The sequence below is a fragment of the Burkholderia sp. ABCPW 111 genome (assembly GCF_000773065.1).
Lineage (GTDB): Bacteria > Pseudomonadota > Gammaproteobacteria > Burkholderiales > Burkholderiaceae > Burkholderia > Burkholderia savannae.
The window spans coordinates 1-49,779 of record NZ_JPWT01000083.1 but is presented as its reverse complement, the minus strand read 5'-3'; the positions used below and the strand labels follow the sequence as shown (position 1 = coordinate 49,779).

Annotated in this window: 36 protein-coding genes; 17 read left to right on the top strand and 19 right to left on the bottom strand. The window is 70.1% G+C overall.

Annotation, left to right across the window (positions count from 1 at the left end; translation table 11 throughout):
• Positions 1-195: 195 nt before the first annotated feature.
• Together X946_RS19435 and X946_RS36720 are read right to left on the bottom strand one after the other, a co-directional pair.
• Entirely contained in the window at positions 196-2,370 is a 2,175-nt protein-coding gene (locus tag X946_RS19435; protein WP_038750932.1) for a malate synthase G, read from the bottom strand.
• Between the two features lie 952 nt (positions 2,371-3,322).
• Positions 3,323-3,415, bottom strand: a complete 93-nt coding sequence (locus tag X946_RS36720) for a malate synthase (protein ID WP_317135477.1) — start codon at positions 3,413-3,415, stop codon at positions 3,323-3,325.
• Here X946_RS36720 and X946_RS19430 point away from each other — a divergent pair.
• A complete protein-coding gene (locus X946_RS19430; protein WP_317135476.1) occupies positions 3,414-3,620 on the top strand; it encodes a hypothetical protein in 207 nt (68 codons plus the stop codon). The two genes, X946_RS36720 and X946_RS19430, sit on opposite strands and share 2 nt — an antisense overlap.
• 189 nt (positions 3,621-3,809) lie before the next feature.
• On the opposite strand, the gene X946_RS35190 is transcribed toward X946_RS19430, so the two are convergent.
• The 6 genes from X946_RS35190 to X946_RS19400 form a co-directional block, all read right to left on the bottom strand.
• Complete coding sequence (locus tag X946_RS35190) at positions 3,810-4,070, bottom strand: hypothetical protein (RefSeq protein ID WP_161788677.1); 261 nt, start codon at positions 4,068-4,070, stop codon at positions 3,810-3,812.
• Positions 4,071-4,195: 125 nt separating this feature from the next.
• Positions 4,196-5,071 carry an AraC family transcriptional regulator gene (locus X946_RS19420; protein ID WP_038750930.1) on the bottom strand — a complete coding sequence of 292 codons (876 nt, stop codon included), beginning with the start codon at positions 5,069-5,071 and terminating at the stop codon, positions 4,196-4,198.
• Positions 5,072-5,106: 35 nt separating this feature from the next.
• The gene (locus tag X946_RS19415; protein WP_038750929.1) at positions 5,107-6,408 is read right to left on the bottom strand and encodes an NAD(P)/FAD-dependent oxidoreductase; all 1,302 of its coding nucleotides are present in this window, start codon (positions 6,406-6,408) and stop codon (positions 5,107-5,109) included.
• Complete coding sequence (locus tag X946_RS19410; protein ID WP_038750928.1) at positions 6,405-6,638, bottom strand: (2Fe-2S)-binding protein; 234 nt, start codon at positions 6,636-6,638, stop codon at positions 6,405-6,407. The genes X946_RS19415 and X946_RS19410 overlap by 4 nt, the downstream gene beginning before the upstream one ends.
• Positions 6,635-7,768: an NAD(P)/FAD-dependent oxidoreductase gene (locus tag X946_RS19405; RefSeq protein WP_038750927.1), complete on the bottom strand. Its 1,134-nt coding sequence runs from the start codon at positions 7,766-7,768 to the stop codon at positions 6,635-6,637. The genes X946_RS19410 and X946_RS19405 overlap by 4 nt, the downstream gene beginning before the upstream one ends.
• On the bottom strand, positions 7,765-8,697 hold the full coding sequence (locus X946_RS19400; RefSeq protein WP_038750926.1) for a 4-hydroxyproline epimerase: 933 nt from the start codon (positions 8,695-8,697) through the stop codon (positions 7,765-7,767). The genes X946_RS19405 and X946_RS19400 overlap by 4 nt, the downstream gene beginning before the upstream one ends.
• A 249-nt stretch (positions 8,698-8,946) precedes the next feature.
• Here X946_RS19400 and X946_RS19395 point away from each other — a divergent pair, with 249 nt between their 5' ends.
• The 10 genes from X946_RS19395 to X946_RS34150 all read left to right on the top strand — a co-directional run bounded on the left by X946_RS19395 (position 8,947) and on the right by X946_RS34150 (position 22,937).
• Positions 8,947-9,867, top strand: a complete 921-nt coding sequence (locus tag X946_RS19395) for a dihydrodipicolinate synthase family protein (protein ID WP_038750925.1) — start codon at positions 8,947-8,949, stop codon at positions 9,865-9,867.
• 493 nt (positions 9,868-10,360) lie between these two features.
• Complete coding sequence (locus X946_RS19390) at positions 10,361-11,986, top strand: APC family permease (protein ID WP_038750924.1); 1,626 nt, start codon at positions 10,361-10,363, stop codon at positions 11,984-11,986.
• A 76-nt stretch (positions 11,987-12,062) separates the two neighbouring features.
• Positions 12,063-13,655: an aldehyde dehydrogenase (NADP(+)) gene (locus X946_RS19385; RefSeq protein WP_038750923.1), complete on the top strand. Its 1,593-nt coding sequence runs from the start codon at positions 12,063-12,065 to the stop codon at positions 13,653-13,655.
• Entirely contained in the window at positions 13,648-14,679 is a 1,032-nt protein-coding gene (locus tag X946_RS19380; protein ID WP_038750922.1) for an Ldh family oxidoreductase, read from the top strand. Before X946_RS19385 ends, X946_RS19380 begins: the two co-directional genes overlap by 8 nt.
• 314 nt (positions 14,680-14,993) lie before the next feature.
• Positions 14,994-16,286, top strand: coding sequence for an MFS transporter (locus X946_RS19375; protein WP_038750921.1), 1,293 nt, complete (start codon positions 14,994-14,996; stop codon positions 16,284-16,286).
• Positions 16,287-16,667: 381 nt separating this feature from the next.
• The gene (locus X946_RS19370; protein WP_038750920.1) at positions 16,668-18,185 is read left to right on the top strand and encodes an MFS transporter; all 1,518 of its coding nucleotides are present in this window, start codon (positions 16,668-16,670) and stop codon (positions 18,183-18,185) included.
• A gap of 571 nt (positions 18,186-18,756) precedes the next feature.
• Positions 18,757-20,220, top strand: coding sequence for a carbohydrate porin (locus tag X946_RS19365; protein ID WP_038750919.1), 1,464 nt, complete (start codon positions 18,757-18,759; stop codon positions 20,218-20,220).
• A gap of 76 nt (positions 20,221-20,296) precedes the next feature.
• On the top strand, positions 20,297-21,442 hold the full coding sequence (locus X946_RS19360) for a hypothetical protein (protein ID WP_038750918.1): 1,146 nt from the start codon (positions 20,297-20,299) through the stop codon (positions 21,440-21,442).
• Positions 21,443-21,453: 11 nt separating this feature from the next.
• On the top strand, positions 21,454-22,746 hold the full coding sequence (gene efeB / locus X946_RS19355) for an iron uptake transporter deferrochelatase/peroxidase subunit (protein WP_038750935.1): 1,293 nt from the start codon (positions 21,454-21,456) through the stop codon (positions 22,744-22,746).
• Positions 22,747-22,784: 38 nt separating this feature from the next.
• Positions 22,785-22,937, top strand: coding sequence for a hypothetical protein (locus X946_RS34150; protein ID WP_226377247.1), 153 nt, complete (start codon positions 22,785-22,787; stop codon positions 22,935-22,937).
• 146 nt (positions 22,938-23,083) lie between these two features.
• Here the strand turns inward: X946_RS34150 and X946_RS19350 are convergent, their stop codons facing one another.
• From X946_RS19350 to X946_RS19330, 5 genes are all read right to left on the bottom strand, one after another.
• Entirely contained in the window at positions 23,084-23,521 is a 438-nt protein-coding gene (locus tag X946_RS19350) for a DoxX family protein (RefSeq protein WP_038750916.1), read from the bottom strand.
• Positions 23,522-23,785: 264 nt separating this feature from the next.
• Positions 23,786-25,504 (bottom strand): lactate permease LctP family transporter, encoded by a 1,719-nt coding sequence (locus tag X946_RS19345; protein ID WP_038750915.1) that lies wholly within the window; start codon positions 25,502-25,504, stop codon positions 23,786-23,788.
• Positions 25,505-26,010: 506 nt separating this feature from the next.
• Positions 26,011-26,748 carry a LutC/YkgG family protein gene (locus tag X946_RS19340; protein WP_038750913.1) on the bottom strand — a complete coding sequence of 246 codons (738 nt, stop codon included), beginning with the start codon at positions 26,746-26,748 and terminating at the stop codon, positions 26,011-26,013.
• Positions 26,745-28,193: a LutB/LldF family L-lactate oxidation iron-sulfur protein gene (locus X946_RS19335; protein ID WP_038750911.1), complete on the bottom strand. Its 1,449-nt coding sequence runs from the start codon at positions 28,191-28,193 to the stop codon at positions 26,745-26,747. The genes X946_RS19340 and X946_RS19335 overlap by 4 nt, the downstream gene beginning before the upstream one ends.
• Positions 28,190-28,996, bottom strand: coding sequence for a (Fe-S)-binding protein (locus tag X946_RS19330; protein ID WP_038750909.1), 807 nt, complete (start codon positions 28,994-28,996; stop codon positions 28,190-28,192). The genes X946_RS19335 and X946_RS19330 overlap by 4 nt, the downstream gene beginning before the upstream one ends.
• A 367-nt stretch (positions 28,997-29,363) precedes the next feature.
• Here X946_RS19330 and X946_RS19325 point away from each other — a divergent pair, with 367 nt between their 5' ends.
• The 3 genes from X946_RS19325 to X946_RS19315 all read left to right on the top strand — a co-directional run bounded on the left by X946_RS19325 (position 29,364) and on the right by X946_RS19315 (position 31,766).
• Positions 29,364-30,083 (top strand): FadR/GntR family transcriptional regulator, encoded by a 720-nt coding sequence (locus X946_RS19325; RefSeq protein ID WP_038750906.1) that lies wholly within the window; start codon positions 29,364-29,366, stop codon positions 30,081-30,083.
• Between the two features lie 73 nt (positions 30,084-30,156).
• Positions 30,157-30,726, top strand: coding sequence for a hypothetical protein (locus tag X946_RS19320; protein ID WP_038750905.1), 570 nt, complete (start codon positions 30,157-30,159; stop codon positions 30,724-30,726).
• 296 nt (positions 30,727-31,022) lie between these two features.
• Entirely contained in the window at positions 31,023-31,766 is a 744-nt protein-coding gene (locus X946_RS19315) for a hypothetical protein (RefSeq protein ID WP_038750934.1), read from the top strand.
• A 52-nt stretch (positions 31,767-31,818) separates the two neighbouring features.
• Here the strand turns inward: X946_RS19315 and X946_RS19310 are convergent, their stop codons facing one another.
• A complete protein-coding gene (locus tag X946_RS19310; RefSeq protein ID WP_052145122.1) occupies positions 31,819-33,021 on the bottom strand; it encodes an acyl-CoA dehydrogenase family protein in 1,203 nt (400 codons plus the stop codon).
• A gap of 185 nt (positions 33,022-33,206) precedes the next feature.
• On the opposite strand from X946_RS19310, the gene X946_RS34140 reads away from it, so the two are divergent.
• The gene (locus X946_RS34140; RefSeq protein WP_152611749.1) at positions 33,207-33,719 is read left to right on the top strand and encodes a hypothetical protein; all 513 of its coding nucleotides are present in this window, start codon (positions 33,207-33,209) and stop codon (positions 33,717-33,719) included.
• 134 nt (positions 33,720-33,853) lie between these two features.
• On the opposite strand, the gene X946_RS19305 is transcribed toward X946_RS34140, so the two are convergent.
• The 5 genes from X946_RS19305 to X946_RS19280 form a co-directional block, all read right to left on the bottom strand.
• Entirely contained in the window at positions 33,854-34,510 is a 657-nt protein-coding gene (locus X946_RS19305) for a methionine ABC transporter permease (protein WP_038750903.1), read from the bottom strand.
• Entirely contained in the window at positions 34,503-35,720 is a 1,218-nt protein-coding gene (locus X946_RS19300; protein ID WP_038750901.1) for a methionine ABC transporter ATP-binding protein, read from the bottom strand. The genes X946_RS19305 and X946_RS19300 overlap by 8 nt, the downstream gene beginning before the upstream one ends.
• Positions 35,717-37,111 carry an LLM class flavin-dependent oxidoreductase gene (locus X946_RS19295; protein WP_038750899.1) on the bottom strand — a complete coding sequence of 465 codons (1,395 nt, stop codon included), beginning with the start codon at positions 37,109-37,111 and terminating at the stop codon, positions 35,717-35,719. Before X946_RS19295 ends, X946_RS19300 begins: the two co-directional genes overlap by 4 nt.
• A 16-nt stretch (positions 37,112-37,127) precedes the next feature.
• A complete protein-coding gene (locus X946_RS19290) occupies positions 37,128-37,958 on the bottom strand; it encodes a MetQ/NlpA family ABC transporter substrate-binding protein (protein ID WP_038750897.1) in 831 nt (276 codons plus the stop codon).
• A gap of 363 nt (positions 37,959-38,321) precedes the next feature.
• Entirely contained in the window at positions 38,322-39,026 is a 705-nt protein-coding gene (locus X946_RS19280; RefSeq protein ID WP_197419400.1) for a LuxR family transcriptional regulator, read from the bottom strand.
• A gap of 1,224 nt (positions 39,027-40,250) precedes the next feature.
• On the opposite strand from X946_RS19280, the gene X946_RS19275 reads away from it, so the two are divergent.
• Both X946_RS19275 and X946_RS19270 read left to right on the top strand, forming a co-directional pair.
• Complete coding sequence (locus X946_RS19275) at positions 40,251-48,812, top strand: type I polyketide synthase (protein ID WP_038750891.1); 8,562 nt, start codon at positions 40,251-40,253, stop codon at positions 48,810-48,812.
• Positions 48,813-48,911: 99 nt separating this feature from the next.
• Entirely contained in the window at positions 48,912-49,430 is a 519-nt protein-coding gene (locus X946_RS19270; RefSeq protein ID WP_038750889.1) for an SET domain-containing protein-lysine N-methyltransferase, read from the top strand.
• Positions 49,431-49,779 lie beyond the last annotated feature (349 nt).

Below are 49,779 nucleotides of genomic sequence, written 5' to 3'. Positions count from 1 at the left end.
TTGTCGTCGGCCTTGTCGTCGGCCTTGTCGTCGGCCTTGTCGTCGGCCTTGTCGTCGGCCTTGTCGTCGGCCTTGTCGTCGGCCTTGTCGTCGGCGGCGCTTCGCGCGCCGCCCGCGTGCGCTCGCATCCTTGCACGCGCGTCTTCGCCGGACGCGCGGCGATGGCGGCGGGCGGCGGAGCGCCCCGCCGCCGCGTCAGCCCGCCTGCAGGTGCCGCTTGAACGCGAGCCGGTAACGGTGCAGCAGCGGCTCGGTATAGCCGCTCGGCTGGTCGCGCCCCTCCAGCACGAGCGCGCGTGCGGCGCGCAACGCGTACGAATTCGCGCCGTCGGGCGCCATCGGGCGATAGTGCGCGTCGCCCGCGTTTTGCGCATCGACGACGCGCGCCATCCGCTCGAACACCGCATCGACGAACGCGCGCGTCACGACGCCGTGATGCAGCCAATTCGCGATGTGCTGGCTCGAGATGCGCAGCGTCGCGCGGTCTTCCATCAGGCCGACGTCGTGGATGTCGGGCACCTTCGAGCAGCCGACGCCCTGCTCGACCCAGCGCACGACGTAGCCGAGAATCCCCTGCGCGTTGTTCTCGACTTCGGCGCGGATCTCGTCCTCGCTCCACGCGGCGCGCTCGACGACGGGAATCGTCAACAGGCCGTCGAGCAGCGCGTCGCGCTCGCGCGCGTAGTCGATCGTTTCGAGTTCCTGCTGGACCGCCTGCACGTCGACCTCGTGATAATGCAGCGCGTGCAGCGTCGCCGCGGTCGGCGAGGGCACCCACGCGGTGTTCGCGCCCGCGCGCGGATGCGCGATCTTCTGCTCGAGCATCGCGCGCATCAGGTCCGGCATCGCCCACATGCCCTTGCCGATCTGCGCGCGGCCGCGCAGCCCGGCCGCGAGCCCGGCGAGCACGTTGTTGCGCTCGTACGCGGCGATCCACGCGGACGACTTCATGTCGCCCTTGCGGCACATCGGCCCGGCTTCCATCGCGCTGTGCATCTCGTCGCCCGTGCGGTCGAGAAAGCCCGTGTTGATGAACGCGACGCGCGCCGGCGCCGCCGCGATGCACGCGGACAGGTTCACGCTCGTGCGGCGCTCCTCGTCCATGATCCCCATCTTGATCGTGTCGCGCGGCAAGCCGAGCAGATCCTCGACGCGCGCGAACAGCGCGTCCGCGAACGCGACTTCCGCCGGCCCGTGCATCTTCGGCTTCACGATGTAGATCGAGCCCGTGCGCGAGTTGCGCTTCGACTGCAGATCGTGCATCGCGCAAAGCGTCGTCACGACGCCGTCGAGGACACCTTCCGGAATCTCGTTGCCGTCGCGCCCGAGCACCGCGTTCGTCGTCATCAGATGGCCGACGTTACGCACGAAGAGGAGCGAGCGGCCGTGCAGCGTCAGCGTCGAGCCGTCGGGCGCGCGGTACTCGCGGTCCGCGTTCAGGCGGCGCGTGACCGTGCGCCCGCCCTTGTCGACCGCCTCGGTCAGCGTGCCCTGAATCAGCCCGAGCCAGTTGCGGTAGAGCTGGACTTTGTCGTCTGCGTCGACGGCCGCGACCGAATCCTCGCAATCGATGATCGTGCTCACCGCCGCCTCGAGCACCACGTCGTTCACGTGCGCCGGATCGTTCCGGCCGATCGGCGCCGACGCGTCGATCCGGATCTCGATGTGCAGCCCGTGGTGCGTGAGCAGCACGACGCCCGGCGCGTCGGCCTCGCCCTGGTGGCCGGCGAACTGCCCGGGGCGCGCGAGCGTTTTCGTGCCGTCGCGGGTGTCGACGGCGAGCCTGCCGCCCTCGACGCGATAGCGGAGCGCGTCGCGATGCGAGCCGTGCAGGAGCGGCGCCGCGCGATCGAGGAAATCGCGCGCGTAGTCGATCACGCGCTGGCCGCGCACCGGGTTGTAGGGGCCCGCGCGCGTCGCGCCGCCGTCCTCGGGCAGCGCATCGGTGCCGTACAGCGCGTCGTATAGGCTGCCCCAGCGCGCGTTCGCCGCGTTCAGCGCGTAGCGCGCGTTCGACAGCGGCACGACGAGCTGCGGCCCCGCCTGCGACGCGATTTCGGCGTCGACGTTCGCCGTCGTCACCGCGACACGCTCGGGCGGCGGCACCAGATAGCCGATCCGCTCGAGGAACGCGCGGTAGGCGCGCGGATCGCGCACCGGTCCGGGGTGCGCGCGGTGCCAGCCGTCGAGCTCGCGCTGCAGCCGGTCGCGCTCGGCGAGCAGCGCGCGGTTGCGCGGCGCGAGGTCGTGCACGAGCGCGGCGAAGCCCCGCCAGAACGCGCTCGCGTCAACGCCCGTGCCGGGCAGCGCCTCCTGCTCGATGAACCGGGCAAGACCTTCGTCGACCTGGAGTCCGCGTAGCTCGATCATGCTGCTTTCTCCGTCGGTTACGTCGCTCGCCGCCGTGCTCGTGCGGCGATACTGCTTGCGTTTGCGCTCGCGCCTGCGTTCGCGATCCGCACGTTTCGATCGGGCCTTACGCCCGATACAGAGGCGAGCGCGGCCACGACTTGCCCGCGGCCTGCCCGTGGCCTGCCCGTGGCCTGCCCGCCAACGATCGCCGGCGCACCGCCTTCGGGCGTCGCCGCGAGCGGCGCGGCCGGGAACGCGGCGCGTCCGGCGGCGGGCGCTGGCCGCGCGGCTGGAATCGCCGCGCGGCAGGCTGCGCCGAAGATGTGCGCAATCGCTGCACGCAGCGGGAGCAGCGCGGGCGGCGTGAGCGGAACCGGTAGCGGCCGGCGTCGATCACGCCTGCATAGAGCTTAGTCCCCCGGTGGCCATACGGAAGTCAGGGCTTCTTCGAGTACGACGGATGCCGAGTGCGACGGATGCGCCGCCCGCGACGCGGCGTCGACACGCGCGAGCCCGGGCACACGGCCGCCGTCGCCTGCGACCGCAATCGTCGCGGGCCGGGCGCTGCGTTTCGCTTCGGCCCGTGTCACATCGCCGCGGGCCGCTTCGGCACGAGCGGCTTCGAGGCTTCGACATGAGGGCCAATGCCGGCGATGCCGAGTCCGGATTGGGGCGGTACGTCGGGCATGCGTCGGGCATGCTTTTGATCGGAGGCAAGCACGAAATCGACTTGCGCGGCCTTGTCGCGTACGCGCACGGCCAATGCGCCGGAACGCGTGCGCTACGCGACTTCCGGGCAACCCGAAGGTGCGGCGACGCAACATCGCAAAAACGCCCGCGCGCGTTGCATTCAGGCTGGTCCGACCACACTGCCGCCCTTGTCCAGCAAGGCTGTTACATGCGGTAAATCTTCCGTTCGGCCGAACGCGGCCGCTTTAAGAATCGTTTAAGACTCGGCCGGCACCATCCGTCACCAGTATCGTTTCAGGAGGTTCCCGATGAGCGCCGTCGACACGTCCGCCGCGGTTCGCCCGGCCGCCCCCTCGGCCAAACCGAAAACCATGCTGCGCCGCCTGCTCAGCCATCACGAGATCGCGACGCTGCTGATCCTGCTGCACGCGCCGATCGGCGCGAACGCGAAGCCGGAACTGCCAGCATTGCAGGAAGCCGGCCTCGTCGAAATGGTCCGCACCGACATGGATGCGGCGCCGTCCTTTCGTCTGACGGAAAACGGCAGCGCCGTGCTGAAGGGCCTCGGCTACCGATAATCGTCCGATCGATTCGGCGACGGCCGGCCGATGCCGGTCGCGCCCGCCGACGCTTCGCCATGGCCGGCCCGATGGGCCGGTTCGTTTTTTTGGCGAACGCAATTGAGGCGTGCGGTTGGGCTGTGGAGTCTTTTGTCCGACTTTTGGCTTCTTCGCTTCTTCGCTTCTTCGCTTCTTCGCTTCTTCGCTTCAAGCCTTCAAGCCTTCGAGGCTTTCCACTTCGGCTCCGGCTCCGGCTCCGGCGTTGGCGTTGGCGTTGGCGTTGGCGTTGGCGTTGGCGTTGGCGTTGGCGTTGGCGTCGGCTTCGGCTTCGGCTTCGGCTTCGGCTTCGGCTTCGGCTTCGGCTTCGGCTTCCAGGATTATCGGTTTCGCGAGGCTTCGAACGCTCGGCATCCGGGCCGGCTTGCCGTCGATCTCGCGATACGCCCGGCCGACCGGCGCTTCGATCAAGCCGCGCGCGTTCTCCGAACCCCGCCGCCCGCTCGCCCGCCCAGCCGCGACGCGCGATCGCCCGCGCGCCGCCGCCCGAGCAAGTCCCGAGCAAGTCCCGAGCGAACCCCGAGCAAGCCCCGATCTCAGCCCCCCCGCCCCTCCTGCAACATCAGCCGATATTCGGTCGGCGTCACGCCGACCGTCGCCTTGAACTGCCGCGTGAATGCGCTGTGATCGGTATAGCCGCACAGCGCGGCGACGTCCGTCACCTTGTCGTGCGTGACGAGGAGCGCGGTCGCCGCGTCGAGCCGCGCCTTCAGCAGCATCTGCCGCGGCGTCAGATGAAACACCTTGTGGAAATAGCGCTCGAGCTGCGCGACCGACATCCCCGCCATCCCGGCGAGATGCTTCAGGTTCAGCGGCTGCACATAGTGCGCGTGGATGTAGCGGACGACGTCCGCGATGCGGCTGTACGCCGGGTGCGAGCTCTCGTGCGCGCGCAGGTCGCGCGACAGCCCCGCGATCCCGACGATCCTCCCCTGCGCGTTGCGCAGCGGCTCCTTGCACGTCAGGCACCAGCCGGGCTGGCGGCCCGAGTACAGATGCAGCTCGAGCTGATCGGTCAGTTGCCGGCCGCCCGCGATGATCGCCAGATCCTGCTCGACATAGCTGCGGCCGAAGCGGCGCGGAAAGACTTCGTCCGCGGCCTTGCCGTACAGGCCGCGCTTGTCCTTGTAGCCGCAGCGCTGCGCGAGCGTGCGGTTCACGAGCGCGTAGCGCGCATGCACGTCCTTCACGAAGAACGCGACGTCGGGCAGCGCGTCGAACACCGGCTCCAGCTGCGCGAAATGCGCGAGCATCGCGGCGAAGCCGTCGTCGTCCGGGGGGGCGGGCTGAGCGGAGGAAGCGGAAGCGGCCGACATCGCCCCGGCCGAGGCGGACGCGGCCGTCGTGGGCGCGGCCGATGCGGCGGACGCGGCGGACAGCTTCTCGGGCGGTACGGCAAGCAAAGTCATCATACGGATCTCGCGCGTCGAAACACGGATGGCGTCGATTATAGGAGCGCGTCGTCGGGCGCGACGAGCAGCGTGTCGATTCGCGCGGGCGAAAACGGCGGGCGCGGCGGGCTCGGCGGCGCGTCGTCCCAGCCGAAATACGCGTGCGCGGCCGCGCCGCAGACGCGCCCCTGGCACGCGCCCATCCCGCAGCGCGTTTGCAGCTTCGCGTCGCGCGCCGACGCGTGCGCGCGCACCGCGCCGATCGTCACGTCCTCGCAGCGGCACAGCAGCGTGTCGTCGGGCGGCAGCGCGCGCGCCGCGTCGCGCAGCGCGAACGTCTCGGCCACCCGCGACGCGAAGCGCCGCCACGTCGCACGCGCGCGCAGCAATGCGGCAACGCGCGCGCGGCCGTCCGGCGCCGCGTCCGCGCCAGCCGCCGCGAGCCCGGCCAGCTCGCCTTCGATCCGCGCGAGCTCGACGCCGCCGACGCCCGTGCATTCGCCCGCCGCGTACACGTGTTCGACCGACGTGCGCTGCGCATCGTCGATCGCGATCGCGCGGTCGCGCACCGCGCAGCCGAGCGCCAGCGCGAGCGTCACGTTCGGCACGAGGCCGAAGCCGCACGCGAGGCGATCGCATTCGAGCATCGCGCGCGCGCCGCCCCGCTCGATCGTGACCGCACGCACGCGCGCGTCGCCGTGCGCTTCGCGCACGACCGCGCCCGTCAGATAACGCGTGCCGGCAAAGCCGCGCGTGAGCCGCGCCGCCTGCGCGAGCTTCGACGGCGTCGCCGCGAGCGACAGCGCGAAACGCGCGAGCGCGTCGAGCGGCGCCTGCTCGACGACCGCGACGACGCGCGCGCCCGCCGCGCGCGCGGTCGCGAGCGACGCGATCAGAAGCGGCCCGCTGCCCGCGATCACGACGCGCTCGCCGCGCACCGGCAGGCCGCCCTTGATCAGCGCCTGCAGCCCGCCCGCGCCCGTCACGCCGGGCAGCGTCCAGCCGGCAAACGGCAGCAGCAGCTCGCGCGCGCCGCAGCACAGGATCAGCTTCCGGTAACCGAGCGAAAGCGCCCGCTCCGCGTCCTCGACGAGCAGCGCGCCGGGCTGCGGCGCGGCGACGACGCGCGTCGCCGCCAGGTGGCGCACGCCCGGCTGCCGCAGCACGTCGAAGCTCGCGCGCGCCGGCGCGCTCGGCGCGGCGCCCGGCCCCTGCCGCCAGACCTGTCCGCCCGCGCGCGGGTTGTCGTCGACGATCGCGACCGTGCGGCCGCTCCGCGCGGCCGCGCGCGCGGCCGCGAGGCCCGCCGGCCCCGCGCCGACGATCGCGACGTCGACCATCAGATGCTCGTTCGTCATCGCGTGCGCTCCACCTGCATGCCTTCGCGGCAGAGCGTCTGGCATGCGAGCCTGCGCCGTCCGTCGATCGTCACCCTGCACTCCTGGCAAATGCCCATCCCGCAAAACGGCGCGCGCGCGGCGCCCGTGCACGACGTGCGCGCCGTGTCGTCGCCGCTGCGTGCGAGCGCGGCCGCGACGGTCGTGCCGTCGGCCACGTCGAGCGGACGGCGATCCAGATAAATGATCATTGAAGCTCTCCGGCCACGGCCGATTTCGACGTCGACAAGAAACGCCCCGGCAGATACGGCTCGACGTCGATCGCCGCGCGCTCGCCGAACATCCGCGCGGCGAGCACGCGCGCGCTGCCGGGCGCGGTCGTCACGCCGAGCCCCTCGTGCCCGACCGCGAGCCACAGCCCGCGCTGCGACGGATGCTCGCCGACAAGCGGCAGGCCATCCGGGCTCGCGCAGCGAAAGCCCGTCCACGCGCGAATGCCGTTCAGGCCGGCGAGCGCGGGCAGATAGCCGACCGCGCGACGCAGCATCCGCGCGAGCACGGGCGCCTCGACGCGCGGGTCCTCGGTGTCGAACTGCCGCGACGAGCCGATCAGCAACTGCCCGGTCGGCCGCGGCTGCACGTTGAACGCGACCGACGTGCCGTCGCTCGCATGCGCGCTCGCCGCGTAGCCGAGCTCGACGAGCTGGTGCGACACCTGCGCCGGATAGCGGTCGGTGATCAGCAGATGGCCCTTCTTCGGCCGCAGCGGCAGCTCCGGCAGGAGCGCGCGCGCCGCGACGCCGTTCGCGACGACGACGGCCTCCGCGCGCAGCGTGTCGCCGCCGTCGAGCGCGACGCTCGCGCCCTCGACGGCGACGGCCTTCGCGCGCCGCTGCGTGACGCCCGGCAGCCGGCCGAGCAGCCAGCTCGCGGCGACGGGCGCGTACAGGATGCCGTCGCCCGGAATCCTCAGCGCGCCGCCCAGGCCTGCGCGCAGCATCGGCTCGAGCGCGGCGAGCGCCGCGCGATCGATCAGCTCGCCCGCGACGCCGCGCTCGGCGAGCGCCGCCTGTTTCGCGCGCGCGAGGTCCATCTCGTGCGCGTCGGCGGCGAGCCACAGCGTGCCGCAGTTGCGATACGCGCAGCCGTCGGGCATCGCGTCGCGCAGCGCGTTCCACAGCTCGATCGAATAGTGGGTGAGCGCAAGCTCGGCCGCGTTGTCGTCCATCGCGACCAAGTGGCCCATGCCCGCGCCCGTCGCGCCGCCGCTGCCGTCGTCGACGACCACGACGCGCAGCCCGCGCCGCGCGAACTCGTGCGCGCACGCGGCGCCGACGATGCCCGCGCCGATCACGACGACGTCGGTCCGCGATTCGCTCACGACACGATGCCCCAGCCGAACGGATCGTCGTCCTCGATCATGAGCGTCGCCTCGGCGCTCAAGTGCGCGCTGCCGCGAATCGTCGGCACGATGCCGCCTTCGGCGGGTTCGTAACTCGCCGAGAACACGCTGCCGATCACGCTCGCCTGGCGCCACGTCGCGCCGGGCGCGAGCTTGCCGTCCGCAGCAAGGCACGCGAGCTTCGCGCTCGTGCCGGTACCGCACGGCGAGCGGTCGTACGCGTGGCCCGGGCACAGCACGAAGCTGCGGCTGTCGTGCTCGGGATCGTCGGCGAACAGCTCGATGTGATCGATCGGCGCGCCGTCGCGGCCCGTCACGCCCGCGCGCTCCAGCCCCTCGCGCACCGCCGACGCGTACGCGCTCAGCGCCGCGACGTTCTCGCCCGCGACGCGCTGGCCGTGATCGCTCGCGAGAAAGAACCAGTTGCCGCCCCACGCGACGTCGCCCGTCACCGCGCCGTGCCCCGGCACGTCGACGACGACGCCCTTCGCGTGCCGGTATGCGAGCACGTTGCGCACGCTGACGGACAGATCGCCGTGCAGCGTCGCCTCGACGTCGCCCACCGGCGTCTCGATCCGGTGCACGCCGGGCGCGATGCGGCCCATGTGATGCAACGTGCGCACGAGCCCGATCGTGCCGTGCCCGCACATGCCGAGGTAGCCCGCGTTGTTGAAGAAGATCACGCCCGCGGCCGCGTCGGCCGAGACGGGCTCGCACAGCAGCGCGCCGACGAGCACGTCGCTGCCGCGCGGCTCGAGGATGCACGCTGTGCGGAAACGGTCGTGCTCGCGCGCGAGCACCGCGAGGCGCTCGGCCATCGACGCGCCGCCGAGCGCCGGAAAGCCGGACACGACGACGCGCGTGGGTTCGCCGCCCGTATGCGAATCGATGATGTGGATGTGCTTCATGTCGCGTCGATCGAAGGTGGAAATGCGCACAGCTTCCCTTGTCGCGCATCGCGCCGCTTGTGCGTTTTCGATGATGCGCGCGACGAAATCGGCACAGCCCGGCGGGCGCGCCGGCGATCGCGCCCCGATTGTGCCGATTTCATCTTTTCACGGTTGGAAAAGGCTCAAGCCTCGCGGCTTTTCGGCGGCGATACTGGTTCACGCACCGACGACGCCCGTCGGCCCCCATTCGAACGTAGGAGATATTCAGTGAGCCGTAACGCCATTCAATGGAGCGGGGTCTTCCCCGCCGTCAGCACCCAGTTCAAGCCGGACTTCTCTCTCGACGTCGACGCGACGCACCGCGTCGTGAAGAACCTGGTGAACGACGGCGTGTCGGGCCTCGTCGTCTGCGGCACGGTCGGCGAGAACACGTCGTTGTCCACGTCGGAAAAGCTCCAGGTGATCGAGGCCGCGCGCGACGCGGCGGGCGGCAAGGTGCCGGTGATCGCCGGCATCGCCGAGTTCACGACCGAGTTCGCGCGCAACACGGTGCGCGAGGCGCAGCGCGTCGGCGTCGACGGCGTGATGGTGATGCCCGCGCTCGTCTATTCGGCCAAGCCGCACGAGACGGCCGCGCACTTTCGCGCGGTCGCGAAGGGCACCGACCTGCCGGTGATGGTCTACAACAATCCGCCGATCTACAAGAACGACGTGACGCCCGACGTGCTGATCGCGCTGCAGGACTGCGAGAACATCGTCTGCTTCAAGGATTCGTCGGGCGACACGCGCCGCTTCATCGACCTGCGCAACGCCGTCGGCGAGCGCTTCGTGCTGTTCGCGGGGCTCGACGACGTGGTGGTCGAGAGCATCGCCGTGGGCGCCGAAGGCTGGGTGTCGGGCATGTCGAACGCGTTCCCGAAGGAAGGCGAGACGCTGTTCCGCCTCGCGAAGCAGAAGCGCTTCGACGAAGCGCTCGCGCTGTACCGCTGGTTCATGCCGCTGTTGCACCTCGACGCGCGGCCGGACCTCGTGCAGTGCATCAAGCTGTGCGAAGAGCTGGTCGGCCGAGGCAGCGCGCTCACGCGTGCGCCGCGCCTCCCGCTGCAAGGCGACGCGCTCGCGCAGGTGAAGGCGATCGTCGCGAAGGCGCTCGAAACGCGTCCGACGCTGCCGGACGTCGGCCTCTGATCGACGCGCGCGCGTCGCACGCCCGCGGCGGCCGGCGCGGGACGCGCCGGTGCGCGGTCGCGGTCGCGGTCGCGCCGCCGCGTGCCCTCCGCCGTTCGCGCGGCGCGGCGCGCGGCCCGCGCGCCGGCTTTCCGTTACGCGCGGCGGCCGCACCGCGCGCGAAACCGCGACGGTACGGCGCCCGCGCGATCCGGCACGCCGCAGCCGTGCCGGACGACCGAACCGGCGCAAACGACGCAAACGACCCGGTCGACGCGAACGGCTTCGCCGCGCGGGCCGCCCCGCTCACCGCAACGGCACCCTCAGTCGTAGTCGTAGTCGTAGTCGCAACCGCAACCGCAACCGCAGTCGCAACCGCAACCGCAGCCGCAGCCGCAGCTGCAACTGCAAGTAACTGCAACCGCAGCAACGACCGCGGCCGCCGCCGCACACGAGCCGCCACGCCCCGGCCGCCGCTCGAAGCAAGCCCATCAAAAATCAAGGAGACAAGCCCATGCCCGCTCAAGGCAACGCCCAACGATCCGTGCCGCTCGCACGGCCCGCCGCTCCCGATGCCGGCCACGGCAAGTTCAAGAAACAGTTGTCGCTCACCGACCTGACGTTCATCGGCCTCGGCGCGATCTTCGGCTCGGGGTGGCTGTTCGCCGCGAGCCACGTGTCGACGATCGCGGGCCCGGCCGGCATCCTCTCGTGGCTGCTCGGCGGCTTCGCGGTGCTGCTGCTCGGCATCGTCTACTGCGAGCTCGGCGCCGCGCTGCCGCGCGCGGGCGGCGTCGTCCGCTATCCGGTGTTCTCGCACGGCCCGCTGCTCGGCTATCTGATGGGCGCGATCACGCTGATCGCGTTCTCGAGCCTGATCGCGATCGAAGTCGTGGCCGCGCGGCAGTATGCGGCCGCGTGGTTTCCGGGCCTGACGGCCGCGGGCTCGGGCGAGCCGACGACGCTCGGCTGGCTCGTGCAGGTGGGCCTCCTCTGTTTCTTCTTCTACCTGAACTATTCGAGCGTGAAGACGTTCGCGAAGGCGAACAACGTGATCAGCGTGTTCAAGTTCGTCGTGCCGCTGTCGGTGATCGGCGTGCTGTTCGCGTTCTTCAAGCCCGCGAACCTGACGATCCACGGTTTCGCGCCGTTCGGCATGCCCGGCATCGAGATGGCCGTGTCGGCGGGCGGCATCATCTTCGCGTATCTCGGCCTCACGCCGATCGTGTCGGTCGCGAGCGAGGTGCGCAATCCGCAACGCACGATCCCGATCGCGCTGATCCTGTCGATCGTGCTGTCGACGCTGATCTACGTGCTGCTGCAGCTCGCGTTTCTGGGCAGCATCCCGACCGCGATGCTCGCGCTCGGCTGGCACGACGTGAGCCGCGCGTTCTCGCTGCCGTATCGCGACATCGCGCTCGCGCTGGGCGTCGGCTGGCTCGCGTACATGGTCGTGGCCGACGCGATGATCTCGCCCTCCGGCTGCGGCAACATCTACATGAACGCGACGCCGCGCGTCGTCTACGGCTGGGCGAAGACGGGCACCTTCTTCAAGGTGTTCACGCGCGTCGACGAGGCCTCCGGCATTCCGCGCGCCGGGCTGTGGCTCACGTTCGCGCTCGCGATCTTCTGGACGCTGCCGTTCCCGTCGTGGGAGGCGCTCATCAACACCGTGTCGGCCGCGCTCGTGCTGAGCTACGCGGTCGCGCCCGTGTCGGTCGCCGCGCTGCGCCGCACCGCGCCCGAGCTGCCGCGGCCGTTCCGCGCGAGCGCGTTCGCGATCACCGGGCCCGCGTCGTTCGTGATCGCCGCGCTGATCGTCTACTGGTCGGGCTGGAGCACCGTGTCCTGGCTGCTCGGGCTGCAGATCGCGATGTTCGTCATCTATCTCGCGTGCCGCCGCTGGGTGCCGACCGCGCACCTGAGCCTCGCCGAGCAGGTTCGCTCGTCGCTGTGGCTGATCGCGTTCTACGCGCTGATGATCGTCGCGTCGTATTTCGGCGGCTTCGGCGGCACCGGGCAGCTCGCGCATCCGTACGACACCGTCGTCGTCGCCGCCGCCGCGCTCGTCATCTATTACTGGGGCGCGCATACCGGCGTGCCGGCCGCGAAGCTGCAGCTCGACGACGACGAGAACTGACGCGCGGCCCCGGCCGCATCCGCTTTTTCATCGGCCGGGCAGGCAACGCCCGGCCTGCACTTTTTCGAGGAGAACCATGCGACTCACAGGCCAGCTTTTGATCGGTCAATCCGAGGCGTTCGGGCAGAACGGCTCGTTTCTCGCGATCGACGCCGCGAGCGGCGCGCCGCTCGAACCCGCGTTCGGCGGCGCGAGCCTGCGCGATCTGGAAACCGCGTGCGCGCTCGCGGACGATGCGTTCGACGCGTATCGCGAGACCCCGCTCGACGCGCGCGCCGCGTTTCTCGACGCGATCGGCCGCCACATCGGCGCGCTCGGCGACGCGCTGATCGAGCGCTGCGTCGCCGAATCGGGATTGCCGCGCGCGCGCATCGAGGGCGAGCGCGCGCGCACCATCGGCCAGCTCGGGCTGTTCGCCGCGCTCGTGCGCGACGGCGGTTTTCTCGATGCGCGCATCGACCCCGCGCGCCCGGACCGCTTGCCGCTGCCGCGCGTCGACCTGCGGCTGCGCAACGTCGCAATCGGGCCCGTCGCCGTGTTCGGCGCGTCGAACTTTCCGCTCGCGTTCTCGGTCGCGGGCGGCGACACCGCATCCGCGCTCGCGGCCGGGTGCCCGGTGATCGTCAAGGCGCATTCCGCGCATCCGGGCACGTCCGAGCTCGTCGGCCGCGCGATCCAGGCGGCCGCGCGCGAGTGCGCGCTGCCGGCCGGCGTGTTCTCGCTGCTGTTCGACGCGTCGCGCGAGATCGGCCAGGCGCTCGTCGCCGATCCGCGCGTCAAGGCGGTCGGCTTCACCGGCTCGCGGCGCGGCGGCGTCGCGCTGATGCACATCGCGGCCGCGCGGCACGAGCCGATTCCGGTCTACGCGGAGATGAGCTCGATCAATCCGGTGCTGCTGCTGCCCGATGCGCTCGCCGCGCGGCATGACGCGATCGCGCGGCAGTTCGTCGCGTCGCTCACGCTCGGCGCGGGGCAGTTCTGCACGAATCCGGGGCTGATCCTCGCGCTCGACGGCCCGGCGCTGCGCGCGTTCGAGGCCGCGGCCGCGGCCGCCGTCGACGCGGCCGCGCCCGCGACGATGCTCACGCCGCACATCCATGCGAGCTATGGCGAAGGCGTCGCGCGGCTCGCGTCGCACGACGCGGTCGAGCGGCTCGGCGAAGGCCCCGCGGGCGATCGCCATCAGGCGCGCGCCGCGCTGTTCGCGACGACGGCGCACGCGTTCATGACGCACGCCGAGCTGCGCGACGAAGTGTTCGGCCCCGCGTCGCTGATCGTGCGTTGCGCGGACGTCGACACGCTGCATCGGGTGCTGAAGTCGCTCGAAGGCCAGTTGACGATCGCCGCGCATCTCGCCGACGGCGACGCGCCGCTGTTCGCGAAGCTGCTGCCGACGCTCGAGCGCCGCGCCGGCCGCATCCTCGTGAACGGCTTCGGCACGGGCGTCGAGGTCGGCCATGCGATGGTGCACGGCGGGCCGTTCCCGGCGACGTCGGACACGCGCACGACGTCGGTCGGCGCGCGCGCGATCGAGCGCTTTCTGCGGCCGGTGTCGTACCAGGACGTGCCCGCCGCGCTGCTGCCCGACGCGCTGCGCGACGACAATCCGCTGCGCATCGCGCGGCGCATCGACGGCGTGATCGCGCAGCGGGAGCCGCGCGATGACTGATCCTCGGCACCTCGCGCAAGACGTCGTGCTGTCGCTCGACGAAGTGCACGCGCTCGCGCGGCGCGTGCTCGCGCGCCACGGGCTGTCCGACGCGCACGCCCGCGCGATCGCGAACGTCGTCACGCAGGGCCAGCGCGACGAATGCCATTCGCACGGCGTCTACCGGCTGCTCGTCTGCGTGCGCTCGCTGCGCCACGGCAAGGTCGATCCGCAGGCGGTGCCGACGCTGCGCCGGCTTTCGTCGTCGATCGTGTCCGTCGACGCGCATCGCGGCTTCTCGCTGCTCGCGTTCGAGACCGGCCTGCCCGTGCTCGTCGAGATGGCGCGGCGGCACGGCATCGCCGCGATGGCGATCAACCGCTGCTACCACTTCTCCGCGCTGTGGCCCGAAGTGGAGGCGATCGCCGCGCACGGCCTCGCCGGCATCGCGATGAACCCGAGCCACAGCTGGGTCGCGCCGGAAGGCGGCGCGAAGCCGGTGTTCGGCACGAACCCGCTCGCGTTCGCGTGGCCGCGCCCGGGCGGCCTGCCGTTCGTGTTCGATTTCGCGACGAGCGCGATCGCGCGCGGCGACATCGAGCTGCACGCGAAAGAAGGCAAGCCGATTCCGCCGCACTGGGCGATCGACGCGAACGGCGCGCCGACCACCGATCCGCGAGCCGCGCTGCAAGGCGCGATGCGCACGTTCGGCGGGCACAAGGGCTCGGCGCTCGCGGCGATGATCGAGCTGCTCGGCGGCGCGCTGATCGGCGACATGACGAGCGCCGAATCGATGGCGTTCGACGAGGGCGTCGGCGCGACGCCGTGCCATGGCGAGCTCGTGATCGCGCTCGATCCGAAGGTGTTTCTCGGCGACGATCTCGAAGCCGGCCTCGCGCGCGGCGAGCGGATGCTCGACGCGATCGTCGCGCAGGGCGCGCGGCTGCCGTCGCAGCGGCGCTTCGATGCCCGCGCGCGCAGCGTCGCGAACGGCGTGCGGATTTCCGCCCGGCTCCACGACGAGATCCTCGCGCTGCTCGATTGACCTATCGGCGGCGAAGCCGAACGCCGCCCGCATGCGTGGCCGCGCAAGCGGGCGGCGCGCCCCCACGCATCGTTGCCCGCCCGTCGGCAATTGACGATTTCCACGATGCCGGCCGCGCCGTCGGGCATTCGTCAGTCCTGTAGAATCGCCGGCACTGCGTCACGTTCGTCTCCGCGCGGCCCCTACCGGCCGCCGCGCGGTTCGTGTCCCGTGCGACAACCCGCGCGTTGCACCGTCAGTCCGACGACGAGGCCCGCCGCCCGGCTCGGTTTGCCGCGCGGTACACAACCATTCGAACCAAGATCGCCCCGACCATGCCCGCATCCGAACTGAGCGCCGCGCCGAGCGCCGCGCCGCGCGCCCTCACGCGCCGCGACTACAAGACCCTGAGCCTCGCCGCGTTGGGCGGCGCGCTGGAGTTCTACGATTTCATCATCTTCGTGTTCTTCGCGCCCGCGATCGGCCAGTTGTTCTTTCCGCACGACATCCCCGACTGGCTGCGCCAGTTGCAGACGTTCGGCATCTTCGCGGCCGGCTATCTCGCGCGGCCGCTCGGCGGCATCGTGATGGCGCACTTCGGCGACCTCGTCGGCCGCAAGCGGATGTTCACGCTGAGCGTGCTGCTGATGTCGGTGCCGACGCTGCTGATGGGCCTGCTGCCGACTTACGACAGCGTCGGCCTGCTCGCGCCGATCGCGCTGCTGCTGTTCCGCGTGCTGCAAGGCGCGGCGGTCGGCGGCGAAGTGCCGGGCGCATGGGTGTTCGTGTCCGAGCACGTGCCGCCGCAGCGCATCGGCTACGCGTGCGGCACGCTCACGTCGGGCCTCACGGTCGGCATCCTGCTCGGCTCGCTCGTCGCGACGGCGGTCAACAGCCGCTTCTCGGCGGCCGAAGTCGGCGCGTTCGCGTGGCGCATTCCGTTCCTGCTCGGCGGCGTGTTCGGCCTTTTCTCCGTCTATCTGCGCCGCTGGCTGCACGAGACGCCCGTGTTCGCCGAGATGAAGGCGCGCAAGACGCTCGCGGCCGAGATCCCGCTGAAGGCGGTGATCCGCGACCACGGCCGCGCGGTGATCGTGTCGATGCTGCTCACGTGGATGCTGTCGGCCGCGATCGTCGTCGTGATCCTGATGACGCCGACGCTGTTGCAAAAGCAGTTCCACGTCGCGCCCGCGACCGCGCTGTTCGCGACCAGCGTCGCGACGCTGTGCCTGACGGCCGGCTGCATCACCGCCGGCACGCTCGCGGACCGCTTCGGCGCGAAGGCGGTGCTGTCGATCGGCGGCATCGCGATCGCGGCGTGCTTCTACGCGATGTTCTCGCAGCTCGCCGTCGACGCGACGCGCCTCGTGCCGCTCTACGCGCTCGCGGGCTTCGCCGTCGGCACGATCGGCGCGGTGCCGACCGTGATGGTCAAGAGCTTTCCGGCCGTCGTGCGCTTCTCGGGCATCTCGTTCTCGTACAACGTCGCGTACGCGGTGTTCGGCGGGCTTACGCCGGTGATCGTGTCGTTGATGATGAAATCGAATCCGCTCGCGCCGGCGCTTTATGTCGCGGCGGTCTGCGCGCTCGGCGCGGTCGCGGTGATGTTCGCGAAGGACGCCGAGTAACGCATGAACGCGTGCGGGCGGCGAAGGGCCGCACGCACGCACGCTTGCCGGACTGCGCGATTCGCTGTCGCGCCGGCGGGCGGACCGGCCGGCGTCGTCGAATCCGGCGAATCCGTCGCATCGATGGTGCCTCGCACCCTCCGACCCCGCTTCTTCGGTTCTGCTTCTTCGGTTCCCGCCTTTCAGTTTCCGCGCCGCCCGGCCTGCGCTCCGCCGCCGCTCGACGTTCGCCGCTCGCGCCGCCGCACGCAGCGAATCGCCGCAATCCTCCGCGCGTGCGCGCGAACGCCGCCGCACGCGCCCGGCTCGCCGCCCGCACCGCATTCGACATTTCAGAAGAGCTCGCAACGTCGCCCCATCGCACGGCACTACGATGCACGCATGGACACGCACATTCCCCACCCCGCCCTTTCCCGCGCCGCGCTCGTGCGCATCGTCTCGACCGTGAGCGCGGGCTTCGTCATCACGCAGCTCGACGTCACGATCGTCAACGTCGCGCTCGCGCGCATCGGCGCCGATCTGCGCACGAGCGTCGCGGGCCTGCAATGGATCGTCGACGCGTACACGCTCGCGGTCGCCGGGCTGATGTTGTCCGCCGGCGCGCTCGGCGACCGCTTCGGCGCGCGCCGGCTGTTCGCGGCCGGGCTCGCGCTCTTCGCGCTCGCGTCGTTCGTCTGCGGCGTCGCCGCGAACACGGGCACGCTGATCGCCGCACGCGCGCTGCAAGGGCTCGCGGCGGCCGCGATGCTGCCGAACTCGCTTGCGCTCCTCAACCATGCGTGCGCGCACGATCCGCGGCTGCGGGCGCGCGCGGTCGGCTGGTGGACCGCGTCGGGCGCGATCTCGATCGCGGCGGGCCCCGTGATCGGCGGCCTGCTGATCGCGCAGTTCGGCTGGCGCAGCATCTTTTTCGTCAATCTGCCGCTGTGCGCCGCGGGGCTCGTTGCAACGTTCCTGTGGATCGGCGAAGACGGCGCGCGGGCGGCGGCAGCCGGCCGCGACGATTCAGGCGCGGGCCGTCCGGCCGAGGCGACGGCGACCGACGCGACGGCAAGCGCGAACGCGTCCCGCGCGAATGCCGCGGTGCGCGCCGCCGCCGCCCGCCCGCGCGGCGTCGATCTTCCCGGCCAATGTCTCGCCGTCGTCGCGCTGACGCTCTTCACCGGCGCGGTGATCGACTGGCGTCCGGCGCTCGTCGCCGTCGCGCTCGCGGCCGCCGCCGCGTTCGTGTTCGTCGAGTCGCGCAGCGCGCATCCGATGATGCCGCTCGCGCTGTTCAAGCAGCGCACGTTCAGCGTCGCCGTGCTGTTCGGCGTCTGCATGAATCTGTCGTACTACGGCATCATCTTCGTGCTGAGCCTGTATCTGCAGCGCGTGCGGCACGACTCGCCGCTCGAGGCGGGGCTCGCGTTCCTGCCGCTCACGGGCGGCTTCCTGCTGTCGAACGTCGCGAGCGGCTGGGCGACCGCGCATTACGGCGCGCGCCGGCCGATGATCGTCGGCGCGCTGATCGGCGCGACCGGGTTCGCGCTGCTGAGCCTCGTGCGCGCCGACACGCCGACCGTGGCGCTCGTCGTGCCGTTCCTGCTGATTCCGGGCGGCATGGGGCTCGCGGTGCCTGCGATGACGACGACGGTGCTCGCGTCGGTCGAGCGCTCGCGCGCCGCGACCGCGTCGGCGGTGCTCAACGCCGCGCGGCAGGCGGGCGGCGCGATCGGCGTCGCCGCGTTCGGCGCGCTCGCGAGCGGCGCGCTGCCGGCGCAGATCGTGCCGGGGCTGCACGCGTCGGCGTGCGTGTCGGCCGCCCTCTTCGTCGCCGCCGCGGCGATGGCGAGCGCCGTGCGCGGCGCGCCGCATCCGGCGGCGTCGGCGAAGCCCGCGAGCGCGAACGCGCGTTGACGACGTTCGGGCGGCAAGGGGTTCGAGGCCGGGGTTCGGGGTTCGGGGTTCGGGGTTCGGGGTTCGGGGTTCGAGGTTCGAGGTTCGAGGTTCGAGGTTCGAGGCCGGGGCCGGGGCTCGGTCGCCGTTAGCCGTTAGCCGTTAGCCGTTAGTCCTTAGTCCTTAGTCCTTAGTCCTTAGCCGGTCGCGTTCCGACCGCGCCCGCCGCGCCGTCGTTCGCGCGCCCCGACCAACCGCCCGCCGGTTTCCATTCGTTCGCGACCGATCAGACCGTTTCCGCCCGCGCCGCGCGATCCCGCGGCCAACCCTCGCAGCATCGCTCGCCCCGGCTCGCGCCGACGATTTCATTACGCCAATCATTGCGTTTTCCCTTCTCACGCGACGCGAAATCCGATCGTTCGTAATCCTCGAGATTACGAACGGTAATATATATGCGAATCATTCTCATTTGTATTGACAGCCTATTCCGGCCTGCATACGATGCGCCCGCATCGCGCCGTTTGCGCGTTTCGCCAACGATCAACGCGCGCATCCGGACACCGCGATCGCGCGACAAGAGGAAGAGACTTCAATGCAATTCGCGCCGCTCCCCGAACGATCGCCCCGCGATCGTCACCATGCCTTCGGCCGCGCGACGCTCGCCTGCGCATGGCTGTTCAGTTCGGCCGCTTTCGCCGCCGCGTCGCCCGACGCGCAGCCGGAAGCGCCCGAAGCCGACCTCGCGATCCACGCGCAACCGGCAACGCAATGGACGGGCGTCTGGACGCGCCAGAACCTGCTCGGCGACATCGGCGGCCTGCGGCCGTGGCTCGGCAAGTACGGCGTCACGTTCAGCCTGCAGGAGACGAGCGAATATCTGGCGAACCTGCGCGGCGGCCTGAAGCGCGGCGGCACCTACGACGGCCTCACGACCGCGGCCGTCACCGTCGACACGCAAAAGGCGTTCGGCCTGCCGGGCGGCACGTTCAACGCGAGCGCGCTGCAGATTCACGGCCGCAACCTGAGCCAGTACAACCTCGGCACGCTGAACACCGCGAGCGGCATCGAGGCGCAGGACACGACGCGGCTCTGGGAGCTGTGGTACCAGCAATCGTTCCTCGATCAGCGCGTCGACGTGAAGATCGGCCAGCAGAGCCTCGATCAGGAATTCATCGTCAGCCAGTACGCCGCGACGTTCGTCAACACGATGTTCGGCTGGCCCGCGTTGCCGTCGTACGATCTGCCCAACGGCGGCCCCGCGTATCCGCTCTCGTCGCTCGGCGTGCGCGTGCGCGGGCGCATCACGCCTTCGCTGACGGCGCTCGCCGGCGTGTTCGACGGCGATCCGCTCGGCAACAATCCGAGCAACCTGAGCGGCACCAATTTCAACCTGCACAACGGCACGCTCTTCATCGGCGAGCTTCAGTACGCACTCAACCAGCCGGCCGACGGCCAGATGGACACGGGGCCGTCGAACGCGCTGCCCGGCACCTACAAGATCGGCCTCTGGTATCACAACGGCCGCTTCGCCGATCAGCAGACCGACAACACCGGCCTGTCGCTCGCGAATCCGGCGACAAGCGGCGTCGCGCGCGCGCATCACGGCGACTACAGCTTCTACGCGGTCGCCGACCAGATGGTCTGGCGGCCCGACCCGACGGGCGCGAAGAGCCTCGGCGTGTTCGCGCGCGTGATGGCCGCGCCCGGCGACCGCAATCTCGTCAGCGTCGCGGCCAACGCGGGCGTCGTGCTGAAGGCGCCGTTCGAGGGCCGCGACAACGACAGCGTCGGGCTCGCGCTCACGTACGTCAAGGTCGGCTCGCACGCGCGCGCGCTCGACGAAAACTTCGCGAACTTCACGGGCGGGCCGTACGGCGTGCGCACGAGCGAGACGACGCTCGAGGCGACGTACCAGTACCAGGTCACGCCGTGGTGGCAACTGCAAGCGGACGCGCAATACACGTTCAACGCCGGCGCGGGCCAAAACCCGAGCGATCCGACGCAGCCGCTGCACAACACGTTCGTCGTCGGGCTGCGCACCAACGTCACGTTCTGAGCACGCCGAAAGATTCCGGTTTCGTTCGTATCCGCGACGGCCACGCCGCCGCCTCATCAGCAAGGAGAATCGCCCCATGCCCACCGCCCTGTCCTCGCCGCGCGCGCGCCGCGCCGCGCAGGCGTTCGCCGCGGCGCTCGTCGCGCTCACGGCGGCCGCGGCCGCGCACGCGCAGCCGCAAGGCTTCCTCGAGACGCTGCATCGCCACACGACGCTCGTCAACACCGTGCCCGAGAACGGCGACCAGAACCCGTACGCGATCGCCGTCGCGCCGGTGTCGGCCGGCGCGATCCAGCAAGGCGACGTGCTCGTCGACAACTTCAACAACGCGGCGAACCTGCAGGGCACGGGCTCGACGATCGTCGACTATCGCCCGTCGACGAAGCAGATGAGCGTGTTCGCCGCGATTGCGCGCGACCTGAAGGAATGCCCCGGCGGCGTCGGCCTGTCGGCCGCGATGACGATGCTGAAATCCGGCTGGGTGATCGTCGGCAGCACGCCGAGCAACGACGGCACCACCAACACGAAAGGCGCCGGCTGCCTGATCGTGCTCGATCCGCACGGCAAGGTCGCGTCGGCGTGGTCGAGCCCGAACATCAACGACCCGTGGGGCAACATGGCCGTCGTCGACCGCGGCGACAGCGCGACGCTGTTCGTCAGCATGGCGGGCTTCGGCGTCGGCGGCGCCGACGGCAGCCCGCCCGTCTACAAGCAGGCGACCGTGCTGCGCCTCGATCTCGCGATCGCCGACGGCAAGCCGCCCGTGATCAAGCAGGAAACGGTGGTCGCGAGCGGCCTCGGCGCGCAGGCCGACAAGGGCGTGTTCCTCGTCGGCCCGACCGGGCTCGCGCTGTCCGGCGACCAAACGAAGCTGTACGTATCCGACGCGATCGGCAACCGGATCGTCGAGATCGACGATCCATTGACGCGCGACACGAGCGCGGGCGTCGGCCGCCAGGTGACGGCGGACGGCTTCCTGCGCCGCCCGCTCGCGCTCGCGACCGCGCCGAACGGCCACCTGCTCGCGACCAACGCGCTGAACGGCCAAGTCGTCGAGATCGATCCGGCGGCGGGCAAGCAGCTTTACGCGCGCTGGATCGACACCGACAAGGCGCAATCGCCGCCCGGCAACGGCGACCTGTTCGGGATCGCGATGACCCCGGCGGGCGACGGCTTCTATTACGTCGAGGACGACGTGAACACCCTGATGCTCGCAAAGTGACGAAGGCGATCATGGCAGACGATCTCAAAGCGCCGCCGCGCCCCGCGCGACGCGGCTTCCTCAAGGCCGGCGGCGCGGCGGTGGCCGCGGGTCTCGCCGCGTCGACGATGCCCGCGGCGAAGGCGGCGGATGCGCCCGCGGCGGCGGCCGCGCAAGACGGCGTCGAGCCGTTCTACGGCACGCACCAGGCCGGCATCGCGACGCCGCAGCAGCGCCACGCGTATTTCGCGGCGCTCGACCTGAGCGCGACCACGCGCGCGGACGTGATCGCGCTCCTGAAGGCCTGGACCGACGCCGCCGCGCGCCTGACGCGCGGCGACACCGCGCAGCCGCTCGTGACGTCGGGCGGGGAAGACGCGGCGCCCGTCGACGGCGGCGACGCGCTCGGCCTGGGCCCCGCGCGGCTGACGATCACGTTCGGCTTCGGGCCCGGCATGTTCACGCTCGCCGGCAAGGATCGCTACGGGCTCGCGAAGCACCGCCCCGCCGCGCTCGTCGACCTGCCGCGCTTCAACGGCGACCAGTTGCTGCCGGAGAAAACGGGCGGCGACCTGTTCATCCAGGCGTGCGCGGACGACGCGCAGGTGGCGTTCCACGCGGTGCGCCAGCTCGCGCGCATCGGCGCGAAGGCCGCGCAAATGCGCTGGGGGCAGGCCGGCTTCACGTCCGGCAAGCCCGGCGAGACGCCGCGCAACCTGATGGGCTTCAAGGACGGCACGATGAACCCGCCGATGTCCGATCCGGCCGCGATGAACGAATTCGTGTGGGCCGGCGGCGAAGGCCCCGCGTGGATGAACGGCGGCACCTACACGGTCGTGCGCCGCATCCGCATCACGCTCGAGCACTGGGACAACACCGAGCTCGGCTTCCAGGAACAGGTGGTGGGCCGCCACAAGTACAGCGGCGCGCCGCTCGGCCGGAAGAGCGAGTTCGAGCCGCTCGATCTCGACGCGGTCGACAAGGACGGCAATTCGGTCATTCCCGACAACTCGCACGCGCGCCTCGCGTCGCCGCAGTTGAACGACGGCGCGCAGATCCTGCGCCGCGCGTACTCGTACAACGACAGCACGAACTTCTACATCGAGCGTTGGCCGCCGTGGCGCCAGCAGACCGAATACGACGCGGGGCTGATGTTCGTCGCGCACCAGCGCGACCCGCGCCGCGGCTTCATCCCGATCAACGAGAAGCTCGCGAAGCTGGACATCATGAACCAGTTCACGACGCACGTCGGCAGCGCGATCTTCGCTTGCCCGCCGGGCGCACGACCCGGCTCGTACATCGGCGCCGCGCTGTTCGAAGCGTAAGCGCCGACGATCAAGATTCCGAACCATTGCAGGAGGCATTGCGCCATGAACAGGATGCCTATCTGGACGCGCGGCTCGTCGACGCCCCCGATGCGCGCGTGCGCGCTCGCGTGCCGGGCTATCGATGCGCGCCGGCGGGCGAGCGCATCGCGATCGCGGTCGACGACGACGTGATCGCGTATCCGCGCTGAGCGTGAGCGCGCGCCGCGCGCCGGCGAAGCGCACGCGGCGCCGCATCATTCATCGGGCAGGAAAATAAGCGCGTCGCGGGTTCGCTCGTCGAATCGGATTCGAACGCGCCACGATGATCGCGAGCGTTGCACGGCACGCAACGCGCTCAGCGCAGCGAGCCATACGACGACGACGGCCGCCGCGCGCCGTCGATGCTCGCACCGCCCGCGCCCGTCACGTACAGCAGCAGGAAGCCGCCCGCGATCGCGACGTTCTTCCAGAAGTGCACGGCCATGTCGCGCTGCAAGGCCGAATTGGTTGCGTCCCAGAAGTTGTGTCCGATCAGCGCGGTCGCAATCGTGTAGAGCGCGAGCACGAGCGCAAGCGGCTTCACCTTGTAGCCGACGACGAGCAGCAGGCCGCCCAGCGCTTCGAGCGCGACGATCGCGGGCGCCGCGACCTGCGTGAACGGCACGCCGAGCCCCTTCAGATAACCGACGAATTCGCCGTAGCCCAGAAGCTTCATCGCGCCGCCCCAGAGGAACAGCACGGCGAGCAGGAGCCGTGCGAAGAATATGACGCCGGAATCGACGGAACGCGCCATGCATGACCTCCTGATGATCGATCGACGAGGGCCGCGCCGCGCGCGGCGTATCTCGTAAATCCGCCAGAATAGGAGGTCTCGTCCGTCGTTCCAAGCAAAAGGTTGTAGCAAATCTTTACACGGCTGTCCGCGCGAATCGGTGCAAACAGGGACACAGCGGATGAACGCGAGCCCGCTTGCGCGACGTATCGACCGATTCCGACGAGACAGTCCGCACTGTCACGATCGGCGGCGAACGCGCACGCACGTTCGCCCCCGCCACGCTCAATGCACGACCATTCCCGTGAGCCAGTATGCCTGCACGCAGGTCATCACGCCGACGATCAGCACGAAGAACAGGCTATGCCGCAGCGTGAAGCGAAACAGATCCGCCTCGTGCCCGACGAGGCCGACCGCCGCGCACGCAACCGCGATCGACTGCGGCGAAATCATCTTGCCCGCGACGCCGCCCGTCGTGTTCGCCGCGACGAGCAGCGTGCTCGACACGCCGATCTGCTGTGCGGTCGTCGCCTGCAGCGAGCAGAACAACGCGTTCGACGACGTGTCGGAGCCCGTCAGGAACACGCCGATCCAGCCGAGCAGCGGCGAGAAGAACGGGAACGCCGCGCCCGTGCCCGCGAGCAGCAATGCGAGCGTCGTCGACATTCCCGAAAAGTTCTCGACGAACGCGAATGCGAGCACGAGGCCGATCGACAGCACCGGGCGCTTCAGGTCCTTCAACGTCTCGAAGAACGTGCGCATGCCTGTGCGCGCGGAAACGTTCAGGATTGCCATCGATACGATCGCCGACAGCAGGATCGCGGTGCCCGTGGCCGCGAGCAGATCCCAGTTGAACACGGCGGGCACGGGCGTCGGGTGCGCGACGACGGGCGCCATCTTCTGCGTGAGCTTGTCGAGATGCGGGATGTGGAATTGCAGCGTCGTGAACGCGAGCGCGCCGCCCTTCGCGAACAGCGCCTTGAACGGCTTCATGCTCCAGATCGTCACCATCACGGTCAGCACGACGAACGGCGACCACGCGCGCGCGATCTGCGCGAACGAATACGGCGAAGGCTGCCGGCCGCCCGTCGCGCGCGCGCCGCCCGTGCCGCCCGGCATCGCGCCCAGCGCGAGCGCGCCGCCGCCCGCCGACACGATCGAGGCCGCGCGTGCGGCCTCACGCGCGCGCTTCGGCTGCCACACCTTCAGGAACGACGCGAGCGCGACGAGGCTCGCGAGCGCCGACGTCACGTCGGGCAGCTCGGGCCCGATGTAGTTCGACGTGAAGAACTGCACGACCGCGAAGCTGCCGCCCGCGACGAGCGCGGCGGGCCACGTCTCGCGCACCCCCTTCACGCCGTCCATCACGAACACGAGCCAAAACGGCAGGAAAAACGACATGAGCGGCAACTGGCGTCCCGCCATCGCGCCGACCGCCATCGGATCGAGGCCCGACACCTGGCCCGCGACGATCACCGGAATTCCGAGCGCGCCGAACGCGACGGGCGCGGTGTCCGCGATCAGGCAAAGTCCCGCCGCATAGAGCGGATTGAAGCCGAGGCCGACGAGCAGCGCGGCCGTGATCGCCACCGGCGCGCCGAAGCCCGCCGCGCCTTCGAGAAACGCGCCGAACGAGAAGCCGATCAACAGCATCTGCAGGCGCTGATCGTCGGTGAGCGACACGATCGAGCTGCGGATGATGTCGAACTGGCCGCTCGTCACGACGATCTTGTAGAGGAACACCGCGGTGACGATGATCCATGCGATCGGCCACAAGCCGTACGCGAAGCCATAGGCCGCCGATGCGAACGCGCGCTCGGCGGGCATGCCGTAGACGGCGATCGCGATGGCGAGCGAAAGCGCGAGGGTAAGCGCGCCCGCGACGTGTCCCTTGAGCCGCAACACCGCGAGCGACACGAAGAACAGAATGATCGGCGCGCCGGCTGCGAGCGCCGACCAGCCGACGCCGCCGAGCGGCAGATAGACCTGGTTCCAAACCTGCACGTGTGTCTCCTTCCATGAGTGAATCTGAATCGGGCGACGGCCTCGCGGCCGTCCGAATCGGCGCGCCGGTCCGTGCCGGCGCTTTGGTCTGTGCGCGACGTGAGCGACGTGCGTGGAGAACGCGCGTCGCATGGCGTCTGATTGATGCTGCTTGTCGGGGAATGTCTACGTCTTCGAATCGCCGGCGTGCCGCGTCCGGTTTTCGCTTCGGTGCGCTCGGCATCGCCGCGCGCCGTCTTGCGCAGTCTTGCGCCGTCTTGCGTCGTTTGTTGTCGCCTCTTACTTCTTGCGTCGCATGTCTTGCTGCCGCGCCTCGCGTGTTGAATGGTGCGTTCGCGGCATCGCGGCGCCACCGCGAAATGATCTGCATACCGTAATTTCTCGTCCGGCCGTCTCGCGCGCCGTCGCGGGTTTCGACTAGCCGCGCGCGATGCCGCGCCGCGCGATTCGCCGGGCGCGCCACGCCGAAACGCAGCGCGCCGCCGCCGTCATTTCCGCGCGGGCTTTCACGCGTCGTCGCAAATCAGCAAGAGCACGCGCTTCGGGCCGTGCACGCCGACCTGCACCGTCTGCTCGACGTCGGCGGTGCGCGACGGCCCGGTGATCACGTTGACCGCGCGCGGCAGCGTCGCGATCGTCGCGCGCACGCGCGCCCATGCGTCCTCCATCGTCGCGACGATCGCGCTGCGATCGACGAGCACGACGTGCGTCGCGGCGACGAAGTTGAGCGACGTCGGCGTCGCGCTCGACGACAGGCACACGACGCTGCCCGTCTCCGCGATCGCCGCGAACGACGGCGTCACGCTGACGAACCCGTCGCGCCGCAGGTCGGCGCCCGGCAGCGCGCCGTGCGCGCGCCACGGCAGCGCCTCGAGCGCCGCCGCGACGACGAGCGGCGCATCAGCGAGGCCCACTTCGCGCAAATACGCGTCGACGGCCGCCGGCGCATCGGCGGCGGTCGCGATGTGCGCGCACGTCGCCGACACCTGCTGCGCCTTCGCGACGAAGCGCGCGACGAGGTCGACGCCGCCGAGCGAGATCGCCGGCCCGCACGCGGCGGCCGAAGCGGCCGAGGCGGCCGGGCCGGCGAAAGACGCCGCGCCCGCACCGGATGCGGCATGCGCATTCGGCGCGGCGGACGCGCCCGCGCCCATCGTCTGCGCCGGAAACTGCGCGGCAAGCCGCGCGCGGTCGCTGCCGAGCGCCGCGCGGATACGGCCGAGAATGTCGTCGCGCCCGCTCATCGCTGCCCCCTCTGTTCGTTCGCGCGCGTCGCGTCCCACGTCTCGAAGAACGTGCGCGGCGGCGGCTTCGGCAATTCGCGCGAATCGGTCCAGCCGGACGCGAACGGCACGCGCGCGATGCTGCCGCGCGTGCCGCCGAGTGCGCGCAGCACGCGCGCACCGACGCGCGTCAGCCAGTGATAGAGCGCCGGCCGCCGCGCGATCGCGCCGAACGCGCGCAGCAGGAAGCGCGTGCCGGGCGCGGTGAGCCGCGCGTCGAACTGCATCCCGCGCAGCTTCTTGAGCAGCGTCGGCAGCGGAATCTTCACCGGACACACCTCCGCGCAGCGCCCGTTCAGCGTGCACGCGTTCGGCAGATCGGTGTCGTGCTCGATGCCTTGCAGGAGCGGCGTGAGAACGGCGCCCATCGGCCCCGGATAGACCCAACCGTACGCATGCCCGCCGACCGCGCCGTACACCGGGCAGTGGTTCATGCACGCGCCGCAGCGAATGCAGCGGAGCATGTCGCGGAACTCGCCCGCGAGCATCCGCGTGCGGCCGTTGTCGACGAGCACGACGTGATACTCGCGCGGCCCGTCCAGATCGTCGTCGCGCTTCGGGCCCGTGCTGAACGTGGTGTACGACGTGATCTCCTGCCCCGTCGCGCTGCGGCCGAGCAGCCGCACGAACAGCGCGACGTCGTCGAGCGTCGGCACGACGCGCTCGATGCCCGCCGTCACGATGTGCACGCGCGCGAGCGTCGACGTGAGATCGCCGTTGCCCTCGTTCGTGCAGATCACGTTCGAGCCCGTCTCGGCGACGAGATAGTTCGCGCCGGTAATGCCGACGTCCGCGACGAAGAATTTGTCGCGCAGCACCTGGCGCGCTTCGCCGACGACGTCCGCGACGGTCTCGCGCGGCCCGTCGTACTGCGCGGCCGAATGATGCCCGGCGAACAGTTCGGTAACCTGACCGATCGTCTTGTGCAGCGCCGGGAACACGATGTGGCTCGGCCCTTCGTGCGCGAGCTGCACGATGTATTCGCCGAGATCGGTTTCGACGACTTCCATCCCCGCGCCCTCGAGCGCGGCGGGCAAGCCGATCTCCTCGCCGACCATCGATTTGCCGCGCGTCACGGTTTTCGCGTTCGCGTCGCGGCAGATCTTCAGCACGATCTCGCGCGCTTCGGCCGCGTCGCTCGCCCAGTGAACGACGCCGCCCGCGCACGTGACGGCCGCTTCGTAGCGTTCGAGATACGTGTCGAGATTCGCTAGCACGTGATCCTTCACCACCTTCGCGCGCTCGCGCAGCATTTCGAACTCGGGCAGCAGCGACACGACGCGCCGCCGCTTCTCGATCCAGCCCTCGCCGAGCATCCCGAGCGCTTCCTGAAGCTGTGCGTCGTGCAGCGCGGCGCTCGCGCGCGCCTTGAAGTTCGTCGTCGCGGCCGATGGTTGCGCGCTCATTCGCCCTCCCCGCAGATCGGCTCGACGTTCATCCCGGTCAGCACCTCGGCGACGTGATAGACGCGCACCGGGCTGCCTTCGCGCTTCAGTCGCCCGCCGATGTTCATCAGGCAGCCGAGATCGCCGCCCGCGAGCACGGTCGCGCCGCTCGCGGCGACGTTCGCGGTCTTGTCGGACACGATCTTCGTCGAGATTTCCGGGTACTTCACGCAAAACGTGCCGCCGAAGCCGCAGCATACTTCGGCATCCTTCATTTCCTTCAATTCGACGCCGCCGACGCGCGACAGCAGCGCGCGCGGCTGCGCCTTGATGCCGAGGCCGCGCAGGCCCGAGCAGGTGTCGTGGTAGGCGAGCGTGCAGTCGGGCACCGCGGCGCGCTCCGGGCCCGCCCAGCCGAGCACGTCGACGAGAAAGCTCGTCAGCTCGTGCGCGCGCGCGGCGAGCCGCTCGGCGCGCGGCTTCCACGCGGGATCGTTCGCGAGCAGGTCCGGGTAGTCGTGACGCAGCGTGCGGATGCACGAGCCGGAGGGTGCCACGACGTAGTCGTAGCCTTCGAACACGTCGATCGTGCGGCGCGCGATGCCGCGCACGCCGTCGAAGTCGCCGCTGTTCAGCGCCGGCTGGCCGCAGCAGGTCTGCGCGCGCGGCGCGTCGACCGTGCAGCCGGCCGCTTCGAGCAACTGCACGGCGGCGAGCGCGGCGCTCGGCCGAAAGAGATTCGCGAGGCACGTGACGAACAGGCCGACGCGCGGCGTCTCGCGGGCGCCGCCGGACGAGCCGGCGGCCTGCGGGGATTGGTCCATGTGTTTCATCCCGGCCGCTCGTCGCGGCCGTTTCTTCGCTTCAACGGTTTGCTTCAACGAATCGCCGCGCGTTCGCGCGCGGCCGGTTTCGATGACCTATACTTGGTCATGTTGGTCTGACCACGCTGGCCAAGATAGTGAGATGGCGACCGGCTGTCAATGTCGCGGCCATCAGGGAAAACGCCGATCCGAACCCGGCCGATCGCGCCGAAACCCGCTCCGGCATTGGCTCGAACGGCCGCCTGCGCCCCGCCGGGTATAATTCCGCGCGGCCGCCGCACGCTCCGGCGCGAGCCGGCCGACGCGCGCGAACGCTCGGCCGCGAAAGCCGGTGCCCGCGCCACCCAACCGTCCAGAAGGCCCGTGCATGACGTTTCAGCCAGTCGAGTCCTACACCCGCGTGCGCCTGTCCGACGTGGTGTCCGACCAGATCAAGTCGCTCATCTCGGCGGGCAAGCTGCTGCCCGGCCAGAAGCTGCCGACCGAGCGCGAGCTCGCCGCGCAGCTGAGCGTGTCGCGCCCCTCGCTGCGCGAGGCGCTCGTGCGGCTCGAGGCAGACGGCTTCATCGGCTCGGTCGGGCGCGGCGGCTTCGTCGTCTCGGACATCACGGCGCCCGTCGTGTCGAATCCGCTCGCCGATCTGCTGCTGCAGAACCCCGAGACGAGCCACGACGTGCTCGAGCTGCGCCACGGCCTCGAAACGATCTCGACCGCATACGCGGCCGAACGCGCGACGCCAGCCGATCTCGTGAGGATCAAGGACGCATTCGACGCGCTCGCGGGCCTGTCGCTCAAGCACGAGCCCGGCCGGCTCGCCGAAGTCGACGCGAACTTTCACCTCGCGATCGCCGACGCGACGCACAACGTCGCGCTGATCCACGTGATGCACGGCATCCACGGATTGCTGCAGGAATCGATGCACAAGTCGCACCGGCTCGTGAACCATGCGGACGCGTTGGAGCGCGCGCTCCTCGAGCAGCACACCGAAATCTACGAAGCGATCGCCGCGAAAGACCCGGAACGCGCGCGCGCGGCGGCCGAGCGACATCTGCAATACGTGCGCACGCTGTACGAGCAGGCCGCGTAGCGCGCCGGCGCGCCGCGGCCGCCTCGAGCGCCGCGGCCGATGCTAAATTGGGGCTTTTCGACGAGGAGCCCGCATGCCGACGCCGGACCATCCATGGAATTCGCTGGAGATCGTCAAGCTCGTCGCGGACGTCCTCACGCCGCTTTCCGTCGCTGCGTTCGGCTGGCTCGTCAACCACCGGCTCAAGCAGCTCGAGTTCGTCCAGTGGACGAACCAGAAGCTGATCGAAAAGCGGCTCGCCGTCTACGACACGGTCGCGCCGCTCCTCAACCGCCTGCTGTGCTTCTACACGTGGGTCGGCCCGTGGAAGGACATCTCGCCCGACGACGTGATCCGCACGAAGCGCGAGCTCGACCAGACGATCCACATCTACCGCCACCTGTTCGACGACGACGTGTACCGCGCGTACCAGTCGTACCTCGACGCGCTGTTCGACACGCATTCCGGCGCGGGCCACGACGCGCGCATCAAGTCGACGATCGCGAGCCCCGACGGCGACCGCATCGGTCACGGCACGTATCGCTGGAATCCCGCGTGGTCGGAGCGCTTCTCGAGCGCGAACGTCGTGCCGCGCGACGACGTGACGGCGCGCTATCAACGGATCATGGACGGGCTGCGCGTGTCGCTGGGCGCTGCGCGATGAGCGCTCGGTCGTCGCGTAATCAATCGCGCAATCAATCGCGCGGGCGATGCGCATCGGCGAGCGGCGGTGAGCCGCCGCCCGATCGCACGCCGCGCCGTCCGTCGACAACGAGACAACAAGACAACGAATCGTCACGGACTTCACATCAACGTGTCACATGTCGCGTGTCTGATTCGGGATACCGATTCTTGGCTGATCCTGGTTGACTTCGTTGATCTCACGGCCCGCATGCGGCGCCGGCGCGCAAGCGCCGCGTCGCCCGGGACCGGACCGGCACCGACATGAAAGCACGGCCGATGCTCGAATACGCGTTGCACCCGGTCGACGATCGACTGGTCCACGTCGACGAACTCTTTCGCGCGGACCCCGTCCCGCGCGGGTGGGCGCGCTGTCCGCTCTGTCTGGAGGCGCTGTACGTCGTGCAGTTGCGCGACCGCTCGCACGCGCGCCGATTCGTTCATCTCGCGGGCGAGTTCGCGCGCTGCCCGCTCGTGAACGACGCGCTGCCGAACCCGCTCGCCGTCCACGTCGGCCCGCCGCTCGACGAGCGTGGCCACCGGCAGCGCGCGACCTTTTTCCAGCACTGGCAGCGGCATCTGCACACGATCCGACAGACGGTGTCCGCGTTCGGGATCGCGCGTTTCATACGCGTGATCGAGCTCGCGGACGTGCTGAAGCTGTGGGCATGGCCGACGCTCGCGCAACACGACATCCCGTACATCCTGCTCGTGCTGACGGAATTCATCGCCGCGCCGCGCGGCGAAAAAAAGCAGGCCGCGTGGTCGCGCTTCTGGTTCGACGCGTCGGTGCAGCAAATAGACGATCTGCACAAGCCGCGCGGCGTGCTGCCGCGCCTCTTCCGGCTGCGCTACCGATTGCCTAGGATGTCGAAATTTCCGAGCGCGCGGCATCTGATCGACTGCCAGCCGGTGCAGATGAACGACGACGCCCCGGCCGACGCGCCCATCGGCATGCCGCGCGCCGACGTCGCCGCATTCGAGGCTTTCGCCGCGCGCTTCGCGAGCCGGCCGGTCGAATGAAGATGAGAAAGACGATCGCGCGCGCCGTGAACGGGCGACGCGCGCGGCCGCGTCACGTGTAGAGCGACGCGTCGGGCAGCGCGCCCGTCAGCGCATGGCGGCCGACGTCGCGCAGCCGGTAGTCCAGCGGATCGTGCAGCGTGTGCGTGCGCGCGTTGCGCCAGAAGCGGTCGAGCGCGAGCGGCGCGGCCGTCGCGCGCGCGCCGCACGCATCGAACAGCGCCTCGCTGACGTCGAGCGCCGCGCGCTGCGCGACGATCTTCGCCTCCGAAATCGCGAGCGCGACTTCCGCGCGCGCATCGGCGGTGAGCGCCTCCTTCCTCTCCCACGCGCCCTGCAGCGCGCGCGCCGCGCGATCCGCAAGCGCCTCGGCGCTCACCGTCTGCACGCGCATGTCGCCGAAGCGCTGCAGCGTGTACGGATCGTCCGCCGCGCGTTCGACGCCCGAATGCACCCACGGCCGCCCCGCCCGCTGCACGTAGTCGCGCGCCTCGGCGAGCGCGCCTTCCGCGATACCGACGAACAGGTTCGTCAGCACGAGTTGCGACACGAGCGTGCGCAGCGTCGCGCGCGGCGTCGGCGGCGTTTCCGAGCGATGCAGCACCTCGTCGGGTTCGACGCGCACGCCGTCGAACGACACGCTGCCGCTATCGGTCTGCCGCTGGCCGATCGGGTCCCAGTCGTCGCGCACGGCAATGCCGGCGCGCTCGGTCGGCACGACCGCGAACACCGGCTTGCCCGTGTCCGGATCGTGCGCGGAGACCGTCATCCGCTGCGAGCCGCGCGTGCCCGAGCAGAAGCCCTTGACGCCTTCGAGCCGATAGCCGCCGTCGCCCGTCGCATGCGCGACGAGCCGCGCATCGAGCGGGTTCACTGCATTGCCCCACCACCAATTGTGCTCGACCGTGCCGCGCAGATAACGCTCGCGCTGCTCGGCGCTGCCCCACACGTCGACGCTGACGATCTGCAGGCACTGAAAGCCGAGCAGATGCGCGAGCGCGCTGTCGACGCGCGCGAGCGCGCGGATCGTGTGATAGATCACCGGCCAGCCGGCTTCCTGGCCGCCGAACTCACGCGGCACCGCAAGCGTCAGCAGGCCGGCGTCGGCGATCCACCGCTTCTCGTGCGCGGCGTGGCCGCCCGCTCGGTCGCGCTCCGGCGCGCTCGCGCGCAGCGCCGCGATCAGCTCGGCGAGCGTGTACGGCGCCCGGTTCGCTTCGGCAATCAGTTCAACCAGGACTCGTGGATCGTTCATGCGAAAGCTTCCCAGATGGTGGGCTTGTCGGTCGATGCGGCGGCGGGCCGCGATGACACGCGCCCGCGCACGCCGCGCCGCCGGTTATCGTCGATCGCCCGATTAGCGGTGTGGTGTGCGTCGAATACTAGCGCTGCGCAACTGTAATCAATGTACAGATATGTGTCTGAACATGATCGCGTCACATGGCCCGGCCGACGCGAATCGAAACGCGCGGCAGGCGGCCGGACGTCACATCGGCGTCGATCGGCGGCGCGCGCGCCGGCCGATTGACAAGGATTGCTTACATTACTTACGAGAACGCGGCCATCCGGATGCGCGCGAATCGACACGCCAGGCTGGTGCGCCCGGCTTGCGCGCGTCGCACACCGTGCCGCGTTCGGCCGGTTCCGGCCGGGTCGGAACGCGCGGTGTCGACAGCCGAAGGCGATCGTGACGGCCGTCGGCGCGCGATCGTCACGATGCGGCAGCGGCGTGCGGGTTGGCGTCGGCGCCGCATGTGGGAAGCCGCCATCGTCACGCACGAGCATGTCAGTTCGATGTGCGAGCGTTTCCGCAGTCAATGTCGCGGCGCTCGCGATTCGCTGCGCGCCTGCCGCGCTCGTCGTCCGCCCTCCTTCGCCGCGCACCGGGAACGGCGCGAGCGCGCCACATCGACGCGGCCGCTCGAAGGTGAGACTCTTCGGGAGCCGACGTGAAGCCCGCCGCCGCGCATGCGCGGCCTTCCGCACGCGCTCGCGCAATGCGCGCCGCCGATTCCCGCACGCCACCGCGTGCCTTCGTTCGCGCGATCCGCTCGACATCAGACGAGCCCTCTGTTGCGCCGCCACGCTCACACGCGCTTCGCGAGCCGCCGCACGATGCGATCGCCGGTGAATTGCACGACGGTGACGAGCGCGATCAGGATCACGATCACCGTCGCCATCACGGCCGTGTCGAAGCGCTGATAGCCGTAGCGGATCGCAAGATCGCCGAGCCCGCCCGCGCCGACCGCGCCCGCCATCGCGGTCGAGCCGATCAGCGCGACGATCGTGATCGTGAAGCCGCCGACGATTCCCGGCAACGCCTCCGGCAGCAGCACGTGCCAGACGATGTGGCGCCGCTCGGCGCCCATCGCCTGCGCGGCTTCGACAAGCCCCTTGTCGACCTCGCGCAGGCTCACTTCGGCGATGCGCGCGAAGAACGGAATCGCCGCGATCGACAGCGGCACGATCGCGGCCCACACGCCGATCGTCGTGCCGATCACCAAGCGCGTGAACGGCAGCAGCGCGACGAGCAGAATGATGAACGGCGTCGAGCGAAACGCGTTGACGGCCGCGCCGAGCGCCGCGTTCAGGCCGCGCCGCTCGTAGATGCCGCCTCGCGCGGACGTGACGAGCACGAGCGCGAGCGGCACGCCGGCAAGCGCCGCGACGAACGCCGATGCGCCGACCATCCACAGCGTGTCGCGGATCGCATCCGCGAGCTCGGGAAACCACAGTTCAGACATAGCCCAGCACCTCCACGCGATTCGCATGCCGGCGCGCGGCGGCGAGCGCGGCCGCGATCCTTTCCGGACCGGCCGCGCCGCGCGCGGCAAGCGACGCGGCGATCACGAGCCGCCCTTGCGCGCGCCCCTGAATCCGATCGAGCCCGCCATGCACGAAACGCACCGTGTCGCCCACGTTGCGCGCAAGCGCGCTCGCGAGCGCGCCGAGATCCGGCTCGCCGCTGTCCGCGCCCGTGTAGCGAACGTCGAGCAGCAGTTGCGCGCCGCACGGCAGCGGTGCGCGGCCGTCGAGCGGCCGCACGCGCGTCGCGAGATCGGCCGGCAGATCGTGGACGAGCGTGCGCAGCAGCGCGCGCGTCGCGCCGTGCTGCGGATCGCCGAATACGCGCCACACGGGCCCCGTCTCGACCACCTCGCCATGCTCGACGACGGCCACGGTGTCGCACACCGCGCGAATCACTTCCATCTCGTGCGTGATCAGCACGATCGTGAGCCCGAGCCGCCGATTGACATCGGCGAGCAGCGCGAGAATCGACTGCGACGTTTGCGGATCGAGCGCCGAGGTCGCTTCGTCGCACAGCAGCAGATCAGGATCGTGGACGAGCGCGCGCGCGATGCCCACACGCTGCTTCTGGCCGCCCGACAGGCTCGCCGGATACGCATCGCGTTTCGCGGCGAGCCCGACGAGATCGAGCAGCGCATCGACTTTACGCGCACGCTCGGCCTTCCGCACGCCGGCGATCTTCAGCGGCAGTCCTATGTTTTCGGCGACGGTCTTCGCCGATAGCAGGTTGAAATGCTGGAACACCATGCCGATCCGGCGTCGCAGCGCGACGAGCCCGCGCTCGTCGAGCGCGCCGACGTCGACGCCGTTCACGCGCACCGCGCCCGAGGTCGGCCGTTCGAGCCCGTTGATCAGCCGCAGAAGCGTCGATTTGCCCGCGCCGCTGCGCCCGATCACGCCGAACACGCCGCCGCGCGCGACGTCTAGCGTCACTTCGCGCAACGCCGCCGACGGGCCTCGCGGACCGTCGAACATCTTGCTCGCGAGCTCGAACGACACCGCCGCGCCGGCCGCGGATGCGGCAGCCGCGGCCGCGGTCGGATCATGCGAAGCCGCCGAGGCCCCGCGCCGCGCGGCGGCCGAGCTTTCGATGAAACCCAGGGAGTCGAGCAGTTGCACCATCGGATCGCCTCGTCGCGTCGTCATGCTTTCTCGGTTTCGCGCGCGCGGCCGAACCGGTGTTGCGCGCCCGCATGCCAGCCGGGCAGCCGAGCGCTTCCGCCGAACAGCTTCGCGCGCAGCGTCGGCTCCGAATCGTAGTCCTCCTTATAAAGGCCGCGATTCTGCAGCTCGGGCACGACCCGGTCGACGAAATCCTCGAACGACTCGGGCATCACCGTGCGCGTGACGTTGAAACCGTCGACACCCGTTTCGTCGACCCACGCCGCGAGCTCGTCCGCGACCTGCGACGGCGAGCCGACGACCGGGTGATAGCGCCCGCCGATCGGCATCTGATCGAGGATGCGTCGTACGGTCCACGCGCCGGTCGTGCTCTTCTTCGAGATCGCGTCGACCGCCGACTGGATCGAATCGGTCTTCACGTGCGCGATCGGCTCGTCGAGGCCGACGCGCGAGAAATCGATGCCGGTCGAGCTCGCGAAATGCGCGAGCCCCGCTTCCGGATTCGCGTGGCGCCGATATTCGTCGAACTTCTCGCGCGCGGCCCGCTCGTTCTCGTCCGTCACGACCGTGATGCCCGCGAAGATCTTGATCGACTCCGGATCGCGCCCGATCCGCGCGGCGGCCGCGCGAATGTCCGCCACCGCCGAGCGCGCGGCCGCCTTGCTCTGGCCGTTCACGAACACGCATTCGGCGTGCTTGGCGGCGAACTCGACGCCGCGCGCCGACGATCCCGCTTGATACAGCACCGGCGTACGCTGCGGCGACGGCTCGCTCAGATGAATCGCGTCGACCGAGTAATACGGCCCGTCGTGGCGCACGCGACGCACCTTGTCCGGGCGCGCGAACACGCGGGCATCGCGATCGCGAATCACCGCGTCGTCGTCCCAGCTGCGCTCCCACAGCTGATAGACGACGTCCATGTAATCGTCGGCGCGCGCATAGCGGTCGTCGTGCTCGATCTGCTTCGCGAGCCCCATTCCGCGCGCGGCGCTGTCGAGGTAGCCCGTGACGATGTTCCAGCCGATGCGGCCCTTCGTCAGATGATCGAGCGTCGACATCCGCCGCGCGAACAGATAAGGCGGCTCGTACGTGAGGTTCGCGGTCACGCCGAAGCCGAGATGCTTCGTCACCTGCGCCATCGCCGGCACGAGCAGCAGCGGATCGTTGACGGGCACCTGCACCGATTCGCGCAGCGCGACATCGGCGCTGCCGCCGTACACGTCGTAGACGCCGACGATATCGGCCAGAAAGATCCCGTCGAACTTGCCGCGCTCGAGCGTGCGCGCGAGATCAGCCCAGTAGTCGAGATCGGTGTAATGCGCGGAGCGGTCGCGCGGATGCGTCCACAGGCCGTGATTGATATGGCCGACGCAATTCATGTTGAACGCGTTCAGCAGGATCTTCTTCTTCGCCATCGCATGGGCTCCGGCGTCACCAAGCGACCGCGTACAGCGAGCCGAACGCGTTGTCGAGCGCCTTCCTGACCGCCGGCGAATGCTGGTAGATCGCAATGAACTTGCGGATGCGCGGATCGCCGACGCTCTCCGGCCGCACGACCCATTGCAGCGCGAACAGCTTGTTCTCGAGCCCGTCGAACAGTAGCGCGCTGTTCGGATCGGCCGTGCCCGCGAGCTTGATGAAGCTCGGATAACCTTGTGCGAGATCGACGTCGTCGAGCGATCGCGCGAGCTGCGACGCCTCGAGCTGCACGATCTTCAGATGCTTCGGATTCACAACGATGTCGCGCGTCGTCGCACGGTCATCGGTGCCCGGCTTCAGCTTGATCAACCCCGCGCGCTGCAGCAGCAACAGGCCGCGTCCGCCGTTGACGGGATCGTTCGCGATCGCGACCGTCGCGCCGTCCTTCAGTTGGTCGAAGCTTTTGATCTTTTTCGAATAGAGGCCGATCTTCATGATCGTGCCCGGCGCGATCGTGACGAAATCGTAGCCGCCCTGCTTCTTCGCGTTCTCGAGGAATGGAATGTGCTGGAAGTAGTTGACGTCGATATCCTTGTTCGCGAGCGCGGCGTTCGGCGTGTTCCAGTCGGTGAATTCGACGATCTTCACGTCGAGCCCCTGCGCCTTCGCCTCCTTCGCGGCGATCTTCAGCGCGTCGATCTGCGGGCTCGTCGCGATGCCGACCTTCAGCGGCGCGGATTCGGCATGCACGAGCGGCGCGGCGAGCGCCGCGCTCGCGAGCGCGGCGGCAACGACGCGCGAAGCGCGCCGGGCAATGCGCGCAAGAACGAGGCGAGACTGCATAGGAGATTCTCTCTTCAGAATGCTGGACCGGGCGAAGTCGGCGGGCGTGCGAGGCCGCCCGCGCTCATGCGACGGTGCGGCTGCCTCATTTGAGAAATGAACTGCGATCGATGATAGGGCCGCGCGGCGGGACGGGTCTACGAAGCGATTTCGCAAAGTAAATCGCGACGGGCGATATAGCGCGGCGTGCGCCGGGACGGGATCGCGCGTTCGCGCGATGTCGTGGCGTCGCACGCGTCGGCGGGCATGCGCGCCGCGATGCCCATTGCGTGCACGCGATCGGCCGGGCGCACGCACGATGCGCGCCGCCGTCGCTCGGTCCGCTCGGCCCGCTCGTCCGGGAACGGCCGCATGCGTGCGCCGTCAGATCATTCCGCGCGCCGATGCGATGACGACCGCCTGCGCGCGATTGTTCGCGCCGATCTTGCGTGCCGCGTTCGACAAATGAAACACGACTGTCCGCTCCGAAATGCCGAGGATCTTCGAGATTTCCCAAGCCGTCTTGCCGCGCCCCGCCCATTGCAGCGATTCGCGCTCGCGCGCCGTCAGATCGCACGAGCCCTGCCGCCTCAGCCGGCAGTCGAGCAGCTCCTGCATCGCCGCGTGCACGAAGCTCGCGAGCAGTTGAGACAGGCTCAGCAGCCGCAGTACGTCGATCGTGTCGCGCTCGAACGGATCGTCGGTCGCCATGCTGAGCATGCTGATCGCACCGCTTCGATCGTGAACGGGGCAACTGAGCCCATAGACAAGGCCGTACGACTTCGCTTCGTCGCGCATCGTCTTCGCACGGCCCGTCGTGTAAAGCTCGTCGTTCCAGATCAGCGGCACGGTCCGGCACCGGCAGTGCTGAACGACGGGATCGATCGAGAGATAGTCGGCGGCGTCGTATCGCAGGCGCCATTCGGCGGGAAATCCGTCGAGCATGCAGCGGCTCGACGACATCCCGGCGATCTGATGCCGGTACGCAAAGTTCTTGAAGCCCAGTTGACGCACGTGGTACGCCGTCTGCTCAAAGAGGCTCTTCTTGCAAGTCGCGCTCAGAATTTCGTTAAACGAACAAATTGACAAGCCTTCGAACATAGAACCGCCCAGCTCAAGTAAGAATATTAGATTAGCGAAGCAATGAAGAAAGCGTGCTCGAAATGGCAAGGTGGCAAGGGCCGCGCTTTGGCGGCGGCTTCGCCGCGCGTGTCGCGCGAGCGTGTCTCCCGAAGCGTGCGCGGCCGTTGCGCGGACGCGCGGCGCGCAACCGCGCCGCCCGATCCATCGGGCGGGGCACGGCGATTCGTTCCCGGCGCCGGATAACCGATCGATCATGCATCGTTCGAATTCCTATGTTTTCCGACAGCGTTCGCCCCAGGACAGGCTGCTCCACACGCTGCCGCTCGACGACGCGCGCCCCCGCCCGCCGCGGCCCGGCTGCGGCATGCGCCCTCGTACGCACGGTGATCGAGCGCCGCGAGCTGAAGATCGATTTTCAGCAGGCTCGATGCACGCAAGACAAACGTCGATCGACTATCGAACTAGACATCCCCGGAATGCCGCCGGCGAACGCGACGATCGCATGCCGCGCCTGCGACAAAGACGTCCGGGGCGAGCGATAAGAGCGTCGACGACAAGCGCGCTGCGCGCCCCCTCGACGATGGCCCTTCGTCACGGCGGCTCGGCAACGGCATTTCCGACCATTTCAGGAAGAACGAAGTTCAGTTTATTTTTAAACTGTCCCCAACTATTTCGTATCTCGGATCAAAATCTCGCTTCATGCGCCCATTCATTGACGATGAAAAAATAATGGCATCGGATTTCCTGATTTATTTTTCGGTAGCTACATAATTAATTGCGCGATGCTATCGGAAGTCACCGCATCGATGATATCCACAACGAACAATGCCGATGTTCCGTTTTGCGGATGTCATGACCTGGATTCGGAATCGTTGCCTCGGATTGAATATACCAACCCGGCATTTCGAAAGATAAAAATTTCCCGAGCGTGCGGGTCCAGTATGCTGGCGATCAAACGCGCCGCGACGGCGTTGAACGTGCATTTCATTCGCACTTTTATAGATGATTTTGTCGAATTTCCGATGTTTTGCTCGCCGCTTTTTCTCACACTTTAGGATCAGTCCGAGTCAGGGTTTATCACAATTCGAATTTTTCACGATACGGACATTTCCGGTGTTCGATTTACGCGAAATACACTGCAACCCGATTACATAGCGACTGTAAGAAGTTGCAGTATCGACCGTTTCGTAGCCTCTGATAATTTACCGCCGGACATTCGGAGTGGTTCTCATGAGGCAAATAGTTTCAACGAGCAACGGATCTCTCGTCAGCCGGGCCCGGATCGCCGCGTTCCCGTTCGCGGGCGGCAGCGATGCCAGTTACGCGGACATCGTGCGCGAACTCGGCGACGCGTTCGCGTTCACGACGCTCAGCCTGCCCGGCCGCGGCGCCGCCCAGCACATCCCGTTCTACGACGACTGGCCGTCTCTCGTCGACGACCTCGCGACCGAAGTCGCGCAGCTCGACGACGGGACGCCGCTCTTTCTGTTCGGTCACAGCCTGGGCGCGCTGCTCGCCTACGAAGTGGCGCGCGCGCTCGAGCAGCGCGGCGGCGTGCAGCCCGCCGGCCTGTTCCTGTCGGGCCATCCCGCCCCGTCGCGCGAACGCGCGGCTGACGCATGGCGTCAGCAGACACACGCGCTGCCCGACGCACGCTTCATCGAAGCCGTGCGGCGCTGGGGCTTCTTCCCCGACGGTACGCTCGACGATCCGGACATCGCCCGCTACGTGCTCCCGCCGCTGCGCGCGGACCTTCGGCTCGCGCAGACCTACCGGCACGCGTCCGGCGACGCGCTGCGCGCGCCTTGCGTGATCTACGGCGGCGCCGCCGATCCGAGCACGACCATCGACGATCTGCACGCGTGGCGCGCGCATGTTTCGCCGCGACACGCGTGCCCGGTCGAAACGTTCGACGGCAATCACTTCTATTTTCTCGGCGCGCCGTCGCGCGCGGCGCTGTGCGCGAGCATCGCCGGCCACGTCGAGCGGCTGCTCGCGCAGCGTCCCGCATCGATCGTCGCGGCGACGCCCGATGCGAACTCGCGCGTCGCGGCCTGCCTGCGCGCCGCCGACGATTGGGGCGACGCGCATTCGGTGCTCGCCGCGATTCGCGAGCACGTCGCGCGCACGCCCGATGCGCTCGCGCTGAAGGACGGCGAGCGCACGTGGACCTACCGCGAGCTCGCGTCGCACGCGGCCGAGCTCGCCGACGCGCTGCGCGAGGCGGGAGTCGCGCGGCAGGACGTCGTCGGCGTCTTTTTGCCGCACGGCGCCGAGTACGTGCTGACGATCGTCGCCGCGTGGTCGATCGGCGCGTCAGTGTGCCTGCTCGAAAAGAGCTGGCCCGATGCGCTCGTCGGCGAATTCGTCGCGAGCTGCCGCGTTGCGCAAATCGCGACGATTCCGGCGCTGCTCGCGCGCGCGGCCAAGCATCTGCCCGACGCGCGCTGCACGCTCGTCGGCGCGCGGCCGACGCGTGCGGATCGCGCATGGACGCCCGTCGCGCCACGCCGCGACGACATCGCGTTCGTGTCGCTGACGAGCGGCTCGACCGGCAAGCCGAAGGCCGTTCTCACCACGCACGTCGGCACAAGCTACTGCTTCCATGCGCGCGATGCGCTGTATCCGTACGCCGAAGGCGAGCGCGAGGGCCTCAACGTCTTTCTCGCGTGGGAATGCCTGCGTGCGCTGATGTTCGGCCGCCCGGCCGTCGCGATCGGCGACGACGCGATCTTCGATCCTCCAAGGCTCGTCGCGCTGCTGCGGCAGGAACGGATCACGCGGCTCGTCGTCACGCCGTCGCTGCTCGAAAGCGTGCTCGATTTCCCCGGCGTCGCCGCGCAGCTGCGCGACGCGCTCGCGCACATGTCCGCGTGGTTCCTGATGGGCGAAGTCGTGCCGCGGCGCGTCGTCGACAAGGCGCGCGCGGCGTTTCCGCCGTCGGTGCGGCTCGTCAACGCGTACAGCACGTGGGAAAGCCTCGACGTCTGCTACGCCGATCTGCTGCCGTCGCACGGCGGCGCGAACGGCCGACGCGTGCCGATCGGCCGGCCGTTGCCGGGCTGCGCGCTCGCGGTGCTCGACGAAGCGGGACGCGCGGTGCCGGCGGGTGAAACGGGCGAACTGTACGTCGCGTCGCCCGGCCTCGGCCCCGGCTATCTCGACGACGCGGCCCGCACCGCCGAGAAATTCCTGCCGTCCGTGCGCGCGCTCGCCGAGCGCGGCCACGACACGCCCGTCTACCGCACGGGCGACAGCGCGCGGCTGCTGCCGGACGGCCAGATCGCGATCCTCGGCCGCATCGACAACACGGTGAAGATTCGCGGCTTCAAAGTGCTGCTGCATGCGATCGAGAACGTGCTCGACGCGGTCGACGGCGTCAGCAAATCGCTCGTCGTGCCGATCGACGATCCGCAGACGAAGCAGCCGTCCGCGCTCGCCGCGTACGTGGTCGGCAACGACGGCGCGCCGTCCGCGACCACGCTCGCGCGGCTGCGCCAGCAGGCGCGCGCGAAGCTGCCCGAATACGCGGTGCCCGCGCACTTCATCGGCCTCGATGCGTTTGCGCTGCGCGCGGGCACGTCGCGCAAGCTCGACAAAAGCGCGCTGCCGCCGCCTCCTGCGCCGACGGCCGCGCCGCTCGCCGCGCGCGACGCGTCGGCGAACGTCGCGGGCGACGGCCTCGAGGCGCGGCTCGCGGACGTGTGGCGCGACGTGCTCGGCGTCGCGTCGGTCGCGCGCGACGATCATTTCTTCGAGCTCGGCGGCAATTCGCTGAGCGCGGCGAAGGCGGTCGGCCTGCTCGGCGAGCGGCTCGGGCTTTCGCTCGCCGTCGTCGATCTGTATCAGCACAGCCGGCTGCAGGATCTCGCCGACTACTGCCGCCGCTCGCGCGACGATGCGGCGCGAGCGCGCGCGGACGACGCCCGCGAGCCGCGCGCCGCGCGCGTGGCGCCCGCCGCCGATGCGCCGAAGGTCGCGATCGTCGGCATGGCCGGGCGCTTCCCCGGCGCCGATTCGGTCGACGCGTTCTGGCGCAACCTGACCGAAGGCGTCGACAGCCTGTCGCGCTTCTCGCGCGAGCAGTTGCTCGCGAAGGGCGTCGACGCCGCGCAGCTCGATCATCCGGACTGGGTGTCGGCCGCGCAGATCGTCGGCGACGCGGACAAGTTCGACGCGCTCTTCTTCGGCATCGGCCCGCGCGAAGCGGCGCTGATGGACCCGCAGCACCGGCTCTTCATGGAAATCGCGTGGAGCGCGCTCGAGCAGGCCGGCTACGCGCGCGCCGACAACCGCTACCGCACGCGCACCGGTGTGTTCGCGAGCTGCGGGATCGACGGCTATCTCGTCCATCATCTGCAAGGCGGCGGGCTGCTCACGCCGCTCGATCCGGGCCGGCTGATGCTCACCGAGATCGGCAACGAGAAGGATTACATCGCGACGCGCGTGGCGTACCAGCTCGATCTCGGCGGCCCCGCGGTGTCGATCGGCGCCGCGTGCAGCAGCGCGCTCGTCGCGCTCGTGCAGGCGGTGCAGGCGATCCGCGCCGGCCAGTGCGAGATGGCGATCGCGGGCGCGTCCGCGCTGTCGTTTCCGAACTTCGGCTTCTGCTACGAGGACGGCCTCGTCGGCAGCGCCGACGGCCACGTGCGGCCGTTCGACGCGCGCGCGAGCGGCACGCTGTTCGGCGACGCGGTCGGCGCGGTCGTGCTCAAGCGCCTCGATCTCGCGCAAGCGGACGGCGATCCGATCCTCGCCGTGATCTCGGGCGTCGGGCTGTCGAACGACGGCCGGATGAAGGCGGGCTACACCGCGCCGAACGCGGACGCGCAGCGGCGCTGCATCGTCGACGCGCTCGACATGGCGGGCGTGCGCTCCGAGCAGATCTCGTATGTCGAATGCCATGCAACCGCGACGCTGATCGGCGACGCGATCGAGCTGAAAGGGCTGTCCGACGCATTCGCGCAGACGCGCGGGGCCGATGCGCCCGTCGCGGGCAGCTGCGCGATCGGCTGCGTGAAGGGCAACATCGGCCATGCGAACTGCGCGGCCGGCATCACCGGGCTCATCAAGACCGTGCTGCAGCTTCAGCATCGGCAGCGCGTGCCGACCGTGCATTTCGACACGCTCAATCCGAAGCTCGTGCCGTTCGTCGAGCACGACGCGTCGCCGTTCGTCGTGCAGCGGCGCGGCGACGACTGGACGGTCGCCGATCCGTCGGCGCAATTGCCGCGGCGCGCGGGCGTGTCGAGCTTCGGGATCGGCGGCACGAACGCGCACGTGATCGTCGAGGAAGCGCCCGCGCACGCTGCCGCCGCCGCTGCCGCCGCTGCCGCCTCTGCCGTCTCTGGCGTCGCCGCCGACGGCTTGCCGCGCACGCATCACCTGATGACCGCGTCCGCGCGCACGCCGGGCGCGCTCGCGCGCCATCTGCGCGCGCTCGCCGAACGCGTCGCGACGATGGACGCCGACCAACTCGCATGCGCGGCGTACACGCTGCACGTCGCGCGCGAAGCGCATCCGCTGCGGGTCGCGCTCGCCGTGCCCGCGCAGCCGGCGCGCGCGGCCGTCGCGCTGCGCGAGCGCGCCGACGTGCTTGCCGAAGCGCTCGACGCACCCGACGCATCGGATGCATCCGATCCGTTCGGCGCGCCCGTTCGCGCGAAGCCCGGCGCGAGCGTCGCGTTCTGCTTCTCCGGCCAGGGCTCGCAGCATCCGGGCATGGCGCGCGAGCTGTATCGATCGAACGCGGAGGCCGGCCGCTTCCGTCATCACTTCGACGCCGCGTGCGCGGCGCTCGAACGCGCGCTCGGCGCGCCGATCGCCGACGCGATCCTGAACGCCGACGACGCCGGCATGCGCCGCCCGCTCGTCACGCAATGCGGGCTGTTCGCGGTCGAGCACGCGCTCGCGTCGGTGCTCGGCGAATACGGCGTGCGGCCCGTCGCGGTCGCGGGGCACAGCATCGGCCAGTATGCGGCGGCCGTCGCCGCCGAGGCGCTCACGCTCGATCAGGCGGCCGCGCTCGTCGCCGCGCGCGCGAGCGCGACCGAGGCGCTGGCCTCGTTCGCCGCCGCAGACGGCGCGCTCGCGCGCGGCGGCATGCTCGCCGTGACGGGCGACGAAGCACGCATCGAACAATGGATCGCCGGGCGCGCCGATCTCTGGATCGCGGTGCGCAATGCGCCGAACACGCTCGTGCTCGCGGGCACGGAGCCCGCGCTCGCGGATGCCGGGCGCGCGCTCGCCGCGCTCGATTGCCGATGCCGGCCGGTGCCGGTGTCGCATCCGTTCCATACGCCGCTGATGCGGCCCGTCGCCGACGCGATCGCCGCGCGGCGCATCGAAGGCGCGGCGCCGCGGATTCCGATGACGTGCAACGTGTCGGGCGGCTGGCTCGGCGCCGACGCCGCTTCGGCCGACTACTGGGCGCGCCATCTGCTCGAGCCGGTGCGCTGGTCGGACAACGTCGCCGCGCTGCTGCGCTGGCGGCCCGACGTCGTGCTCGAGATCGGCCCCGGCACAGTGCTGTGCAGCCTGCTCGGCAAGCATTTCGCGGCCGGCGCGCGCGCGGATGCCGACGAGTCGGCAGGCGCGCGCGGAGCGGCCGATGGGACGGCCAATGCGGCGGCCAATGCGACGACTAACAGGATGACTGACGGAGCGACGGACGAAGGCGCCAGCGGGATGATCGACGCGCCGCGCGTGTTGCCGTCGCTGCCCGCCGCACGCAGCGGAGCGAACGACGCCGATCACTTCGCCGGCATGCTCGGCGAACTGTGGTGCGCGGGCGTGTCGATCGACTGGCGCGCGTATCACGCGCACGAAGCGGCATCACCCGGCCGCGCGCTCGCGCGCACGCCGCTGCCCGGCTATGCGTTCGAGCGCGACAGCTTTTGGACGCGGCCGGAAGCGTCGATTTACGTCGACGCGACGCCGACGCCGAAGCCGAACGAGTTCGGGACGCCGACGAGCCGCACGACCAACATCGCGAACGCGATGGGCGCGAAACGTCCGGCGAACGCCGCGAATGCGGCGTCGACAGGCGCTTGCGCCGCCGAATCGCGACCGTGCGGCGCGGCCGGCCACGACGATGCCTCCGGTTCGTGCATCGCGCAGCCGCAAGCCTCCGCGCCGCGCTGGCTCGTGCGGCTCAGGCCGCGCCGCCGGCCGCGCATGAAGCTGTACTGCTTCCCGTACGCGGGCGGCAGCAGCCGCAGCTTCGACGGCTGGGCGCGCGGCGCGCCCGCGTGGCTCGACATCGTCGCGATCGAATGGCCGGGCCGCAACGCGCGCGCCGAGGAAGCGCTCCCGCGCGACGACGCCGACGACCGCGCCGCGCGCGACGCGATCGCCGCCGCGATCGTCGCGGACGCGGGCGAACTGCCCGTCGCGTTCTGCGGCCTGAGCTACGGCGGCGCAGCCGCAACCGAATTGCTGTGCGGGCCGCTGCGCGCATGGGCCGCGAGCGGCCGGGTGAAGGGGCTCGTCGTCGTCGGGCGCGCACCGCTCCTCGAGCAGCCGGCGATCGCCGCGCCCGCGGACAGCTTCCTGCTCGTCCCCGACGCGCTGCGCGACGATCCGCTGTGGCAGGAAGTGTTCCGCCCCGTGCTCGAAGCCGACCTCGACGCCGACACGCGCACCGCGCACCGGATCGCGCGGCGCTGGCGCGACGAAGGCCGGCATCCGCTCCTGACGGTTCCGCTGCAGATTCACGGCGGCGACGCCGATCCCGCGTTCGACTGGCGGCTCGCGGACGACTGGGCGCGGATCTCGTCCGCGCCGCTCGCGGGCCGGCACGCGTATCCGGGCGGCCACGACTTCATGATGCGATGCGAAGCCGAGATCGTGTCGCGCGCGGCCGCATGGCTGCGGCCGCGGCGCGACGCGCGGGCGATCGCGCCCGCGCCGACGTTCGCGCTGCATTGGCAGCCGCGTGCGGGTGCTTCGAGTGCTTCCGATGCTTCGGGTACTTCGGCCTCATCAAGCACGACGATCGCCTCGGACGCGTCGAGCGTCTCGAACCAGTCGGCAACCTCGGCCGCTTCGAATCCCATGCACGCGACGTCTCTGCCTGAATGCGCCGTCTACGCAGCCGGGCGCGAAGCGAACGCGCTCGAATGGCTCACGCCGCGCCTGCGCGCGAGCGGCGGCCACGCGGCGCTGCTGTGCGTCGGGTCGATCGACGATCCGCTCGGCGTCGCGCAATGCGCGGGCTTCGTCGCGCTGTGGCGGGCGCTCGCCGCCCGCGAATGCGCCGGCACGCTGACGCTCCTGCTGCCCGCCGACGCGCGCAGCGGCCCGCTCGTCGGCGCGGCGCGCGTCGCGAGCGCCGAGCATGCGGCGCTGCGCGTGCGGCTCGCGCTCGCCGACGATCATCCGGATCTCGCGCCGTGCGTGGCCGGCGATCATCCGGATCTCGCGCCGTGCGCGGCCGGCGAGCGCTGGGCCGCCGAGCTCGCGCGCGCCGCCGCCCACTTAGCGAACGAGCCGTGGCTGCTGCGCCGCGACGGCCGGATGTTCGTGCCGCGCCTGATGCCGCACGCGGCGCCCGCGCTGCCCGAAGGCGCGCTCGGCGCGGCGGGCGGCCCGTATCTCGTCACCGGCGCGACGGGCGGCGTCGGGCGCGCGCTCGTCGACTGGCTGATCGACGAGCAGCAGGTGCCGCCGCAACGCATCGTCGCGCTGTGCCGCGACGCCGCCGCCGCGCCGCGCGGCGTACGCGCCGTCGCCGCCGATCTCGGCGACGCGCGCGCGCTCGACGCCGCGCTCGCCTCGATCGGCGAGATCGAAGGCATCTTCCATCTGGCGGGCGCGCTCGACGACGGCGTCATCGCGAATCTCGACGACGCGCGGCTGCGCCGCGTGCTCGCGCCGAAGCAGAGTCTCGCCGCGCTGCTCGCGCACGCGCCGCGCTGGCGCACGCGCTGGGCGGTCGCGTTCTCGTCGACGAGCGCGCTGCTCGGCGTGCCGGGTCAGGCGAACTATGCGGCCGCGAACGCATGGCTCGATCAGCTCGCGTGCTGGCCCGCTCAGCCGGGACAGCCGCCCGTGCTGAGCATCCAGTGGGGCAGTTGGGCCGAGGTCGGAATGAGCGCGCGCAGCGACCGCGCGCTGCGCCGCGCGATTCAGGACGGCGAGCGCCCGCTCGCGCCCGACGCCGCGTTCGCCGCGCTCGGCGCGCTGCTCGCGGGCGCGCTCGGCGGCGCGACGGCCGGACGTCAGTTCGTGGTCTGCGACGTCGATTGGCCACGCTCGCCGTGGCGCGATGCGCCGCTCGTCGCCGAGATCGCGCGTGACGATGCGGCCGCTGCCGCGACCGCGCGCGACGCAACGAACGAGATGAACGCCGCGCACGCCGAGAGCGCGACAAGCGCAGCGAACGCGGCGGGCACGCCGACGAGCGCGTCGTCCGCCGCGCACTCGCTCGGGCAGACGGCCGCCCCGCCCGCCGAAGTCGACTCGGGCTCCGCGCGTTCGTCGCTCCCGACACACGAGCATGCGCGCTGCGCCGCCGCCGCGTGCGCTTCGCCGCCGGCCGCCCGGGCGACGCGATCCGCAAGCACACGCGACCCCGTCCGCGCGTTCCTCGAAGACTACGTGAGCCGCTGGGACGAACGGCTCGATCTCGCGACGCTCGGCCTCGATTCGCTCGATCTCGCGCAGATGCGCAACGGCTTTTTCAAGAAATTCGGTGTGCAGATACCGCTTTCGACGCTCGCGTCGCCGACCATGAAGATCGGCGAGCTGGCCCGCCGGATGCGGAACGTCGCCGGCATCGCGGACGAGTAGATCCGCCCTTCCCGTCACCCGCGCATTCCGACGCGGCCGCAAAGAAGAGGTCCGCCGGGCGTTCCCGCCCGGCGCACGAATCCAGTCAAGGAGAGCAGCATGACGATCACCCTCATCGATCCCGTCCAGCAACGCACGGGGATCTATCCGTCGTCCGATCTGAAGATCGACGACGGCTACCCGTCGACCGACACGTTCCAGATCATCCAGACGCAGGACGGTCGCGGCGCGGGCATCCGCGTCCTGAAGGCGTTCGCGCGCGGCCGGCGGATGGCGCGCGTGTCCGGGCAGATCACCGCGTTCTGCCGGCTGCACACGCTGCAGATCAACACGCACACGCACCTGTACGACCCGCACTTCAGCGGGCTGCTGCTGCACTCGTGCGATCCGAACGTGCGCCTCGACATGGCGGGCTTCGAGCTCTGGTCGCTGCGCGACATCGCGGCGGGCGAGATGCTGACGATGGACTACGCGTCGACCGAGGACGAGCTGATGCGCCAGTTCGAGTGCCACTGCGGCGCGCCGAATTGCCGGCGCTGGATCACGGGCGCGAAGGAGCTGCCGAACGAAAAGGGGCAGGCGCTCCTCGCGGAATTGCGGACCGCCGCGCTCGCGTGATGGGGCGCGGGGCGGGGCGGACGGCGTGCGTCGCAGTTTGCACTGCATGCGGTTTGCGGTTTGCGGTTTGCGGTTTGCGGTTTGCGGTTTGCCGTTTGCCGTTTGCCGTTTGCCGTTTGCCGTTTGCCGTTTGCCGTTTGCCGTTTGCCGTTTGCGTTGGTGACATAGGCGCGGCGTGCCTCGCGCGGCTGGCCGTGCGCCGCGGTTGTGCATGGTAGCGATCCGACGGGTGACTGAACGTTCGTGATCGCCGGCTGCGGTTCTGCGGTTCTGCGGTTCTGCGGTTCTGCGGTTCTGCGGTTCTGCGGTTCTGCGGTTCTGCGGTTCTGCGGTTCTGCGGTTCTGCGGT

Bases quoted from the DNA above. Each gene is read 5' to 3' on its own strand.
- X946_RS19415 (WP_038750929.1), bottom strand. From the start codon at position 6,408: ATGACGAACGAGCATCTGATGGTCGACGTCGCGATCGTCGGCGCGGGG.
- X946_RS19435 (WP_038750932.1), bottom strand. From the start codon at position 2,370: ATGATCGAGCTACGCGGACTCCAGGTCGACGAAGGTCTTGCCCGGTTC.
- X946_RS36720 (WP_317135477.1), bottom strand. From the start codon at position 3,415: ATGGTTTTCGGTTTGGCCGAGGGGGCGGCCGGGCGAACCGCGGCGGAC.
- X946_RS19305 (WP_038750903.1), bottom strand. From the start codon at position 34,510: ATGTCTGAACTGTGGTTTCCCGAGCTCGCGGATGCGATCCGCGACACG.
- X946_RS19385 (WP_038750923.1), top strand. From the start codon at position 12,063: ATGCGACTCACAGGCCAGCTTTTGATCGGTCAATCCGAGGCGTTCGGG.
- X946_RS19330 (WP_038750909.1), bottom strand. From the start codon at position 28,996: ATGGACCAATCCCCGCAGGCCGCCGGCTCGTCCGGCGGCGCCCGCGAG.
- X946_RS19430 (WP_317135476.1), top strand. From the start codon at position 3,414: ATGCTGCGCCGCCTGCTCAGCCATCACGAGATCGCGACGCTGCTGATC.
- X946_RS19350 (WP_038750916.1), bottom strand. From the start codon at position 23,521: ATGGCGCGTTCCGTCGATTCCGGCGTCATATTCTTCGCACGGCTCCTG.
- X946_RS19370 (WP_038750920.1), top strand. From the start codon at position 16,668: ATGGACACGCACATTCCCCACCCCGCCCTTTCCCGCGCCGCGCTCGTG.
- efeB (WP_038750935.1), top strand. From the start codon at position 21,454: ATGGCAGACGATCTCAAAGCGCCGCCGCGCCCCGCGCGACGCGGCTTC.
- X946_RS34140 (WP_152611749.1), top strand. From the start codon at position 33,207: ATGGCCCGGCCGACGCGAATCGAAACGCGCGGCAGGCGGCCGGACGTC.
- X946_RS19315 (WP_038750934.1), top strand. From the start codon at position 31,023: ATGCTCGAATACGCGTTGCACCCGGTCGACGATCGACTGGTCCACGTC.
- X946_RS19420 (WP_038750930.1), bottom strand. From the start codon at position 5,071: ATGATGACTTTGCTTGCCGTACCGCCCGAGAAGCTGTCCGCCGCGTCC.
- X946_RS19270 (WP_038750889.1), top strand. From the start codon at position 48,912: ATGACGATCACCCTCATCGATCCCGTCCAGCAACGCACGGGGATCTAT.
- X946_RS19400 (WP_038750926.1), bottom strand. From the start codon at position 8,697: ATGAAGCACATCCACATCATCGATTCGCATACGGGCGGCGAACCCACG.
- X946_RS19365 (WP_038750919.1), top strand. From the start codon at position 18,757: ATGCAATTCGCGCCGCTCCCCGAACGATCGCCCCGCGATCGTCACCAT.
- X946_RS19335 (WP_038750911.1), bottom strand. From the start codon at position 28,193: ATGAGCGCGCAACCATCGGCCGCGACGACGAACTTCAAGGCGCGCGCG.
- X946_RS19390 (WP_038750924.1), top strand. From the start codon at position 10,361: ATGCCCGCTCAAGGCAACGCCCAACGATCCGTGCCGCTCGCACGGCCC.
- X946_RS19310 (WP_052145122.1), bottom strand. From the start codon at position 33,021: ATGAACGATCCACGAGTCCTGGTTGAACTGATTGCCGAAGCGAACCGG.
- X946_RS19320 (WP_038750905.1), top strand. From the start codon at position 30,157: ATGCCGACGCCGGACCATCCATGGAATTCGCTGGAGATCGTCAAGCTC.
- X946_RS19340 (WP_038750913.1), bottom strand. From the start codon at position 26,748: ATGAGCGGGCGCGACGACATTCTCGGCCGTATCCGCGCGGCGCTCGGC.
- X946_RS19410 (WP_038750928.1), bottom strand. From the start codon at position 6,638: ATGATCATTTATCTGGATCGCCGTCCGCTCGACGTGGCCGACGGCACG.
- X946_RS19380 (WP_038750922.1), top strand. From the start codon at position 13,648: ATGACTGATCCTCGGCACCTCGCGCAAGACGTCGTGCTGTCGCTCGAC.
- X946_RS19325 (WP_038750906.1), top strand. From the start codon at position 29,364: ATGACGTTTCAGCCAGTCGAGTCCTACACCCGCGTGCGCCTGTCCGAC.
- X946_RS19375 (WP_038750921.1), top strand. From the start codon at position 14,994: ATGCCCGCATCCGAACTGAGCGCCGCGCCGAGCGCCGCGCCGCGCGCC.
- X946_RS19300 (WP_038750901.1), bottom strand. From the start codon at position 35,720: ATGACGACGCGACGAGGCGATCCGATGGTGCAACTGCTCGACTCCCTG.
- X946_RS19360 (WP_038750918.1), top strand. From the start codon at position 20,297: ATGCCCACCGCCCTGTCCTCGCCGCGCGCGCGCCGCGCCGCGCAGGCG.
- X946_RS19275 (WP_038750891.1), top strand. From the start codon at position 40,251: ATGAGGCAAATAGTTTCAACGAGCAACGGATCTCTCGTCAGCCGGGCC.
- X946_RS19295 (WP_038750899.1), bottom strand. From the start codon at position 37,111: ATGGCGAAGAAGAAGATCCTGCTGAACGCGTTCAACATGAATTGCGTC.
- X946_RS19290 (WP_038750897.1), bottom strand. From the start codon at position 37,958: ATGCAGTCTCGCCTCGTTCTTGCGCGCATTGCCCGGCGCGCTTCGCGC.